We start from the raw sequence: 57,671 nt of genomic DNA, 5'->3' as shown, positions 1-57,671 counted from the left end.
CCGCCCGGCAACCTCAAACAGCGCTCCACCGCCTACCTCGACTCCTGGTCGGGAGAGCGCGGCATCGACGTGACCAAGCCGTCGACGATGAGCACGGCGCTGAACAGCCACATGAAGCTCCAGCTGCGCCAGCAGATCATGAAGCGCATGGTGCGCAACCTGCCGAACCTGATGCCCTTCATGGTGGGCGCGGCGGTGGGAGCGGTCATGAACCGCCGGGACACCAAGAAGCTGGCCGAGCGGATCCGGGCGGACCTGCGCAAGATCCAGGTGCCGTGGGAGGCGCTGGAGAACCTTCCGGCGCTGGAGACCCCCAAGGACCCGCTGAGGCTGGGGGATGTCACCAAGGAACTCGGCCGCAGGAAGCACAGAGACCCCAGAGGCTGAGGTCCGGGTCCCCTTTTCCGGGGACCCTTCGGCCAGCTGTGCTAGACCGCCGCCTTGGCCGCCTTCAGCGCCTCGGCCAGCCGCTCCGGCTCACGCGTGGACAGGTACAGGTACGGCGTCGGGTCCTCCGGGTCCGTGACCTCCACGCGCAGGGCCGTGGGGATGTAGGCCCGCAGCAGCAGGAAGGCGCGGGTGTCGGCCTTGTGGGTGCGCCAGGCCCGGGCCTCCTCGGCGTCCAGGACCTCCGCCTCGCCCAGCGCCGTGACCGGGATCTTCGCCTCGCCCGCGATCAGCGAGCCACCCACCACCCGGATGCGGATCGAGCCGTACGAGCTGGCCGTCACGGCCGCCGCGGCCGTCCCGCCGGCCAGCCCGCCGAGCATCGGCAGCGTGCCGAAGGGCAGCAGGATCAGGGCCAGCGCGACCCCCACCAGGGCCGAGATCAGCCACCAGGAGCGGGGGGCGGTGAGGCGTTCTTCGTACGGGGTGGCGGAGAGCTGCATGGAGCCAAGCTTGGCACGGTGTCCGGACAGCGCCGACGCGCGGGTAAGGTCTGCGGCTGTGAGTGGTACATCCGCAGCTCTGACGCCTCCCGCCGACGCCGTACGGCCCGTGCGGCACCCCGACGCGCCCGCGCCCGGCGAACTCCTCGGCGCCCACTACGGCCAGTGTTTCGGCTGCGGTGACGAGCAGCCGCACGGACTGCACCTTCAGGCGCGGGCCGGGGAAGGCGTCTCCCTCACCGCCGAGTTCACCGTGCAGGCCGCCCACCAGGGTGCCCCGGGTCTCGCGCACGGCGGGGTGCTGGCCAGTGCCCTGGACGAGACGCTCGGCTCGCTGAACTGGCTGCTGCGCACGATCGCGGTGACGGGACGGCTGGAGACCGACTTCGTACGGCCGGTTCCGGTGGACACGGTGCTGCACCTTCAGGCCGAGGTGACCGCGGTGGCCGGGCGGAAGATCTACTCCACCGCCACCGGCCGGATCGGCGGCCCCGACGGACCCGTGGCGGTCCGGGCCGACGCCCTCTTCATCGAGGTGAAGGTCGACCACTTCATCGACAACGGCCGCCCCGAGGAGATCCGCGCGGCCATGAGCGACCCGGACCAGGTGCGGCGTGCCCGTGCCTTCGAGGTGAACCCGTGAGCCGTGACCCGCTGAACGTGCTGATCCGGCGCGTCGACCCGGACGTACCGCTTCCGTCGTACGAGCATCCCGGTGACGCGGGAGCCGATCTGCGCACCACCGAGGGCTGTGAACTGAAGCCGGGGGAGCGGGCGGTGCTGCCCACGGGAGTGTCTGTCGCGCTGCCGGAGGGGTACGCGGCCTTCGTGCACCCGCGATCCGGTCTCGCCGCCCGCTGCGGTGTCGCCCTCGTGAATGCCCCGGGGACGGTTGATGCCGGGTACCGTGGGGAGATCAAGGTGATCGTGGTGAATCTCGACCCGCGCGAGTCCGTGCGGTTCGAGCGCTTCGACCGGATTGCCCAACTCGTCGTCCAGCAGGTCGAGAGGGTCCGCTTCCAGGAGGTCGCGGAGCTTCCCGACTCGGCGCGGGCCGAGGGGGGCTTCGGGTCCACCGGCGGCCATGCCGCCGTGGGTGACGGGGGCGGTACAAGCGGTCAGGCCGCCGACGGCGGCGCAACGGGTGGGACTAGATACGCTTCGGTCGTATCCGACCGGGAAGGACAGTGACGTGTTCGGACGTCGCAAGAAGAAGGGTGCCGCCGAGGACGCGGCCGGCGAGCCCGAGCAGGTCGTCGACGGCGTCGACACCGAGGCGGACGAGGACGGCGCGCGCGAGCGTGTGCGGTTGGAGCCCGAGCCCCGGCCCGACGGACCGTGGGACAGCACCGAGGTGCGCGACCCGGGCGAGGGCCGGGTGGACCTGGGCGGTCTGTTCGTGCCCGGAGTCGACGGCATGGAGCTGCGGGTCGAGGTGGCGGGCGACGCGATCGTCGCGGCGACCGTCGTGCTGCGCGACAGCGCCATCCAGCTCCAGGCCTTCGCCGCTCCCAAGCGGGAGGGCATCTGGGGCGAGGTACGCGAGGAGATCGGCTCCGGCATCACCCAGCAGGGCGGCATCATCGACGAGGTCGAGGGTCCGCTGGGCTGGGAGCTCAGGGCGCAGGTCCCGGTGCAGCTGCCGGACGGCACGGGCGGCTTCCAGGTCGTGCGGTTCGTCGGTGTGGACGGTCCGCGCTGGTTCCTGCGCGGTGTGATCTCGGGCCAGGGCGCGGTGCAGCCGCAGGCGGCCGGGCTGCTGGAGCAGATCTTCCGGGACACGGTCGTGGTCCGCGGCGAGGGCCCGATGGCGCCCCGCGACCCGATCGTCCTGAAGCTGCCGAACGACGCCCAGATGGTCCCCGAGGGGGTCCAGCAGCAGGAGGAGGGCGGTTCGCGCTTCTCCGGCGGCATGGGCCAGCTGCAGCGCGGCCCGGAGATCACCGAGGTCCGGTAGACAGACGGCAGGAAACGGCCGCCTCCCGAACGGGGTGCGGCCGTTTCTCGTGCGCGCACCCTTGACGGCGTATTGGTCTGTACCTATGGTCTCCGGCCAACGCCTTGCGTTCATAAAGGCGCTCCTTGTTCACATACAAGAACGGAGTCGCTATGCGCCGTACCCCCCTCCTCGCGGCAGTGGCCGTCCTCGTCGCGAGTGTCCTCGCCTGGCCCGCCGCGCCGGGCGCCGACGCGGCACCCACCACCTTCACCCACCCCGGCGTCACCGTCTCCCGCGGCCAGCTGGACTTCGCGCGGGACAAGGTCCTCGCCGGCGCCCAGCCCTGGAAGGGCGCCTACGACCAGATGATGGCGAGCAAGTACGCCGACCCGAACCGCACCCCCAAGCCCCGCGCGGTCGTCGAGTGCGGCTCGTACTCCAACCCCAACTACGGCTGCACGGACGAGCGCGAGGACGCGATCGCCGCGTACACCAACGCCCTCGCCTGGTACATCACGCGCGACGCGCGCTACGCGCAGAAATCCATCCAGCTGATGGACGCCTGGTCGGCGGTCATCACCGACCACACCAACAGCAACGCGCCCCTCCAGACCGGCTGGGCCGGCTCCTCCTGGCCCAAGGCCGCCGAGATCATCAAGTACACGTACACCGGCGGCTGGCCGAACTCCGGCCGCTTCGCGACCATGCTCCGCACCGTCTACCTCCCCGAGATCATCAACGGCTCCAACTCCAACGGGAACTGGGAGCTGTCGATGATGGAGGCCGCCATCGGCATCTCCGTCTTCCTGGAGGACAAGGCGTCCTACGACAAGGCCATGGCGAAGTTCCGCACCCGCACCGCCGCCTACGTCTACCTCGCCTCCGACGGCGAGCTGCCGAAGACCGTGCCCAGCCAGAACCTCGACACCCGCGACAAGATCGTCAAGTACTGGCAGGGCCAGTCCACCTTCGTCACCGGCCTCTCCCAGGAGACCTGCCGCGACTTCACGCACACCGGCTACGGCATCTCCGCCATCTCCCACGTCGCCGAGACCAGCCGCATCCAGGGCCAGGACCTGTACGGCACCGATGTCGGCGAGCGGCTGCGGCACGCACTCGGGTTCCATGCCAAGTACGAGCTGGGCACGGCCCCGCCCAGCTGGCTGTGCGGCGGCTCCCTGCACCTGGGCCTCGGACCCGTCACCGAGGTCGGGTACAACGCCCTGCACAACCGGCTCGGTCACGCCATGACCAACACCCAGACGCTGACCGAGCGCAACCGCCCGGCCGGGAGCAACAACCTCTTCGTCGCCTGGGAGACCCTCACCCACGGGGACAACCCCGCCTGAGCGGGGAAGACAGGGGCCGGGTGCGGTCGCGTAAGGGTTGCGTCAAGGACGTACCGGCGGCTGCACCCGGTGCCATATGTCGGCTTTGTTGGTCGTATGGTCATCGTCATGGGACGTGGCAAGCTTCGGATCTACCTGGGGGCGGCACCGGGCGTGGGCAAGACCTACGCCATGCTCTCCGAGGCGCACCGGCGTGCCGAGCGGGGCACGGACTGCGTGGTCGCCTTCGTGGAGCACCACGACCGGCCGCGTACCGAGGTGATGCTGCACGGCCTTCGGCAGATCCCGCGCCGGGAACTGGAGTACCGCGGCAGCGTCTTCACCGAGATGGACGTGGACGCGGTCCTGGCCCGCCGCCCCGAGGTGGCCCTCGTCGACGAGCTCGCCCACACCAACATCCCCGGTTCCCGCAACGCCAAGCGCTGGCAGGACGTGGAGGAGCTGCTGGCGGCCGGGATCGACGTCATATCGACCGTCAACATCCAGCATCTGGAGTCGCTGGGCGATGTCGTCGAGTCGATCACCGGCGTCCGCCAGCAGGAGACCGTGCCGGACGAGGTGGTGCGCCGCGCCGACCAGATCGAGCTGGTCGACATGTCACCGCAGGCGCTGCGCCGCCGTATGGCGCACGGCAACATCTACCAGCCCGACAAGGTCGACGCCGCGCTGTCGAACTACTTCCGGCCCGGCAACCTCACCGCGCTGCGCGAGCTGGCGCTGCTGTGGGTGGCCGACCGGGTCGACGAGTACCTGCGCGAGTACCGCGGCGAGCACCGGGTGTCGAAGATCTGGGGTTCGCGGGAGCGGATCGTGGTCGGGCTCACCGGCGGACCCGAGGGCCGCACCCTGATCCGGCGTGCCGCGCGGCTCGCCGAGAAGGGTGCCGGCGGCGAGGTGCTCGCCGTCTACATCGCCCGCAGCGACGGGCTGACCTCCGCCTCGCCCAAGGAACTCGCCGTCCAGCGCACCCTCGTCGAGGACCTCGGCGGCACCTTCCACCACGTCGTCGGCGACGACATACCGGCCGCGCTGCTGGCCTTCGCGCGCGGGGTGAACGCCACTCAGATCGTCCTCGGCTCCTCGCGCCGCAAGAGCTGGCAGTACGTCTTCGGACCGGGCGTCGGCACCACGGTCGCCCGCGATTCGGGACCCGACCTCGACGTGCACATCGTCACCCACGACGAGGTCGCCAAGGGGCGCGGGCTGCCGGTCGCCCGGGGCGCGCGGCTCGGCCGGCCGCGGATCGTGTGGGGCTGGCTGGCGGGCATCGGGGGTCCGGCGCTGCTCACCCTGCTGCTGACCAACGTCGACGCCGACCTCGGCCTCGCCAACGACATGCTGCTGTTCCTGACGCTGACGGTGGCCGCCGCCCTGCTCGGCGGACTGCTGCCGGCGCTGGCCTCGGCCGCGTTCGGGTCCCTGCTGCTGAACTGGTACTTCACCCCGCCGGTGCACCGGATCACCATCGCCGACCCCAAGAACGCCCTCGCCCTGGCGGTCTTCGTGGCCGTGGCGGTGTCGGTCGCCTCCGTCGTCGACCTGGCCGCCCGGCGCACCCAGCAGGCCGCCCGGCTGCGCGCCGAGTCGGAGATCCTGTCCTTCCTCGCAGGCAACGTGCTGCGCGGCGAGACGGGCCTGGAGGAGCTGCTGGAACGGGTCCGGGAGACCTTCGGCATGGAGTCCGCCGCGCTGCTGGAGCGGGCGAGCGACGTCGACCCGTGGACCTGCGCGGGCCGCGTGGGCCAGGGACCGCCGGTGGAGCGGCCGGAGGACGCGGATGTCGACATGCCGGTCGGCGACCACATGGCACTGGCGCTCACCGGCCGGGTGCTGCCCGCCGAGGACCGCCGGGTGCTGGCCGCATTCGCCGCCCAGGCCGCCGTCGTCCTCGACCGCCGGCGGCTCCAGGAGGAGGCCGACCAGGCCCGCACGCTGGCCGAGGGCAACCGGATCCGTACGGCGCTGCTGGCCGCCGTCAGCCATGACCTGCGTACCCCGCTCGCCGGCATCAAGGCGTCGGTGTCCTCGCTGCGGTCCGACGACGTGGCGTGGTCCGAGGAGGACCAGGCCGAGCTGCTGGAGGGCATCGAGGAGGGCGCCGACCGCCTGGACCACCTGGTCGGCAACCTGCTCGACATGTCCCGCCTGCAGACCGGCACGGTCACCCCGCTGATCCGCGAGATCGACCTCGACGAGGTGGTGCCGATGGCACTCGGCGGGGTGCCCGAGGACAGCGTGGAGCTGGACATCCCCGAGACCCTGCCGATGGTCGCCGTCGACCCCGGGCTGCTGGAGCGGTCCGTGGCCAACCTGGTCGAGAACGCCGTCAAGTACAGCCAGGACGGCAGTCCCGTTCTCGTGTCCGCCAGCGCCATCGCGGACCGGGTCGAGGTGCGGGTCGTCGACCGCGGCCCCGGCGTCCCCGACGAGGCGAAGGAACGCATCTTCGCGCCCTTCCAGCGCTACGGCGACGCCCCGCGCGGCGCCGGGGTCGGCCTCGGTCTCGCCGTCGCCCGCGGCTTCGCCGAGGCCATGGACGGCACCCTGCACGCGGAGGACACCCCCGGCGGCGGCCTCACCATGGTCCTCACCCTGCGCGGGACGGGGGCCCGCCCGCCGCAGCTGCTTCCCCTTGACCAACCGGAAAGGCAGGTTTCATGAGCCGGGTGCTCGTGGTCGACGACGAGCCGCAGATCGTTCGCGCCCTCGTGATCAACCTCAAGGCGCGCAAGTACGAGGTCGACGCGGCCCACGACGGTGCCACCGCCCTCCAGCTCGCCGCCGCCCGCCACCCCGACGTGGTGGTCCTCGACCTGGGCCTGCCCGACATGGACGGTGTCGAGGTCATCCGCGGACTGCGCGGCTGGACCCGGGTGCCGATCCTGGTGCTGTCCGCCCGGCACACCTCCGACGAGAAGGTCGAGGCGCTGGACGCGGGCGCCGACGACTACGTCACCAAGCCCTTCGGCATGGACGAGCTGCTGGCCCGGCTGCGGGCCGCCGTACGCCGCGCGGAGCCCGCCGGGGGCGGTGAGGAGGACGTCGTGGTGAACACCGGGGCCTTCACCGTCGACCTGGCCGCGAAGAAGGTCCGGCGCGACGGCGCCGACGTACGGCTGACGCCGACGGAGTGGCATCTGCTGGAGGTGCTGGTGCGCAACTCCGGGCGGCTGGTGAGCCAGAAGCAGTTGCTTCAGGAGGTGTGGGGGCCGTCGTACGGGACGGAGACGAACTACCTCCGGGTGTACATGGCCCAGTTGCGGCGGAAGCTGGAGGCGGATCCGTCGCATCCGAAGCACTTCATCACCGAGCCGGGGATGGGCTACCGCTTCGAACGCTGAAGGATGTGCTCGGCGAAGCGCTCCCCGATACGGCGGTGCGTGGCCGCGTCCGGGTGCAGCTCGTCCGGGAGCGGCAGTTCGGCGTGGTCGGTCTCGCCGTAGAGGTCGCGGCCGTCGAGGTAGTGCAGGTTCGGGTCGGCGGCCGTCCGCTGCTCCACGATCCGCGCCAACTCCTCACGGATCACCTTGAGGGTCAGCTTCCCGGCCGCTGCCTCGGCGGGATCCCCCGTGGCCCGGAACCGCAGTTTTCCGGCGCTGAGGGCGCTGAAGTCGAAGGCGCCCGGGCCCGGGGTGTCCTCGTGGATGGGGCACAGGATGGGGGAGACGACCAGCAGCGGGGTGTCGGGGTGGCCGTCGCGGACGGTGTCGAGGAAGCCGTGGACGGCGGGGGCGAAGGCCCGTAGCCGCATCAGGTCCAGGTTGACCAGGTTGATGCCGATCTTGAGGCTGATCAGGTCGGCGGGGGTGTCCCGGATCGCGCGGGCGACGAAGGGGTCGAGCAGGGCGCTTCCGGCCAGGCCCAGGTTGATCAGGTCGACACCGCCGAGGGAGGCGGCGAGGGCGGGCCAGGTGGCGGTGGGGCTCGCCGCGTCCGAGCCGTGGCTGATCGAACTGCCGTGGTGCAGCCAGACCTTGCGGCCCCGGTCCGGGACGGGCTCGACGGGGGCGTCGGTGCGCAGGGCGACGAGTTCGGTCGTCTCGTTGTGCGGCAGCCAGATCTCGACGTCCTTGATCCGGTCGGGCAGTCCGGTGAAACGCAGGGTGCCGACGGGGCCCGGGCGGTGCTCGGCGGTTCCGGTGGCCAGGTCGACGGTCAGGGTGTGGCCGCCGGTCACGACGGCCTGCTCGGTCAGCCGGCCGTCGACGAGGAGGTCGTACACCCCGTCGGGGCGGGGCGGAGCGCCGAGGTAGACCCGCTTGGTGGCCAGGGTGTCCAGCTCGACGGCGGTGGCCCGGGTGCGGAAGGCCAGTCGTACGCCGGAGGGCTGGGCCTCCGCCAGGGCGAGCTGGGGGTCGGCGCACTGGGCGCGGGCCCGGGCGGGCAGCCGGTGCGGCAGTACGCCGTGGGCGGTGTGCTCCAGGTCCAGGGCGCCGTGGATGAGGTCGGTGGTGAGGGGTGTGGTGTGCATGAGGTGGGTGCTTTCAGGGTGCGGGCCAGTTGCGCAGGGTGGCGTCGAGGGCGTCGAGGATCCGGGTCCAGGACTCGTCGCTGCCGGGGGAGCTGTGGGCGAACCCGCCCGCCAGCTCCAGGCTGACGTAGCCGTGGAAGACGCTGCCCAGCAGGCGGACGGCGTGGGTCTGGTCCGGTTCGGCCAGGTCGTAGCCGCGCAGGATCGCCCGGGTCATCCGGGCGTGCCGGACGCCGGCGCTCGCTGCCGCCGTCTCGGCATCGAGGCGGAACCGGGCGGCGTCGTAGCGGCCGGGGTGCTCGCGGGCGTAGTCGCGGTAGACGTCGGCGAAGGCGGTCAGGGCGTCCTTGCCGGCCCGTCCGGCCAGGGCGTCGGCGGCCCGGTCGGCGAGCTCCTCCAGGGCGAGCAGGGCGATGCGTGTCTTCAGGTCGTGGGAGCTCTTCAGATGCGAGTACAGGCTCGCGACCTTGACGTCGAAGCGGCGGGCGAGCGCCGAGACGGTCACGTTGTCGAAGCCGACCTCGTCGGCCAGCTCGGCCCCGGCGCGGGTGAGCCGCTCCGGGGTCAGTCCTGCGCGTGCCATGGAGCCCACCTCTCCTCTTGCCGTAATCGATTATGCGTTTGCCTAAAAGCTTTAGGCAAACGGGATCGGGGCGTCAGGTGGCTTCAGGGGCTCGCACTGCGGGTACGTACGTGTCGGTGCACCCCGGTACGCTTCAGACATGAGTTCTGTTCCTCGTTCCGAGAAGCCGGCGGGCCGGTTCCGGCGCATGCTCGACCGGCTCTCCTCGTCGCAGGAGGACCTGGAGTCCGAGGAATTGCGGGAGGACGCCGACACCGCCGGCTGTACGCGCATCGGTGACTGCCGGGACCGACAGATAGTCACCGTTACTGGTACCTTGCGCACGGTCACCCTGCGGCCGCGTGCGGGAGTACCCGCCCTGGAGGCCGAGCTGTTCGACGGCTCCGCCGCCCTGGACGTGGTGTGGCTCGGCAGACGCTCCATCGTGGGGATAGAACCGGGGCGCAAGCTGATCGCATCGGGCCGGATCTCGATGAGCCGGGGCCGCCGGGTGCTGTTCAATCCGAAGTACGAACTGAGACCCCTCGGACGGGAGTAGCCGGTGACGTCGCTCGACAAGCCGACCCAGGACGCCCAGCAGGATTCGCGGGCGGTGACGGAGGCCGCGCTCTTCGAGGCCTTCGGCGGCGTGCGGGGCATGGTCGAGACGGTGGCGCCGGGCCTGCTCTTCGTCACCATCTACACCATCAACAAGGACCTGCACCTCTCGGCGATCGCCGCCCTCGTGGTGTCCCTGCTGCTCGTCGGGGTCCGCCTGGCGATGAAGGACACCGTCAAGCACGCCTTCAGCGGTGTCTTCGGGGTCGCCTTCGGTGTCGTGTTCGCGATGATGACGGGCAACGCCAAGGACTTCTATCTGCCCGGCATGCTCTACACGCTGGGGCTGGGCCTTGCGTACATCATCACCACGCTGTGCGGGGTTCCGCTGATCGGTCTGATCCTCGGCCCGGTGTTCAAGGAGAACCTCTCCTGGCGCACACGCAACCCGGGCCGCAAGAAGGCGTACGCCAAGGCCAGTTACGCCTGGGGGGCCATCCTGCTCGCCAAGTGCGCGATCCTCTTCCCGCTGTACTGGTGGGCCGACACCGAGCAGCTCGGCTGGGTGCTGGTCTCCCTGAAGATCCCGCCGTTCCTGCTTGCAGTCTGGCTGACGTGGGTCTTCCTGGCGAAGGCGCCCGCGCCCATCGACGTGTTCGCGGAGATGGAGGCGGCGGAGAAGGCCGAGAAGGAGCGCGAGGCGGCTGCGCGGTCGGCCGAGTAGGTTCGCGACGTCGGGGTGGGCGTCGGGTTGTTTTCTCGCCCCCGCCGCCCCTCAAACGCCGGACGGGCTGAGTCGGGAAGGGCGCCCCGGGGATTCCCGGGGCGCCCTCCGTCGTCGTAGACCGCGTGGGCGGCTCAGCCCGTCGCGTCCTCCCGGCGTACCGAGAGCAGGTCCTCCAGCTGTTCCTCGCGGGCCTGGGCGGCCACGAAGAGGAGTTCGTCGCCTGCCTCCAGGGAGTCGTCCCGGGTCGGGGTCAGGACGCGGGTGCCGCGGATGATCGTGACCAGGGAGGTGTCCTGCGGCCACTCCACGTCGCCGACCTGGGTGCCGGCCAGCGCCGACTCCTCGGGCAGGGTCAGCTCGACGAGGTTGGCGTCGCCGTGGCTGAAGCGCAGCAGGCGGACCAGGTCGCCGACCGAGACAGCCTCTTCGACCAGGGCCGACATCAGGCGGGGCGTCGAGACGGCGACGTCGACGCCCCAGGACTCGTTGAAGAGCCATTCGTTCTTGGGGTTGTTGACGCGGGCGACGACGCGCGGGACGCCGTACTCCGTCTTCGCCAGCAGGGAGACGACCAGGTTCACCTTGTCGTCGCCGGTCGCGGCGATCACGACGTTGCAGCGCTGGAGCGCCGCCTCGTCCAGGGACGTGATCTCGCAGGCGTCGGCGAGCAGCCACTCCGCCTGCGGGACGCGCTCGACCGAGATGGCGGTCGGCGCCTTGTCGATGAGCAGGACCTCGTGGCCGTTCTCCAGCAGCTCGCCCGCGATCGAGCGGCCCACCGCACCGGCACCGGCAATGGCGACCCTCATCAGTGACCGCCCTCCTCTTCGGGACCCTTGGCGAACGCCGCCTCGACCTTGTCGACCTCGTCGGTGCGCATCATCACGTGCACCAGGTCGCCCTCCTGCAGCACCGTCTGCGAGCTGGGCAGGATGGCCTCGCCGAGGCGGGTCAGGAACGCCACGCGGACGCCCGTCTCCTCCTGCAGCCTGCTGATCTTGTGGCCCACCCAGGCCGTGGCGGTGTGCACCTCGGCGAGCTGCACACCGCCGGTGGGGTCGCGCCACAGCGGCTCGGCGCCCGAGGGGAGCAGCCGGCGCAGCATCTGGTCGGCCGTCCAGCGGACGGTCGCCACGGTCGGGATGCCCAGGCGCTGATAGACCTCGGCACGGCGGGGGTCGTAGATACGGGCCGCGACGTTCTCCACACCGAACATCTCGCGGGCCACGCGCGCGGAGATGATGTTGGAGTTGTCACCGCTGGAGACGGCGGCGAAGGCGCCGGCCTCCTCGATGCCCGCCTCACGCAGGGTGTCCTGGTCGAAGCCGACACCGGTGACCCGGCGGCCGCCGAAACCTGGGCCGAGGCGGCGGAAGGCGGTGGGGTCCTGATCGATCACAGCGACCGTGTGCCCCTGTTGCTCCAGGGTCTGGGCAAGAGCGGAACCCACTCTTCCGCAGCCCATGATGACGATGTGCACGACCGTCCTTCCGGTGTCAAGAGTCGTTGACTTGGCCTTAACAGGGTCTCAGACCGCCGCCCAAGCTACACACGCGCGGTAGGACGCGGGCACCCCTGTGCACGGTTGCCGTGCGGTTCGGGACGATCAGCGGCGGCTGATGCTCCGGACGCTGGCGAGCGCCAGGACGCCGAGAACGACCAGGGCGGCGGCCGCGCCGATGAGCTCCGCGGTGGTGTGCATGGAACCTCCCTGGGCGGCAACGGCCGCGCGACGCAAGGGAAAACGGGGTCGGCTTGTCATATAGACACGTCGATCCGGTCGGCGGTGGAACCCACAGCCGCACCGCACCCGGATTTCACTCGGAGAGCACAAGCGGCGCAGGAGACGTGCGGATCTCGGGTGGCGGGTGGGCGGTGTTCCGGCCAAGCGCTTACGATTCTCTGTCGTGTCCAAACTGACCGACGTGCCCAAACGGATTCTGATCGGGCGGGCGCTGCGCAGCGACCGGCTGGGCGAAACGCTCCTGCCGAAGCGCATCGCCCTCCCCGTCTTCGCCTCCGACCCGCTGTCCTCCGTGGCCTACGCACCCGGAGAGGTACTGCTGGTCCTGTCCATCGCGGGCGTGTCGGCGTATCACTTCAGCCCCTGGATCGCCGTGGCGGTCGTGGTTCTGATGTTCACGGTCGTCGCCTCCTACCGGCAGAACGTGCACGCGTACCCCAGCGGCGGCGGCGACTACGAGGTCGCGAACACCAACCTCGGCCCGAAGGCCGGTCTGACCGTGGCCAGCGCGCTGCTCGTGGACTACGTCCTCACGGTGGCCGTGTCCATCTCCTCCGGCGTGGAGAACCTCGGCTCGGCCGTCCCGTTCGTCGTCGAGAACAAGGTGCTGTGTGCCGTCGGCATCATCGTTCTGCTGACGCTGATGAACCTGCGCGGAGTGAAGGAGTCCGGCAGCCTCTTCGCGATCCCGACGTACGTCTTCGTCGCCGGCGTCTTCATCATGATCGCCTGGGGTGCCTTCCGCGGTCTGGTCCTCGACGAGACCATGGAGGCACCGACCGCCGACTTCCACATCGAGGCCGAGCACGAGGGTCTGGCCGGCTTCGCCCTGGTCTTCCTGCTGCTGCGCGCGTTCTCCTCCGGCTGTGCCGCGCTCACCGGCGTCGAGGCGATCAGCAACGGCGTCCCCGCCTTCCGCAAGCCCAAGTCGAAGAACGCGGCGACCACGCTCGCCCTCATGGGCGCGCTCGCGGTCACCATGTTCTGCGGCATCATCGGCCTCGCCATGGCCACCGACGTGCACATGGCGGAGAACCCGGCCAAGGACCTTGTGGAGAACGGCGTCCCGGTGGGCGCCGACTACGTCCAGGACCCGGTGATCTCGCAGGTCGCGGCCGCCGTCTTCGGTGACGGCACGTTCTTCTTCATCCTGCTCGCCGCCGCCACGGCCCTGGTCCTCTTCCTCGCCGCGAACACCGCCTACAACGGCTTCCCGCTGCTCGGCTCGATCCTCGCCCAGGACCGCTACCTGCCCCGCCAGCTGCACACCCGCGGCGACCGCCTCGCGTTCTCCAACGGCATCGTGCTCCTGGCCGGCGCGGCCGCCCTGCTGGTGTGGATCTACGGCGCCGACTCCACGCGGCTGATCCAGCTGTACATCGTCGGCGTGTTCGTCTCCTTCACGCTCAGCCAGACCGGCATGGTCCGCCACTGGAACCGCCATCTGCGCACCGAGAAGGACCAGGCCAAGCGCCGCCACATGATCCGCTCCCGCGCGATCAACACCTTCGGCGCCTTCTTCACCGGCCTGGTGCTCGTCGTCGTCCTCGTCACCAAGTTCTCGCACGGCGCCTGGGTCGCCCTGCTCGGCATGGTGATCTTCTACGCGACCATGACCGCGATCCGGAAGCACTACGACCGCGTCGCCGACGAGATCGCCGCCCCCGAGGGCCCGAGCGACGACAGCGTCCGCCCCTCCCGGGTGCACTCCGTGGTCCTGGTCTCCAAGATCCACCGCCCCACGCTGCGCGCCATCGCCTACGCCAAGCTGATGCGCACCGACACCCTGGAGGCGCTCAGCGTCAACGTCGACGCGGCCGAGACCAAGGCGCTCAAGGCCGAGTGGGAACGACGCGGCATCGACGTCCCCCTGAAGGTCCTCGACTCGCCCTACCGCGAGATCACCCGGCCGATCATCGAGTACGTCAAGAACCTGCGCCGGGAGTCCCCGCGCGACGCGGTGTCGGTGATCATCCCCGAGTACGTCGTCGGCCACTGGTACGAGCACCTGCTGCACAACCAGAGCGCCCTGCGCCTGAAGGGCCGACTGCTGTTCACGCCGGGCGTCATGGTCACCTCGGTGCCCTACCAGCTCCAGTCCTCCGAGGTCGCCAAGCGACGGGCCCGCAAGCGCCAGGAGTGGAACGCGCCGGGTTCGGTGCGGCGCGGACCCGCCGAGGAGCGGGCGAAGGAGGCGTCGAAGCAGTCGTAGACTGGTGGGCTGTTGTCCGGCCCATTCCCCTTACGCACCTGGAGTCACCCCGCCATGCAGGCAGAACCGAAGAAATCGCTGGTGGGGGAGGCCTACGAGGTCGAGGTCGGCCCCGTCGCCCACGGCGGCCACTGCATCGCCCGCACCGAGGCCGGGCAGGTGCTGTTCGTGCGGCACGCGCTGCCCGGCGAGCGTGTCGTCGCCCGGGTCACCGAGGGTGAGGAGGGCGCCCGCTTCCTGCGCGCCGACGCGGTCGAGGTGCTGGAGGCGTCCAAGGACCGCATCGAGGCGCCCTGCCCGTACGCCGGTCCGGGCCGCTGCGGCGGCTGCGACTGGCAGCACGCCAAGCCGGGCGCGCAGCGCCGGATGAAGGGCGAGGTCGTCGCCGAGCAGCTCAAGCGGCTGGCCGGGCTCACGCCCGAGGAGGCCGGCTGGGACGGCACGGTGATGCCCGCCGAGGGCGACAAGCTGCCCGCCGGGCAGGTGCCCCAGTGGCGCACGCGCGTGCAGTACGCGGTGGACCCCACGACCGGCCGGGCCGGGCTGCGCCGCCACCGTTCGCACGAGGTCGAGCCGATCGAGCACTGCATGATCGCCGCGGAGGGCGTGAGCGAGCTCGGCATCGAGCGGCGCGAGTGGCCGGGCATGGCGTCGATCGAGGCGATCGCGGCGACCGGTTCGCAGGACCGCCAGGTCATCCTGACCCCGCGCCCAGGCGCCCGCCTCCCGATCGTCGAACTCGACAAGCCGGTCTCCGTGATGCGGGTCGAGGAGAAGGACGGCGGCGTCCACCGCGTCCACGGCCGCCCCTTCGTCCGCGAGCGCGCGGACGGCCGTACCCATCGCGTCGGCAGCGGCGGCTTCTGGCAGGTCCACCCGAAGGCCGCCGACACCCTGGTGACGGCCGTGATGCAGGGCCTGTTGCCCCGCAAGGGCGAGATGGCGCTGGACCTCTACTGCGGCGTGGGCCTCTTCGCCGGCGCCCTCGCCGACCGCCTCGGCGACCAGGGCGCGGTCCTCGGCATCGAGTCCGGCAAGCGCGCGGTGGAGGACGCCCGGCACAACCTCGCGGACTTCGACCGCGTCCGCATCGAGCAGGGCAAGGTCGAGTCGGTGCTGCCCCGCACGGGCATCACGGAGGTCGACCTCATCGTCCTGGATCCGCCCCGCGCGGGCGCGGGCCGCGGAACGGTCGCACACCTGGCGTCGCTGGGGGCGCGCCGGATCGCGTACGTGGCGTGCGATCCGGCGGCGCTGGCCCGGGACCTGGGGTACTTCCGGGAAGGGGGGTATCGGGTGCGGACGTTGCGGGTGTTCGATCTGTTTCCGATGACGCACCACGTCGAGTGCGTGGCGATTCTGGAGCCCGCCGAGAAGGGTCACTGACCTGCGGTTACCGCGAAGCGGGACAAGCTGACCGGCTCCGCAGCCGAATCCGGGGCAGCTGCGTGAGCGGTGCGCTGATCCTGGACAGCGAGGGCCTGGCGAAAGCGGTCCAGCGGGATCGGGACGTCCACGAGTGGCTCACGGCGGCCCGCGATGCCGATCTTCCGGTGATCACCTCGGCGGCTGCCCTGGTCGAGGTGGTCCACCCGAAGATCAATGACGCTGCCCTCAAGTGGACCCTGTCCCGCCTCCGAGTCGAGCCGGTCACGCAAGCGATCGCCCAGTCGGCTGCCACGCTGCTTCGGGCCGCGGGCCTCCATGGTCACAAGTACGCCATCGACGCCATGCTGTGTGCGACGGCCCTCTCTCACCCTGGACGGGTGACGATCCTGACGCCCGCTGTGGAGGACATCGGGATGCTCACGGTCGCACACCCTCGCGTGATCGCCGAGAAGGTCTGACCTTCGCACCTGGCCCGGCGCCTTGTGACGTGCTCCCGATGACTCGTCATGTGGAGTGCGTGGTCACCCAGTGGTGTCGTCGCGGACGAAGACGGGCTTGAGGTGCTTCTCGGGCAGGGCGTCGGGGAGTTGTTCCCAGTCGAGGACGTGGGAGACGACGCGTTCGGGGGTGACGGTGCCGGAGGCGGCGAGTTCGAGGGCGTCGGGGATGTGGGCGCGGACGTTGTCGCGGGCGATGCGCAGGGTGACGCCGGTGAGGTACATGTCGAGCAGGGGCAGTTCGCCGGGGCGGAAGTGGTTGCCCGCTGATTCGCAGATGCCCTCCGGGGCCAGGGACTTGACGGCGAGGGCGAGCTGGTCGACGCGGCCCGTGGCCTCGACGGCCAGGTCGAAGCCGTGGCGGATCGGCTCGATCGACTCCGCGGTGCGGGCGCCGAAGCTCTCGGCGAGTGCGCGGTGTTCGGGGTCGGGGTCGACGTAGAGGACGTCGGAGGCGCCGAGCGCGCGGGCGATGTCGCACACGTAGAGGCCGATGCTGCCCCGGGCGACGACCAGTACCCGGGCGCCGGGGCGGGCCCTGAGGTGGGGTGCGACCAGGCGCCAGGACAGGGACCAGTTGTCGCTCGCCGAGGCCATGGCCACCGGGTCGAGGCCGGCGGGCAGGGGTACGAGCATGGCGTCGGCGTACGGGACGCGGACCAGGTCGGAGAAGAGGCCGCCCCAACTGCCGCCGATCGGTGCGCCGTACATGGCCATGTGCGGTACGGCCGTGCAGTGGGCGGTCAGGCCGGTGCGGCAGTGGTCGCAGGTGCCGCAGCTGATGGACCAGGGGACGACGACCAGGTCGCCGGGGGTGACCGTGGTCACCGCGGCCCCGACGTCCGTCACGCGGGCGACGCACTCGTGGCCGAGGGTGAACGGCGGGTCGATGAAGCCGTGTCCTGCCAGGATCGCCGAGTCCACGTCGCACGGCGTTGCGGCGACCGGTGCGACGATCGCCTCCCCGTCGGACCGGAGCTTCGGGTCGGGGGCTTCGCGCCACTCGACCGTGCGGCGGCCCACGTACGTCAGCTCACGCATCGGCCTGCCCCTTGCCCTGCTGCGCCAGAGCGACGAGATCGGCGTAGCGGATGACGGAGCCGCCCGCACCCCAGGTGCCGTCCGGCTGCTCGTGGACCAGCACCCAGACCCGTAGCGCGTCGTCCGGAGCCAGGCCGGCGGCGGACAGGACCGTCTTCGTCGCGTCCTCCACCAGGCCTGCCTTGCGTCGCTCCGACAGCGCCCCCTGCGGCACCGTCACCTCCACCAGGAAGCGGGGCGCGTCGTCCTCGGCGGTGGTCTGGGCGCCCTCGGGCAGTTCGACGAGGTAGCTCCATGCCTGGGCGCGGAAGAAGGCGGTGTCGGGCGCGCCCTCCCAGCGGAGCAGTACGGAGGCGAGGTCACGCTGAACGGTGGTGCGGGCCTCCTCGGTGAGAGCGCCTGAGGGAACGGTCAACCGGATCATGGGCATGGTGGCTCCTATGACGAGTGTTATAGACCTCGGTCACGGTAGACTATGACGGTCGTTATAGCCAGAGGGGAGAACGCGGGTGGCCAAGAGCAGTACGCCGTCGCGCGAGCGGATCGTGGCCGGTGCCGCTGACATGATCAGCCGGCGCGGGCTGAGCGCCACGAGCATCCGGGAGATGGCCAAGCACGCCAGGGCGCCGCTCGGTTCGACGTACCACTACTTCCCCGAGGGCAAGCAGCAACTGGCCGCGGAAGCCATCCGGTTCACCGGTGAATGGGTCGTCGGCAGTCTGCGCAAGGAGCTTGAGGCGGGCCCGGCGGACGGGCTGCGGGCGTTCCTCGATCTGTGGCGCAAGGTCGTCGTCGACAGCGACTTCCATGCCGGCTGCCCCGTCCTCGCCGTGGCCATCGAGGAGCCCCAGGGCGGCGAGATCCCGCCCGCGCTGACGGCCGCGGCCGAGGTCTTCGAACGGTGGGAGACCCTGCTGGCCGACTCGCTGCGGGCGCACGGTGTCGAAGCCGAGCGGGCCGAGCAGCTCGCCACGCTCATCGTCGCCGCTGTCGAGGGCACGGTCGCCATGTGCCGCGCCAAACGCAGCACCGAGCCGCTCGACCGTACCGCCGAGCAGCTTCAGGCCCTCATCGCCGCCGCGACCGCGAACTGATCCTCGCCCGGGCGCACGGTAATGATCGTCACGCCCCGGCGGTGCCGGTGGCCGGGGCTCCTCGCCGGTGCGAGCATGGGAGCGCGAGAGGAGCACCACCGTGGCCGACCCGACGCAGGCCCCTCAGGACAGCGGCGCCGGCGGGGAACCACTCAAGCCGGTGGATGTGGCGTTCGCGCGCAGGATCCGCAGGGACTTCCAGCGCATCCAGATGGAGCACGAGTTCGCCGTCGACGAAGTGCTGACCAAGGTGTCGATCCTGCGCAAGGAGTTCCTGCACCTGCACCGGTACAACCCGATCGAGCACGTGGCCTCCCGGGTCAAGTCCCCCGAGAGCATCCTGCACAAGGTCGCGCGCCTCGGCATCGCCCCGACGCCGGAGGCGATCCGGGCGGGCATCCATGACATCGCCGGCGTGCGCATCACGTGCAGTTTCATCGCCGACACCTACCGGGTCCTCGACGCGCTCACCTCCCAGACCGACGTACGGGTGCTCCGGGTCAAGGACTACATCGCCCACCCCAAGCCCAACGGCTACAAGAGCCTGCACGCGCTGATCGAGATCCCGGTGTTCCTCAGCACCGGCCCGCTCCCCGTGACCGTCGAGGTGCAGGTCCGGACGATCGCCATGGACTTCTGGGCCAGCCTGGAACACAAGATCTACTACAAGTACGACGGCCATGTGCCCGCCGGTCTGGTGGCCAGTCTGACCGAGGCCGCGAGGGTTGCCGAGCAGCTCGACCGGCGGATGGAAGAGCTTCACGCCGAGGTGCGCGGCGGCGGGTGGGAGCGCGCCGAGGACACCGCGCAGGACGTGGAGGAGCAGATGCTGATGCGGCTGTGGCGCAGCGTTTGCGCGGAGGGTGAGGGCGGCGACGGTGGCGGCGACAGCGGCTCCCGGAGATCGACGGACTGAGCGCCGCGTTTCGTGACGGGCGAGGGCGCCGCCGTCACCGCAGCCGGTCGGTGGACCCACCTGGACGGACCGGCCCCGGGACGTGGGCGCAGGCCTCAGGCGTGCGGCGCCGGGTGGAACGTGCTGCCGTGGGCGGGCAGGGCGATCAGGTCGCCGTAGCGGGCGAGTTGGCCTGAACAACTGACCTGTCCGAAAGGTCGGTTGGGCCGTCCAGGTCGCTGAGCCGAGGCAGGAGAACCCGGAACGTGGCCCCCAGTCCCCGGGCGGAGTCGACCTCGATGTGTCCCGCGTGCGCGGTGACCAGGGCCTGCACGATCGCCAGGCCCAGTCCGGCTCCTCCGGTGGCTCGGTTGCGCGAGCCGTCCGCGCGGTAGAAGCGCTCGAAGATGCGGCCGCACTGCTCCGGAGCAAGCCCCGGTCCCCGGTCGGCGACCTCCAGGACGGCATGCTCGCCGATGGTGCCGACGCCGATACGAAGGGGCGTCCCCGAGGGGGTGTGGGTGACCGCGTTGCCGACCAGGTTGGTGACCACCTGGCGCAGTCTGGCCTCGTCCGCGAGCGTCGGGGCGGAGGCCGGATCTCCCTGCCCGGCCGGTCCGGTGAGCGTGACGGGGCGAGAGGGATCCAACGCCCGCACGTCATGCAGCGCATCGGCGGCGAGGGTCCGCAGGTCGGTCGGGGCGAGGTCGAGACTCGACGCGGCGTCCGCGGTGGATCCTTCCGCGCCCTTTGCCTCGCGCTCGTCGAGGCGGGCAAGCAGCAGCATGTCGTTGACCAGCCGTGTGAGGCGGTCGGACTCGCGGGCGATGCGCTCCATCGTGGCGTCGATGTCGGCACGTTCCGCGAGGGCGCCCATGCGGTGCAGATCGGCCAGTCCCTTGATGCCGGCCAGCGGAGTGCGCAGTTCGTGACTGGCGTCGGCGACGAACCGGCTCATCCGCGCCTCGGACTCGGCCCGTGCCGCGAAGGCGGCCTCCAGCTGGCCGAACATGCCGTTCAGCGCGGTGGAGAGCCGCCCCAACTCGGTGTTCGGACCGGCCAGTTCCGGCACTCTGCGAGACAGATCACCGCCGGAGATCTCAGCAGCGGTCTCCTCGATCCGGGACAGCGGCTTGAGCCCGGAGCGGACCGCGAACCAGCCCGCCACCGCCAGGACCGCGAGCAGACCGAGTCCCGTGCTCCGGTAGTTGCGGCTGACGGTGTCGTCCACCTGCGTCATGGGCGTCGACACGATCACGCTGCCGGAATCCGCCCCGGCCGCACCGACTCGACCGGCCCGCGAAACAGCCAGCACCCGCCACCGCGTATCGCCCTCCGTGCCGGCGACGGTGAACGGACGCCCTTCGAGGGCCGCCACCGCGGCCGAGTCCAGGCGAGGAAGGGACGGGCTGCGCGCATCGCTCGTCCGGCCCGCCGCGGCCAGCGAGTCGATACTGCTCTCCACCGTGCCGTCCTCGGCGACGTATGTAATGACCGGGCTGCCGAGGACATCCGTGCTGAAGCTCGCGAGGCCCGACGGCGGCCGCCGCTCGGCCCCGGTCTGGGCCACCGTGGCCGGAAGCAGCGAGAACACCTGGGCGGTGGCGCGCAGTTGAGCGTCCACCCGGTCTTCCATGTACCCCCGCAGGGAGTTCCCGGTGACCAGGCTGAAGGCCGTGAACCCGACGGTCAGCAGGGCCACGGACAGCAGCAGCACCCGGCTGCGCAGCGACGCCCGCGACCACAGGACCCCGATGCGGGTCCCGGTCACGACTTGGGTCCGCGCAGGACGTAACCCACACCGTGCACGGTGTGGATGAGCTTGGGGCCGCCGTTGTCGATCTTGCGGCGCAGATAGCTGATGTAGGTGTCGACGATGTTGGTGTCGCCGTTGAAGTCGTAGTCCCACACCCGCCCGAGGATCTGCGCCTTGGACACGGTGCGCCCGGCGTTGACCATCAGGTAGTGCAGCAGCCGGAACTCCGTGGGCGACAGACGCAGCGGCTGCCCCGCGCGGGTCGCCTGGATGGCGTCGGGGTCGAGTTCCAGGTCGGCCGCGCGGATCAGCGCGGTGGGATCGCCGCTGGTGCGGCGCATCACGGCACGAATGCGGGCGATCAGCTCTTCGAGGTCGAACGGCTTGGTGACGTAGTCGTCGCCGCCGAGCACCAGGCCCTCGATCTTGTCCTGGGTGGCGTCGCGGGCCGTGAGGAACACCACGGGTATGTGCCCGGCACGGGAGTCCGCGGCGGGCCGGTGCTGCTCACGCAGGAGGCGGATCACCTCGAAGCCGGTGAGGTCCGGCAGCATCACGTCCAGCAGAACGAGGTCGGGCGAGACCTCCGCCGCCCGGTGCAGAGCCTCCTGCCCGGTGGCGGCCGCGGCGACCGTGAAGCCGGCATGCCGCAGCGCCGCGCACAGCAGCTCCCGTACGGTCGGCTCGTCGTCCACGACCAGCAGGTTCACGCCTGAGGTGGTCTCGGCTCCGACGGCGTCCGCCGCATCGGCCGTACGGGAGACGGGGCGTTCGATCGATGACACAGGGGGCCTCCTGGCAACCGGGAATCGGCACCCGGACCAGCCGTACAGAGGGGAACGGTGGACGGCACGCCGCCCACGGAGGCCCGGGAAGCCGCTGGGCAGGATACGAAAGCAAGCTGTGAGTCCCGGGCCGTGATCGTCACCGTGATCCGCGCCCGCCGGGCAGCCGGGACAGCGCGCTGCCGGCGAATCCCGCGAGGCCTCCGACGAGCAGACCGCACCCGACCGTACGCAGCACACTGCCGCTGAGCTCGGCCTGCGTGCCGCCCATCGCGCTGCCGAACATGCTGATCCCGAAGTTCCCTGATGCCCCGGCCAGTTGGACAACGCCGCCCAGGACCACGGCGGCGGCCAGGGCACACCGCTCGGCCATCCCCAGGTGGTGGGCCAGTGGACCGGAGTAGGGGTGCAGCGGGCGCATCCGCCCCGCGTCGGTCGTGCGGGACACCCGGTAGGCACAGCCGAGCAGGATGATGCCGGTCACCGCGAGGGCCACGACCCACAAAGGCCATCCGCCGGCCGACAGGGACCCCAGGTGCTCGGTGCGGTCGGTCTGCCGGCCGCCACCCAGGCCGGACGTGCCCTCCCTGCCGCCCATCCGCCCCATCAGCCCGGCCAGCGGATTGCTGCCGTCGCCCTGCACCGGATGCATGTCGAACACCCAGCCGGACCCGGCACCGAGCGACAGGGCGACGGCCAGCGCATTCGGGGCGGCCAGCAACGCGCCACCGGCCAGCATCCCGGCCCGATCGCCCACCGCTGAGCCGACGATCACCAGGGGCACCAGCACCACACAGGCCAGGACGATCAGGGTGCGGACCACGGCCGACAGGATCGGCGCCCAAGTCGTGCGCAGCCGGTCCAGCGCACCGCCGAGCGGCAACCGGGCCCGGCGACTGATCAGACAGCCCACACCAAGGACGACGGCCACCCACACCACCGCGCCCAAACCCGCTGCCGCTACGCCCACTTGAAAGGTCATCGACGACATGGCGGCCATCCCGCCACCACCGCCGCCAAGGAGCTCACCGAGGCCACCGCCGCCGCCCATGAGCTCGCCCATGCCGCCGTCGGCCGCTCCGCCCTCCGGGACCCCCATCGCGTCCATCGCGGACTCCGGCACGGTGACCGAGCCCTTTCCCAGCGCCGCGACGACCATCAGCGCCACCAGCGCCGTGCCCCCCGCCCCGGCCGCGCGTACGCCCAGCTCACCCGCGGTGAACCTACGCTGCTGCTCCGACCGCAGCCGCCAGGAGAAGACGACCCACAACACGACCGCACCGACCAGCGTCACACCGAGCGGCGCCACATCGGCCGCACCGCTCATGGACGGCCCCATGCCGCCCTCACCGCCGAACAGCGAGGCCAGGCCTCCCATCGACCCCGTGTCGCCCGACGCATCCGACCCCGCGGTCACCGAACCACCGACCGCCATCGCGGTCACCGCCATGGTCAGCGACCACAGCGACCCGACCGACCCGGCGTCCAGCAGAACCAGCCCCAGCGCGGACACCGACGCCATGGCGACGACTGCGCACAGGGCGGCCCCCGCCCCTTCCAAAGCGTGCTGCCACGGATCGAGCAACAGCACCGGCGCGGGCCGGCGTTGAGGCTGCCTTCCGGCACCGGATCGTGGACCGGACCCTGGCCGGGGCTGAAGGCGGGGCGCAGTGGCAGCCATGGGGAGTTCTCTCCGCTTCGCTCGCGGTTGAGCACGCGGCGCCGTCCGGGGGAATTGACGACGCCGCGTGCTGGGGGGAACTCGCACAGACTCGCGGTCCCGGCTGCCATGTTCCGGAGAGGTTCTGGGAGAGTCCTGAGAGCCGTCGACCGCACGCCGCAGGTCGCGGGGGCGTGGACCGCCACAACCTGGGCCGGTCTCTCAGGAAACTCCCAGGACTGCTGCCGTGTTGCCGTGCGGGCCGCACCACGGGAGCCGGGCCCCTCGCTCAGCCCAGACCGATCGGATTCTCCGAAGCCACATGCGTCAGCTTCTCGGGGTTGCGCACGTAGTACAGGCCCGCGATGCGGGCGTCCTCGACGTGGAGGGCCAGGACGCCGTCGAGTTCGCCGTCCAGGTGGACGAGCAGGGCCGGGCTGCCGTTGACGACGGTGGGGGTGACGGTGATCGGGCGGTCGAGTTTGCCGAGGCCGCCGAGCATGAAGCGGGTCACCTTGTCGGCGCCGGCGATCGGGCGGGGGGAGGCCTGTTTGACGCCGCCGCCGTCGCTCACCAGGACGACCTCCGGGGCGAGTACGTCGAGGAGGCCCTGCGGGTCGCCCGTCTCGATCGCCTGCCGGAACGACTCCAGGGCCGCCCGTGTGGTGCTGAGGGAGACCGACTGGCGGGGGCGGCGGGCGTCGACGTGCTTGCGGGCGCGGTGGGCGATCTGGCGGACGGCCGCGGGGCTCTTGTCGACCGCGGCGGCGATGTCCTCGTAGTCGATGTCGAAGACCTCACGCAGGACGAAGACGGCGCGCTCGGTCGGTGACAGGGTTTCCAGGACCAGCATCAGCGCCATCGACATGCTCTCGGCGAGTTCGACGTCCTCGGCCACGTCGGGGGTGGTGAGCAGCGGCTCGGGGAGCCAGGGGCCCACGTACGACTCCTTGCGGCGCGCCATGGCGCGCAGGCGGTTGAGTGACTGGCGGGTGGTGATCCGGACCAGGTACGCGCGCTGGTCGCGCACCTGGGCCAGGTCGACCCCGACCCAGCGCAGCCAGGTCTCCTGCAGGACGTCCTCGGCGTCGGCGGCCGAGCCGAGCATCTCGTAGGCGACGGTGAAGAGCAGGTTGCGATGGGCGACGAAGGTCGCGGTCGCCGGGTCGGTGGTGCGGTCGCTCATGTCGGCGCCCCTCGTACGTCGTCTAGGCCGCTGATCCGGTCGTGGCCTGCGTGCCGCCGCGCCGCGCCGCCAGCAGCTCCTGGCGCCGGGGGCCTCCCGAGACGTTGTGCAGGCGGTACGAACCGGGCTTGCCCGCCTCGCCGGCCAGGTGCTTGACGATGCCCTGGCACACGAACTCCTTCACCTTCGCACCGGTACGGCCGCCGATGTGGAACCCCACCGCCACGTCGTACCGGTGGGCGAACTGGAAGATGCCGGCGCGGCGGCCCAGGCTGATGCACTGGCCGGCGAACACCTGGTTGAGGGCCGAGGGCCGCTCGCCCGCGATCCGGCTGAGGACCGTGTCGGCGGCCCGTGCGCCCATGGGCATCGCGGCCTGGCAGCTCATCCGCAGCGGCAGGTCCGACGGCGCCGCCGAGTCGCCGGCCGCGACGATGTGCTCGTCGTCGACGCTGGTCAGCGTCTCGTCCGTGAGCAGGCGGCCCAGGGCGTCGGTGCTCAGCCCGCTGCGCACGGCCAGGTCCGGCACGCTGAAGCCGACGGTCCAGACGGTCACCCCGCTCGGCAGCGTACGGCCGTCGGCGAGCCGCACGGCGTCGCGGGTCACCTCGGTCACCTTGGTGCCGGGGCCGTCCACGACGGTCACCCCGAGCTCGGCCATCCGCCGGGCGACCGAGCGCCGGCCCCGCGGGTGCAGATACGGGCCGAGCACCCCGCCGCAGACCAGGGTCACGGCGCGGCCCTCCTCGGCCAGCTCGGTGGCGGTCTCGATACCGGCCGGACCGGCGCCGACGACCGTCACCGCGGCCGAGGCGGGCGCGGCGTCGAGGGCCGTCCGCAGCCGCTGTGCCTCCTCGTAGGTGGAGATCGGGTGGGCGAACGCGTCCGCGCCGGGGACGTTCAGGTCGGTGCTGCCGCTGCCCACGGCGTAGATCAGGTAGTCGTAGTCCAGCGTGCCGCCGCTCTCCAGGGTCACGGAGCGTTCGGCCGCGTCGATCCGCGCCACCGTGCCGACCGTCAGCCGGACGCCGTCGTTCAGGACCTCCCGGTAGGCGACGACCGCGTCGTCGGACCCGCCCACCAGCTGGTGCAGCCGGATCCGCTCGACGAAGTCCGGGCGCGGGTTGATCAGGGTCACGGTCACATCGGCGCGCTGCGTGAGGCGGTTGGCGGCCATGACTCCGGCGTATCCGCCGCCGATCACGAGCACCGCGGTGTTCCGGTCCATGATGTCTCCTCCGTTGTCAGGGGTTCGACCTCAAGACACCGGCCCCTCGACCGCCGTGACAGCATGTGACCCGGATCACTTCGGCTACCAGTCCCGGGCGGCCTCCCGCAGTCGGTCGCGGACGCGCAGGACGTCGGGGTTGGTGTCGGCGCCGGGGCGCTGGACCAGGAACAGGGTGTTCAGCGGGGGCTCCTCCGGAGCGTGCAGGAGGGCAAGGCGGCCGGAGTCCAGGTACTCCTGGCACAGGGAGCGGGGCAGCACGCTGAAACCGGCGCCCGCGTTGACCGCCGACAGCACCGCGTACAGGTTGGGCACGGTCACCGCGGCGCGGGCGGTGAGCTGCTTGCCGAACACCGTGCGCCAGTAGCGGCGCAGGATCGGCAGGTCCTCCGCGTAGGTCACCATCGGGACCTCGCGCAGCGCCGCGCACAGGTCGTCGGCCCGCTCCACGCGCTCGGCCCAGACGGGGTTCGCCACCAGCAGGTACTCCTCGTCGGCGAGCGGCGCCGACGCCAGGGCGCGGCCGCGCGGCCGCCGGGTGGCGATCACCAAGTCGTGCCTGCCCGCCCGCATCTCCTCCAGCAGCGGCTCCGGCAGGCCCTGGGCGACGCGCAGCTGGACGCCGTCGGCGACGAGCGGGACCAGCGCGGGCAGGACCCGTACGCACAGCAGCTCCGAGGGGCCGGCCAGGTGCACGGGCGCGGCCGCGGTGCCGGTGTCCTCCAGGCCGGCCAGGACGTCCAGCGGCGCGGCGAGGTGCCCGGCAAGTTCATGGGCGTACGGGGTGGGCTCCACGCCGCGCGGCAGCCGGGTGAACAGCTCCCGCCCGGTCTGCTGCTCCAGGGTGCGGATCTGGGCGGTCACGGTCGGCTGGGACAGCCCCAGCCGCGGCGCCGCCGCCGTGAAGGAGCCCGAGCGGTACACGGCCAGGAACGTGCGCAGCAGGTTCAGGTCCGCGTGCGCGGGGAGCTGTGCGGCGAGAGTCGTCCGGTCCGTCATGGGCTCCAGCGTAGCGGCCGCTCATATCGGAGTTCCGATGGCGGAGATCGGCCTTCCTATTGGTTCTCAGATGACAGGCGGGCCTACCGTCGAAGCCGTCCCCAGAAAGAAATCACCCCCATGACCACGCAGAACGCGATCAACTGGCCCGAGAAGTACCTGCCCGGCACCGGCGACAACTTCGTCTCCAACGAGGTGATCGTCCAGGGTGTTGCCGCCGCCCGCGTCTGGCACTTCCTGACCGACACCTCCGCCTGGGAGTCGTACTACGACAACGTCGCCGACATCTCCTTCCCGCAGGGTGGCGGCCCCGAGCTGAAGGACGGCATCGCCTTCGCCTTCGGCACCTTCGGCTTCCCGCCGCTGGACGCGCACGTCGTCGAGTTCCAGGCGCCCGCGGACGGAGTCCCGGGCCGGCTCTCCTGGACCGCACGGCAGGACGGCACCCCGCAGGAGCGGCTCGACGTACTGCACGCCTGGCTGGTCGAGGACCTGCCCGGTGGCCGGGTGCGCATCCTGACCCAGGAGACGCAGATCGGCCGGCCGGCCGCCGCGCTGGCCGCCGAGCGCCCGAACCCCATGCTCAACGGCCACCAGGCATGGCTGGACGGCCTGGTCCGCGCCGCATCCGGATCCGGCAAGATCGGTTCCTGACCCCACCGAAACGCAGGCAAAGGGAAGTTGACGTCATGACCGAGAAGCTCACGGTGAGCGTCCTGGGCACCGGCATCATGGGCGCCGCGATGGCCCGCAATCTCGCCGGGGCCGGACACACCGTCCGCGCCTGGAACCGCTCGCGCGCCAAGGCCGAACCGCTGGCCGCCGAGGGCGTGTTCGTCGCCGACAGCCCCGCCGAGGCGGTCGAGGGCGCCGACGCCGTCCTGACCATGCTCTACGACGGCCCCGCCGCCCTGGAGGTCATGCGCCGGGCGGCACCCGCACTGCGCCCCGGCACCGCCTGGGTGCAGTCCACCACTGTCGGCATCGAGGCGATCGGCGACCTGGCCGCCTTCGCCCGCGAGCACGAACTCGCCTTCTACGACGCCCCGGTGCTCGGCACCCGGGCGCCCGCCGAGGCCGGACAGCTCCTCGTGCTGGCCGCCGGACCGGTCGAGGGCCGTCCGAAGGTGACGCCGGTCCTCGACGCGGTCGGCGCCCGCACCGTGTGGACCGGCGAGGACGGCGCCGAGGGCAGCGCCACCCGGCTGAAGCTGGTCGCCAACAGCTGGGTCATCGCGACCACCAACGCGATGGGCGAGGTGCTGGCCCTGGCGCAGGCGCTCGGCGTGGACCCGCAGAGCTTCTTCGACGCCATCGGCGGCGGCCCGCTGGACATGGGATACCTGCGGGTGAAGTCGGGCCTGGTGCTCGAAGACCGGCTGTCGCCCGCGCAGTTCGCGGTGTCGACCGCCGCGAAGGACGCCCGGCTGATCGTCGAGGCCGGCACCGCCCACGGCATCCGCCTGGACGTGGCCGCCGCGAGCGCCGAACGCCTGGAGCGCGCCGCCGCCCAGGGCCACGGCGACGAGGACATGGCGGCGGCCTACTTCGCCAGCTTCGACGAGGGGCGCTGACGGCGAGCGGCAGCCGAGCCAAGCAGAAGAGGAGAGGAGATGTCCAAGCCGCCCCTGCCCGACGAGGCCCAGTAACTGCTGCGCCGCCTCAAGCACTTGCGTCGCGACCCGCGAGTGACCCTCAGCGTGCTGTCCGGACCGGGTCCGGGCGCGGGTGAGTGCCTTGATCGAGGTCGAGCGCCGGCACGGCTGGGGCGCGATGAGGGACAGTGATCAAGCGTCCGCCTGAGCGTGGCGGGAAGGGGCGGTCGCCCGGAGCGGCCGCCCCGCCGTGTTTGTTTTGAGTTCAACTCCCGTAGGTTTTAAGCCCTTTGAACGGGCAAGCATGTTGATTCCGAACGCTTCCCCGGCCCGCGACGGCCGGCCGCCGAACCCCCCTCTGAAGGGTCGCTCGCTCGGTTCTCGGCCCCGTCCCGCCCCTCGGTGGAGATCGAAGAGGGGTTCGATCGCGGCCCTCTCGCGAAATTTAAACTTCCGTCAGGATCCGGACCGGCCGCCTCCGAGCGTTACTTGCCAAGTTCAGCGCGGTGCGCGGCGTCATCGCGGACAGGAGTCGACCGGATCGATTCTTCAACACGTCATGAATTACCCGTACCGCAGCGCCATCTTCCCTCGTTATGATGCGGACTCAGGCACCGGAACCCGTCCGGGGGTCAAGGAGAGGTCATGCGTTCCTTGAGTGTCGGCGGTTAGTTTCGCGCCATTGAGTCGAACGGGGGCGGTTCGCAATGGGTGGTTTTCTTGGCGCATTACGGCGCCGCATGGAGGCGTTGGACCCGGCCCGCGAGGCCTTCTGCTTCGTCGGCCCCCGCTCCAGAGACGGCGTCCCCGGGCCGTCCGTACAGTCCCTGAGCTACGGCGAACTCGACCGGCAGGCACGCTCGTTGGCTGCCTGGGTGCAGTCGCAGGGCGGCACCGGACAGCGGGTCCTGCTGCCGCACTGCGAAGGCCCGCTCCAGGTCGCGGCCCTGCTCGGCTGTCTCTACGCCGGAGCCACCGCCGTACCCTGTCCGTCCCCGCTGGACGGCGGGCGCAACGCGCGTCGCCTGACGGCGATTGCCAAGGACGCCGATGTCTCGCTGGCGCTCGCCGACTCCGCCGTGGCCGCCGAGCTCTCCCGCCTCTTCGCGGGCAGCGACCTGGTGTGCCTGGCGGCCGACCGGGCGGTCCTGCCGGATCCGGGGGACTGGCGGCCGACGTCGCCGAACGACGACGACCTCGCCCTCGTCCAGTACACGTCCGGTTCCGTGACCCAGGTCAAAGGCGTCCTGATCACCCAGCGGAACCTGCTGGCGGGGCAGCAGGCCATCACCCGCGCGCTGGGCACGTCCGAGCGCTCGGTGATCGGCGGCTGGCTGCCCTCGTACCACGACATGGGCCTGGTGGGGCAGTTGCTGCACCCCCTCCATCTCGGCGCCCGCGGGGTGCTCATGCCCGCATGGTCGTTCATCCGACGACCGCTGAGCTGGCTGGAGATGATCGCGGAGTACGGCATCACCCTGTCCGGCGGCCCGGACTTCGCGTACGACATGTGCGTGCGCGATGTGTCGGACGCGGAGGCCGAGAAGCTGGACCTGACCTCCTGGCAGGTCGCGGTCAACGGTGCCGAACCGGTCCGCGAGGCCACCTTGCGTTCCTTCGCCGGGAAGTTCGCGCCCGCCGGGTTCCGGCCCGAGGCGTTCTATCCCGCGTACGGACTCGCGGAGGCGACGCTCCTCGTCACCGGCGGAGCCCCGGGGCGCCCGCCCTTATCCCGCCGGGTGGACAGTGCGGCGCTGGCCGCGGGCCGGCTCGACGAGCCGATGGCCGGCTCCCGCAGCCGGACTCTGGTCGGGGTGGGGCGGCCCCGGGGAGCGGAGATGCGCATCGTCGACCCCGAGACCCGGCAGGTGCTCCAGCCGGGCCGGGTGGGCGAGATATGGATCCGGGGCGAGACCGTCGCGCCGGGCTACTGGCGCCGTCGTGCGGAGACCGAGGAGTTCTTCGGCGCGGTGACCTCCAGCCATGAAGGATCGTTTTTGCGTAGCGGCGACCTGGGGGCCGTGGACGAGAGCGGCGAACTGTTCGTCATCGGCAGGCTCAAGGAGGGTGTCGTCGTCAACGGTGTCGACGTCGCCCCGGAGGACATCGAGGTCTCTGTCCAGGCGCTGAACCCCTTGTTCGGGGTGACGGCAGCCGTCACCGCGGGGCCGGAGCGCAACCGGCTCATCGTGATCCAGGAAGTACGCGAGACGGGCCTCCTCGACGGTGAACTGCCGTCGCTCGCCGAGGCCGTACGGACCCATCTGGACGGGGAGTTCGGAATCCCCGACGCCGTCGTCCTGCTGGTGAGACCGGGCGTGGTACGGCGTACCACCAGTGGCAAGTTGCAGCGGTCGGCCATGCGCGGGCTCCTGCGGAACGGCGGGATCCGACCGCTGTATCCCGAAGTGCCCGTCTTTGAGGCCGACTTGAGTCCGAGCTGAGTTCGAGTCGAGCCGCTCACCGGACTATCACGTGACCATCACGTCATCAACGGATCACTGTGCGGAACCACCCGCTGCTCACGCAAGCAGCGAAATACAGGCAACAGAGAGGATGCCGATGGACATCGAAGTGCTCGGCGCGTGCAGGTTGATGCAGAGCGGCAAGTCTGTGGTGCCTTCCGCGGTCAAGCCACGTAAGGTTCTTGCGGTACTGGCCCTCAATCCCGACCGTCCCGTCTCCGTCGGGATGCTGGTGGAGGAGGTCTGGGGCGAGACCCCACCGCCCAGCGTCGCGACGACGCTACAGACGTACATACTTCAACTTCGGAACCTTATCACCTCCGCCATCGGAGGCCCATCGCCTGATATGCCTCTCGGGGCAAAAAGTGTGCTCGTCACCCAGCCCGGCGGCTATCTGCTCGACACTCAGGGCGGTTCCGTCGACGTACGGGAGTACGAGCGGCTCTCCGGCGGCGGTCATCGGGCACTGGAGAAAGGGGACTACGAGGCGGCGGCGGACCTGTTCCGCAAGGCGCTGTCGCTGTGGCGCGGGCCGGCGCTGGCCGACGTGGAGTGCGGGCGGGTGCTGGACGTCGAGGTGACCCGCCTGGAGGAGTCCCGAATGGGCATACTGTGCCGCCGTATTGAGGCGGACCTGCTCCTCGGGCGGCACCACGAGATCATCGGTGAGCTGTTCGGGCTCGCGGCCCGGCATCCGCTGCACGAGGGCATTCACCTGCAGTTGATGCTCGCGCTGTACCGGGCCGGGCGCCGGACCACGGCGCTGGAGGTCTACCAGCGGCTGCGGGACGTGCTGGCCGGGGAGCTCGGGCTCGATCCCAGCTACGAACTCCAGTCCTTGCAGGGGGCGTTGCTCGACTCCTCCTCCGAACTCAGGCTGGACCAGCCGCTCTCGCTCTTCAGAGTGCGGGCGCCCGGCCGGTACTGACGGATCCGTGACGCCGCCGGCGTTGCTCCTGCCGGGTGCGGGAGCGCAGTACCCCGCTATGGGTTACGGCCTGTACCGGCACGAGCCCGCTTTCACCTCGGCCATGGACGCTGTCCGGGAGCTGCTGGGTGACAACGGGGGACGGCTGTTCGGGCTCTGGGCCTCGGGTGCGAAGCTGCGCACCATGGCCGAGGTGCATCCGCTGCTGTTCGCGGTCTGCCACGCGCTCAGTGAGACGGTGCGGGATCGAGGACTGCGCCCCGGCGCGATCCTCGGTCAGAGTGTCGGCGAGCTCGTCGCCGCTGTCCAGACCGGGGTGCTCCCGCTCGCGGACGCGGTGCGGCTCGTCGTCGCGCAGGCCGAGGCGCTGGACCGCGCCCCGGCCGGCGGGGCGCTTGCGGTGGCCGCGGGGCCGGAGACGGTGGAACCGTGTCTGTGGCCCGGGGCGGTGGTCGCGGCCCGCAACGGGCCCGGTCAAACCGTGGTCTCCGCTTCGGAGTTCGGCCTTGTGGCCACCAAGCGGGAGCTGGAGAAGGCCGGGCTGACATGGATGCGGGTGGAGGTGCCTGCGGGGCTGCACGGGCCGCTGGTCGCCGAAGCCTGCCGGGAAACGCTGCCCGACTTCCGGGCGGCGGTCTTCGGGGCTCCGCAGACGCCGTTGCTGTCCGGATGCGCGGGTGGGCGGCTCTCGCCCGAGCAGGCCGTTGATCCGGAGTTCTGGGCGCTGCAGCCTTCGCGGCCGGTGCTGCTGGATGCGGTCGTGGAGCAACTGGGCAGTGTGGGCCCGGTGTTCTGCGCGGAGGCCGGGCCCGGGCACGGTCTTGCCGTGCAGGCGCGACGGCATGGGCATCAGGCGGTGTCGCTGCTCGACGGTCCCGTCGGGGCGCCGCGTGAGGAACGGGAGCGGTTCCGGCGGGAGTTGGACCGCCTGGAGCGGGGGGAGCCTCCTGAGCCGGGGGATTCCGGGGAGGGGGCGGGGGAGGGGACGGGAGCGAAGGTGGCGCGGTTACGGCCGCGGGGTGGAGGGGTCGGGTAGGGGTGTGCGCTGCCCGCAGGCTTCGCGGCTCACATGGCGACGCCGGTGCGGGCAGCACCTTGAAGGCTCCGGTCGGCCCACTGCTCCCTGTCCACCAGGAATCGAGTGGGACCGTCGAGGCTTGGTTCGTTCTCGTGCGGGTGCTGTTGATGGCAGGTCGTACGAGAGGGGACCGGATCGACGGACCGCGAGGAGTGACACCCGGTGGAGCGAGCAGCAGTGCGTGCGACCACGGCCGAGGCGCGGATCCGGAGCCGTACGGACGGGCTGGAGCGGGCGCTGGCCCCGTTCGGGTCCGGTGCGATCCGGGGCGAGGAACTCGTGCGGGCCGAACGGGCCCTGGACGACTGCGAGTTCGGTGCCGAGTTCGTGCCGGCCGAGTACGGCGGACGGCTGGAGCGGATCGACGGGCTCGGGCGCATCGTACGGCCTGCCTGCCGGCGGGATCTGTCCCTCGGGTTCGGCTACGGGCTCAACTGCTACTTCGCCGCCACCCCCGTGTGGACCGCCGGGGACACCGCGCAGCGTGAGTGGACCGCCGCGCTGCTGCTGGGCGGCGGGCGGATCGCCGTCGCACGGCCCGCCGTCGCGCATGCCAACGTCTTCGTGAGCGACGAGTTCGCGCTGCGCCGCAACGACGGCCGGCAGCGGCTCGACGGTTCCAAGACCGCCGTGTGCAACTACGCGCGGGCGCGCGGTCTGACGGTCGTCGCCGGCACCGAGGACGGCACGCACGAGGTCCTGCTGATCGACCGCGAGATCCTGCCCGAGGGAGCGCTGCGCACCCTGCACCGGTACCGGACGGTGGGCCTGGACGGCACCGAGTTCGGCGGTCTGGAGTTCACCGACTGCCCCGTGCCGGACGAGGCCGTGGTGGGCGAGCCGGGCCGGGGCATGTCCCTGGTCGTGCGCTGCTCGGTGGTTACTCGTGCCCTGCTGCCCTCGGTGCTCATCGCCGCCGCCGACACCATGCTGCGCACGGCCGTGCGGTTCGCCGTGGAGCACAAGGACGAGGACCCCTACGGCCCGCTGCGGTCGCCGTACGGGCGTGAGGTGCTGACCGGGGCCCTGCTGGACCTGCTGATCAGCGACAGCATCGCCCTCGCGGCCGCGCGCGGCATCCATCTGCTGCCCGACCGGGTCAGCGCCTGCGCGGCGGCCGCCGCCTACACCGTGCCCAAGCTGCTCCAGGACTCCGCGCACGATCTGTCGACCGTGCTGGGCGAGGCGTACTTCGACGGCAAGGGCCGCTACGGCGCGTTCGGCCGCATGGTGCGCGACATGCCGCTGCTCGGCCAGGGGCACGCGGGCACCGCCGCCCGCCAGGCCATGCTGGTCGCCCAGCTCCCGCACCTGGCGCGGAACTCCTGGCTGGTGGACGACCAGCCGCCGGCCGCGCTGCTGCGGCCCTGGGAGGACCTGCCCCCGGCCGACCTCGGGGCGCTGACCGCCGCGGGCACCTCCGACCCGGTCGTCCCGGTCCTCCAGGCCTGTGCCGGAGTCGACGGGGACCTGGGCGAGCTCGTCGCCGCCTTCCTCGGCGAACTGCGCCAGCTGCGCGAGCGGTTCGCCAAGATCGAGCCCGGCGCCGGTCTGTCCACCCCGGACACCCTGGCCCTCACCGACCGCTACGCCCTGGTCTGCGCCGCCGCGGCCGGCCTCGGCGTCTGGCGCGAGCACCGGGACGCCCGGCCCGGCACCTTCCTCGCCGACCCGGCGTGGATCACCGGGGCACTGCACCGGCTGGGCGTCCTGCTGGGCCTCGACGTACCGAAGGCCCCGCACGAGTCCGTCGAGCAGCGGCTCTTCGACGCGGTCCTCGAACGCTACGAGCAGCGGCGCTCCTACGACCTGTACGAGACGAACCTCGAAGCGTCCTGACCGGAAGGAAACGGCCCATGAGCCACGGTGCCCACGCCGCCGACACACACGCCGCCGACTCGGCCGGCGATCTGATCTCCGCGGTGGTCCAGGCAGTGCGGCGGGTCATCGACGATCCGGTGGCCGAGGTCGGCACGGACTCGCTGCTGCGGGAGGACCTGGGCTTCGACTCGGTCCTGATCATGCAGCTGAAGTACCGCGTCGAGCAGGCCGTTCCAGAGCTCGGTGTGCTCTCCCTGCCCGACATGGTCGACAGCATGGAGTCCGTCGGCACCCTCGTCGCCTATCTGCGCGACCGGCTGATGAAGGCAGGCGTCTGATGGCCGTTCCCGGCGCCGGGGCCCCCGTGCTCGTGTCCGGTCCCGAGGGCTCCTGGGACGAGGTCCTGCGGCCGCTGGCGGCGCGCGGCACCGTCGTGACCTACGGCAGAGTCGCCGACTGGCTGCCCGAGGAGACTGAAGAAAGGGTTCTGCGCCCGCTGCTCGGCCCCCGTGACTGGGGCCGCTACCAGCGTCTGACCCACCGCAAGGTGCGCGAGGGCTTCCTGGCCTCCCGGCTGCTGCTGAAGCACACCGCGGCCCGGGTGCTCGCGAGCGTCCCCGAGGCCGTGGAGCTGGCGTACAAGCCGGGCGGACGGCCGTATCTGCGCGGCTGCGACCAGATCGACATCAGTCTCAGCCACACCGAGGAGGTCATGGTCGTCGGTGTCACCCGGCGCGGCCTGCTCGGGGTGGACGTGGAACGCGCCGAGCGCCCGATGGTGGGCACCGGTGTGGAGTTCCAGGCCTGTACGCCGCACGAGCGCGACCTGCTGGACTCCCTGCCCGAACAGACGCGCAACAGCGCCCTGGTGCGGCTGTGGACGCTGAAGGAGGCGTACAGCAAGGCCATCGGCCAGGGGCTGCGCTTCCGGTTCACCGAGTTCGGCTTCACGCTCGACGACGCGCGGATCCGGCTCCAGCGGCCCGACGGCTCACCGGGCACCGGTCCGGAGTGGAGCTTCGGCACGTACGCCCTGGAGTCCGACTACGTGGTGAGCGCCGCCCTGCGCGACGAGGGCTTTGGCGCCGCGGCGGACACCGCCGCCGACACCACCATCGACCGGGGCCTGCTGACGGTGTTACTCGGCCGCCTCTGAGCCCGCACGACCCTGCGACGTCCCTCGTTCCCGCACGACCTCATCCCTCGGTTACTCACTCTTCAGGGAGGCACACCCATGGACATGTCGGACACCTCTGCCGGCTTCACCCTCGCGGATCTGCTCCGGCTGCTCCAAGAGAGCGCCGGAGTCAAGGACGGCATAGACCTCGACGCCGACGATGTCGTCGACACCCCGTTCCTCGAACTCGGCTACGACTCACTGGCGTTGCTTCAGGTCACCGGCCGTATCAAACGGGAGTTCGGCGTCATGCTGCCGGACACGGTGGTCGCCGACGCTCCCACCCCGCGGGCCCTGCTCACGGTCGTGGCGCACGCGCGCGCCGCGTGACGGCTCGTTTCCCCGCGCGCCGAAAACAGTGCCGGCCGCGTCCCTTCCCGAAGTTCCGGGGAAGGGGCGCGGCCGGCTGGTGCGCTCCAGGACTCTGACTCTCCCAGCTGGGGGAGGGCCGGGGTCGGTCAGAAGCTGGGCGCGGCTGTGGGGGACCTCAGGCTGCCGAGGTACGGCCGCCACAGGTGGGTGGGGTCGCTCTCCACGGCCTCGATGATCTCCCACATCGCGGAGAGGGCCTTGGGCTCCTCGTCGTCGTAGACGTCGCCCTGGAGCATCTTGAGGATGTCCAGCCGGTAGCGGTCGTCCTGGACGAACGCGGTGAACAGGATGTTGAGGCGGTAGTAGGCCTCGATGAAGCGGTGCCAGTAGCCCACCGCCTTGCGGAGCTTGTTCTCGTAGGCGGCGAAGCGCTCGTGCTTGAAGTCGCCGGCCTCGTGGGCGGCGATGATGTCCTTCGCAGCGAGCCGGGCGCTGTTGAGCGCGACGGAGACGCCGGAAGAGAAGATCGGGTCCACGAAGCGGGCCGCGTCGCCGATCAGGACGTAGTTGTCACCGGCGATCTGCTTCATGCCGTAGCTGTAGTCGCCCTCGGTCTTCATGGGCTTGACCTGGTCGCAGTTCTTGAGCACGTCCAGCAGCTCGGGGCGGGAGGCCACGGTGTCCCAGAAGTACTTCTCGCGGTCGCCGCCGTACTCCTGGAAGCGCTTCTTCTGGCTGACGACACCGATCGAGGTGATGGTGTCGGTGATCGGGATCTGCCACACCCAGGTGTCGATGACCGGGAGGAAGTGGATGAAGATGTAGTCGGCCTGGTCCTTGTTGACCGCGAGCGCCTTGCGGTCGAGGCCCTCGAACCACGTGTGCACCGCGTACTGGTTGAAGACCGGGTCCGGGACCTTGGTCTTGAGCTGGTTGCCCAGCCGGGTCTGCCGGCCACTGGCGTCGACGACCATCTTCACCGGGATGTGCGTCGACGAGGAGCCGACCTTCACCTCCACGACCGGCAGTTCGCCGTCGAAGTCGACCTTGCCGACCCGGACGCCCTGGAACACCTTGGCGCCCAGCTCCTCGGCGTGCTTGAGGAGGATGTGGTCGAACTTGCTGCGGTCGACGTGGAAGGTGTGGTCGCGGTCCACGCCCTCCTGGTCACGCTCGCTGAACAGGACCTCGGCGGCGCGGAAGTCGTGGTTCAGGCCGCGGAATCCGTTGTGGTTGATGTCGCGGTCCTCGGCGGAGGTCCAGGCGGCACCGAACTTCTTGGGGAAGCCGGCGGCCTCGACCTTTTCCATGGCCCCTATCTCCAGGAGCACCGGGGTGGTGGCCGGGACCAGGGACTCGCCGACGTGATCGCGAGGAAAGTTCTCCGCCTCGAACACGGCGACGGACAGCCCGGCCTTGGCCAGGTACGAGGCCACGGTCGATCCCGCGGGGCCGCCGCCGATGACTGCGACGTCGAATTGTGCGTCCACGATGCTCTCTCTTCCTTCGGTCGGTTCAGGCAGCGGGCTGCGGGGCCAGGGAATGGACCATGTCCGTGATGGCCGCCAGGTTCGCGAAGTTCCGGCCGGTGATGTGGGTCGGGGGCACGACGACCCCCAGCTCGGTGCGGATGAACGAGAGCAGCAGGGAGGTGTTCATGGAGGTGAGGACGCTCCACTCCAGCAGCGGGGTGTCGTCCGTCAGCTCGGACACCTCGCTCTCACCGAGGAACTGCTGCTCGATGTACTCGCTGATCCTGCGACGGATCTCTTCATGGGACAGCGCCGCCACTGGGGCCTCCTGTTGGTCTCGGACTTAGGTGTGGGGGGAGAAGAGCCGTACAGCCGGTGATGCTGGGCGGTGTCGGTTGAGACTCACTCGGCAACGGCTCGGGTGGCCGCGCCACGGGCCGCGGGAGAACGCCGGGACTGCTCCGCGAACCGGGTCAGCCGGGCGGACAGCGCGGCCCTGAACTCCGGTTCCTGGAGGAAGAAGTGGCCGGCGCCGACCAGCGTGAAGTCGAAGACGCCGGAGGTGACCCTGGACCAGGCGGCCACGGACGCCGGGTCGGTCAGCACGTCCTTGCGCCCGGCGAAGGAGGCGATCGGCACCGTGAGCCGCGGACCGGGCGCGTGCGTGTACGTCTCCACCACCTTCAGGTCGGCCCGGATGGCCGGCAGGTAGAACCTCAGGAGCTCCGGCTCGGCGAGCAGCGCCTCGGGCAGACCGCCGATCCGCTGCAGCCCGTGCACGAAGCCGTCGTCGGGCAGCTGGTGGAACGGGCGGTGGGAGAGCGGCTCGGTGGGGCCGTTGCGGCCGGAGACCAGCAGCAGCTCGGGCGGGGTGCCCAGCTTCGTCAGGGCGCGGGCGGCCTCGTAGCCGAGGAGCGCGCCGAAGCTGTGGCCGTAGAGCGCGTACGGTCCGTCCCGCTGCTCCTCGACGAGCCGCACCGTCTCGTCGATCAGCGGGGCCAGGCCGTGCAGCAGGGGTTCGCGCACCCGGGTTCCGTGGCCGGGGAGTTCGAGCGGTATCAGCTTGATGTGGTCGGGCAGGTCGGCCGCCAGACGGATGTAGGGATGCGCGCTGCCGCCGGCGTGGGCCAGGCAGAAGAGCGTAAGGCTTGGTTCGCTGGTCACGGAGTGCTTCCTTCCGTGGTCGGACGGATGTCGGCTCTGACTGGTTCGACCGGGATCGCAACAGGATCCGCTCAAGCCGCCGTCGACAGGGGTTCGAGAGCGGACGCCCGAAGTCCGTTCCGCGCTGGCTGGAATTCATCGTCCGGTGGATTGACGGACGGGCAGGCCAGAGACCCGGGCGCGGCGGGACCGAGGCGCTCGCCCCTTCGAGCTGGAGCCCGGTTTCCTCCGGTAACGCCCTTCCTGTGGTGGTCGGAGCGGCGTCGTATGCAGTTCTCTCTAGGGCGTCTTGAGTCCGTCTCCCTACCGTCGCTTTCGGCCGCACTTGAGGATGAGAGGTGCCACGGTGAGCGGACCTGCGAGGGAGATCACCCCCGAAGCGGTGGAGAACTGGCTGGTGGAGCAGATTGCCCAACGGACCCTGCTGCCCCCGGCGATGGTGTCGGTCCACCTGTGCTTCGACGAGTTCGACATCGACTCCGCGGACAGCCTGGTGATCGCCACGGCCCTGGCGGAGTGGCTCGGCGACGAGGTGGACCCGCGTGCCCTCGTCCGGCATCCGACGATCCGGTCACTGGCCGGATATCTGGCCGGCCGGCGGCATCAGCTCACAACGGGAGGAACTGCGGTCCATGGCTGAGAACCGACCCTACGAGCCCCGCCCCGACGACATCGCCGTCGTCGGGGCCGGTTGCCGCTTCCCCGGAGGCGTGCGCGACCTCGACGGGCTGTGGCGGGTGCTGATGGACGGCGTGGACGTGGTGACGCCGGTGCCCGGCGACCGCTGGAGCGACGAGTTCCACCACCCCGACCGGCGCACGCCCGGCACCACCTACTGCCGCGAGGGTGGCTTCCTCGACGACATCGACCGGTTCGACGCCGACTACTTCGGCGTCTCCCCGCGCGAGGCCCGCGGCATGGACCCGCAGCAGCGGCTGCTGCTGGAGGTGTGCTCGGAGGCCATGGAGGACGCCGGTGTGCCGCGCGGGCGCTGGGAGGGCAGCCGGACCAGTGTCCACATGGGCATCCTCGGCTCCGACTACCTGCTGCTGCACGCCCGGACCTCCGGTATCAAGGCCATCGACCCGTACTTCGCCTCCGGCAAGGAGTTCAGCTTCGCCGCCGGACGCATCGCGTACACCTTCGGGCTGCACGGCCCCGCGATGACCGTCAACACCGCCTGCTCCTCCTCGCTCGTCGCCGTCCACCTCGCCTGCCAGGCGCTGCGCAGCGGCGAGGCCGACACCGCGCTGGCGGGCGGCGTGAACGTGATCGTCGCCCCCGAACTCTCCGTCTTCATGGGCAAGGTGCAGGCGCTGTCCCCGACCGGACGGTGCCGCCCCTTCGACGCCCGCGCCGACGGCATCGTCCGCGGCGAGGGCTGCGGGGTCGTCGTCCTCAAGCGCTACGCCGACGCCGTGCGCGACCACGACCGCATCCACGGGCTCATCCGCGGCTCCGCCGTCAACCAGGACGGACGCAGCGCCGGACTCACCGCCCCCAACGCCCTGGCCCAGCAGGACCTGTTGCGTGCGGCGCTGAAGTCGGCCTCCGTCGCGCCCGAGGAGCCGGTCTTCGTCGAGGCGCACGGCACCGGCACCCCCCTCGGGGACCCGCTGGAGATCTCCGCGCTCACCGAGGTGATCGGCCGCACCCGGCCCGCCGAAAAGCCGCTGCTCGTCGGCTCCCACAAGGCGCACTTCGGCCACATGGACTCCGCCGCCGGAATCGCGGGACTGCTCAAGACGATGCTGGTGCTGCGGCACCGCACGGTTCCGGGGCAGATCCACCACGTCTACCCGGCGCCGATGATCGACTGGGAGTCGTCCGGGACGCTCGTCCCGGTGAACCACGTCACCCTGCCGGACACGGACGAGACGCTGACCGCCGGTGTCAGCGCCTTCGGGCTGTCCGGGACCAACGCCCACGTGGTGCTCGGCAGCGTGCCGCGGCCGGAGGCCGTCGAGACCGGCGGCCCGCACACCCTGCTCGTCTCCGCCACCACGGCCGACGGGCTGCGGCAGCTGGCCGCCGACTACCGCGGCGCGCTCGCCGACCCGGTCGGACCGGTCGCCGCCGCCTCCGCGGTACGCCGCTCCCACCTCAAGCACCGGATCGCCGTCGTCGGCAAGGACGCCGCCGAACTGACCGCGGCGCTCGCCGAGGCCGAGGGCAGCCGGGCCGCGGACGTCGCACCCAAGGTCGTCTATGTCTTCTCCGGCCAGGGCTCGCAGTGGCCGCGCATGGGACTGGACCTGGCCGAGACCGAACCCGTGGTCCGCGAGACCCTCGACGCCTGCGACGAACTGCTGCGCGCCGAGGCCGGCTGGTCCCTGTACGACGTCCTGCGCGACCCGAACCCCGCCCGGGTACGGGCCACCGACGTGGCCCAGCCCGCGGTGTTCGCCGTTCAGGTCGCCCTCGCCCGGCTGTGGCAGTCCTGGGGCGTCAGCCCCGACGCGGTGATCGGCCACAGCATGGGCGAGGTCGCCGCCGCGCACATCGCCGGGGCGCTCGAACTCGCCGACGCGGTACGGCTCGTCGCCCACCGCGGGCGGCTGATGCACCGCGCCGCCGGCACCGGCCGCATGGCCAACGTCGAGCTAGGCGCCGACCAGGTCCGCGAGCGGCTCGCCGCACGCCACCCCGAGGTGTGCGTCGCCACCGAGAACGGGCCCGCCTCCGTCGTCATCGCCGGCCCCAAGCCGGCCGTGGAAGCCGCGGTGCGCGAACTGGCCGAGGCCGGCGCGAACGTGGTCGAGCTCCCGGTCGACTACGCCTTCCACTCCCCGCTGATGCAGCCCTACGCCGACGAACTCGCCGACCTGCTGCGGGATCTGACGCCAAGTGAGCCCACGATCCCGTTCCTGTCGACCGCGGTGCCCGGTGACCCGGTGCCGCTCGACGCCGCCTACTGGAGCGCCAACATCCGGGAGCCGGTGCGGCTGTGGCCCGTCGTCGACGCGCTGCTGGCCGACGGCGAGACGGCGTTCGTCGAGATCGGCGCACACCCCGTGCTGGCCCGTCCGCTCCAGTCGGCGCTGGCCCACCGCGAGCGGCGGGGCCCGGTCGTCTCCTCGCTGTACCGCGCTCAGGACGGACCGACGATGCTGGCCCGCTCCCGGGCCACGCTGCACGAGTCGGGCATCGCCGTCGACTGGGCCGCCGTGCACGGTGCTCCGGTGGCGCCGGTGACACTGCCGCCGCACCGCTGGGCGGACGAGCGGTACTGGCTGGAGGGCGTCGAGCGCGGTGAGCAGGGCGCGGGGCCCGCGGCGGACCTGGACGGCCTGCGGGCCGAGGTGCGGCTGGTGGACTCCGCGGGGCGGGTGGTTGCGGAGCTGGGGGCGAGTGCGGAGGCGCCTGCTGCGGCGCCTGCCGCGGCTCCGGCTGCGGCTCCGGCTCCTGTGGCGGTCGCTGTGGCCCCCGAGCCGGCTCCGGTCGCTGCGAAGGCGCCCGCCGAGGCGCCCGCGACGGTCGTCTTCGACCGTGAGCATGTCGCCGTCACCGTCCACAACATGCTGGCCAAGGTGCTCGGTCACGGTCCGCGCAAGCGGCTGCCGCGCACCCGGGGCTTCTTCGAGCTGGGGATCGACTCGATCTCCGTCGCGGAGTTCGCCCGGCGGGTGGCGCAGGAGCTGCGGGTCGTGGTGGACGGTGCGGATGCGCTGGCGCACGGCACGATTGATGGATTTACGGACTACATCATGACGTTGACTCCGGAGGAGCCGGTGGCTCCGCCGGCTGCCGAGGAGAGTGCCTCGACCGGTGATTCGTCCAGTGCGGCGCCGTCTGGGCCGGTCGCGCAGTTCCCCGCGCCCCTTCGGGGCGCTACTGAACCCGGGGCTTCTAAGGAACCGCCCCTGCCCGACTACGAGTTGGAGCCCATCGCCGTCATCGGTATCGGGTGCCGGCTGCCCGGCGGGGTCGCCGGGCCCGAGGACTTCTGGCGGCTGCTCGACGCGGGTGTCGACGCCAGCGGGGATGTTCCCGTGCAGCGCTGGGACGCCGCCGCCCTGGACGGCGTACCCGCGCGGGGGTCCTTCCTCGGCGAGGTCGACGGGTTCGACAACTCCTTCTTCCGGATCTCGCCCCGCGAGGCCCGCACCATGGACCCGCAGCAGCGGCTGTTCCTTGAGGTGGCCTGGGAGGCGCTGGAGGACGCCGGAGTCCCGGCTGACCGGATGAGCGGCACCCGCACCGGTGTGTTCGTCGGTCTCAACACCACCGACTACCAGCAGCTGGTGACCCGCCGCGAGTCCGACGTCGACCTGTACTACGGCACCGGCAACTCCTTCAGCGCGACCGCCGGGCGCATCTCGTACTTCCTGGGACTGCGCGGTCCGAGCATCGCCGTGGACACCGCCTGCTCCTCCTCCCTCACCGCCGTGCACCTGGCCTGCCAGAGCCTGCGCGCGGGGGAGAGCAAGCTGGCGCTGGCGGGCGGTGTGAACGTCATGGCCACCCCGACGGTCTTCCTCTCCATGGGGGCGGCCGGGGCGCTCGCCCCGGACGGGCGGTGCAAGACGTTCGACGACTCGGCCGACGGCTACGGCCGAGGCGAGGGCGCCGGTGTGGTGATACTCAAGAAACTCTCGACCGCCGTGCGGGATGGTGACCGCGTGTACGCGATCATCCGCGGCAGCGCGGTCAACCAGGACGGGGCCAGCGGCGGGTTCACCGTGCCCAGCGGCACCGCCCAGGAAGAGGTCATCCGTACCGCGCTGGAGAACGCGGGCATCGCCCCGCACGAGGTGTCGTACGTCGAGGCGCACGGCACCGGCACGCGGCTCGGCGACGCCGTCGAACTGCGTGCGCTCGCCGGGGCGTTGGGGACCGGACGCCCATCCGACCAGCCGCTCGTCGTGGGGTCGGTCAAGACCAACGTCGGCCATCTGGAGGCCGCGGCCGGGGTCACCGGCCTGATCAAGACGGTGCTGGCGCTCGGCCGGCAGAGCATCCCCGCCCAGCTGCACCTGACCACGCCGACCCGCCAACTCGACTGGGACCGGCTGCCGTTGGACGTGGCCGGGGAACCCGTGCCGTGGCCGCGCGGTGAACGGCCCCGGATCGCGGGCATCAGCGCGTTCGGCTTCACCGGCACCAACGCCCATGTCCTGGTCCAGGAGGCCCCGGAGCAGCCGGCACCGCCGGCCGGCCGGCCCGCACGGCCCTGTGTGCTCACCGTGTCGGCGGCGACGCCGGACGCGCTGACCGCCGCCGTGCAGCGGATGCGCGGGCGGATCCTCGCGGCCGACGAGAGTGAACTCGCCGACCTGTGCTGGACCTCCGGCGCCCGCCGCGCCCACCTCGCGCACCGCGTCACCGCCGTCGGCCGCACCCGCGACGAACTCGTCCGCGCGCTGGACCGGGCCCGCCCGGTGAAGGCCCGCGACGAGGCGACGGTGATGTTCGTCTACGGCCGCACCCCCGCCGACCTGACCCCGGCCGAGGAAGTCCTGGCCGGCGACCCGGCGGGCGCGGAGGCCTACCGGGCCGTGCTGGCCGAGGCGCGCGCCGCCCTGCGCGAGGAGCTCGGGGAACCCGAGGGCCCGGTGCACGCGGGCAGTGTGGAGCACGCGGGCGAGGTGTTCGCCGGCCAGCTGGCCACCACCGCCCTGTGGCGGGCGCTCGGCGTACAGCCGGACGCGGTCGTCGGCTGGGACATCGGCGAGTACGCGGCCGCCGTGGTCGCGGGCGACCTCACGCTCGTCAACGCGGTCCGGCTGCTCGCGGCCGGCGTGCCCGTCCCGGCGTCGACCGACGAGGCCGAACTGCCCCGTCACTCGGCCGCCGACGGCTGGGCCTCGCTGGCCGGCGAGGTCGCCGCGGCAGGCCTGGACGTGCTGCTCGACATCGGCACCGGAAGCCGCGCGATCCGCATGCTCGGCGCCGCCCTGGACGCGGCGGCGGAGCCCGGGGAGCTTGCCCCGGCGCAGCTGACCGCGCCGCGCAAGCGCCAGCCCAGTGGCGTCGAGAAGGCCTACATCGGCCCGGTCGAACTGCTGGAGCTGGCCGGCGGACTGCACGCCAACGGCGTCGCCGTCGACTGGGACCGGCTGGTGCCCGGCCCGCGCCGCCCGGTGCCGCTGCCCGCCTACCCGTGGCAGCGCAAGGCCTACTGGGTGGACACCCCGTACTCCGTGGAGCCCCGGCAGGAGCCGGAGCAGCCCGCCGTCGCCGAGGCCGTGGCGGCGGAGCCCACCGGTGCGCTCGCGGCCGAACTGCTCCAGTTGCCGCCGGACCGCCGTGAGGAACGGCTGGTCGACCTGCTGCTCACCCTCGTCGCCCAGGTGCTGGGCGAGGACGCCGATGTCGCGCCCGACCAGGGCTTCTTCGACCTCGGCATGGACTCGGTCCTCTCGCAGGACCTCAAGCAGCGGGCCGAGCGGGAGCTGGGCGTCGAACTGCCGGGCACGGTTGTGTTCGAGTGCCCCAACGTCGCTTCCTTCGCGCGCTTCGTCGTCGACGAGGTGCTGAACGAACCGCAGGAACTGGCCGAACCGGCCGAGGCCGTCGAGCCGGAAGAGCCGGCCGAGGACCTCGAAGACCTCGACGACGACGCCCTGCTGAGCCGTCTCGACGGCGCCCTGGCGTCGTCCGAAGCCCTGTTGACCGAGGGAGACTGACCATGACGACCCCGGACTACCGGGCCAAACTCGTCGACGCCGTCCGCACCATCGAAAAGCTCCAGAGCCAGCTGACGAAGACCCGCAGCCGGACCCTGGACGAGCCGATCGCCGTCATCGGCGTCGGCTGCCGGCTGCCGGGCGGCGCCGACGGACCCGAGTCGCTGTGGCGGATGCTGGTCGACGGCACCGACACCATCCGGGAGTTCCCGGCGGAGCGCGGCGACGCGAAGGCGGTCTTCGACGACGACCCCGACCAGCCCGGCAAGGCGTATGTCACGCAGGGCGGCTTCCTCGACGAGCGCGTGGACCTGTTCGAGCCCGGCGTGTTCGGCATCTCGCCGCGGGAAGCCGTCGGCATGGACCCGCAGCAGCGGCTCGTGCTGGAGGTGGCCTGGGAGGCGCTGGAGCGGGCCGGCTACGCGCCGGACCGGCTCACCGGCAGCCCCACCGGCGTCTACTTCGGTGTCTCCACCACCGACTACGCCCGGCTCAGGCAGAGCGAGGGCGACATCCGGGACGTCGACGCCTATCAGCTCGTCGGCGAGCCCAGCTTCGTCGCCGGCCGGATCTCCTACACCCTCGGCCTGATGGGACCGAGCAAGGTCGTCGACACGACCTGCTCCTCCTCCCTGGTCGCGCTGCACGAGGCCTGCCAGGACCTGCGCACCGGCGAGTGCGACATGGCGCTCGCGGGCGGCGTGAACCTGATGCTCGCGCCGTACGGCTTCGTGATGATGAGCAAGTTCGGCGGGCTCTCCCCGGACGGCCGCTGCAAGACCTTCGACGCGAGCGCCAACGGCTATGTGCGCGGCGAGGGCGCCGGTGTCGTCGTCCTCAAGCGCTGGTCCGACGCACAGCGCGACGGCGACCCGGTGCTGGCGCTGGTGCGCGGCTCCGCCGTCAACCACGACGGCCGCAGCAGTGGTCTGACCGTGCCCAACCCGGCCGCCCAGCAGGGCGTCATCCGGGGCGCCCTGGAGCAGGCGGGCATCGCCCCCGGCGACGTGGACTACGTGGAGGCGCACGGCACCGGCACCGCGCTCGGCGACCCGATCGAGCTGCGCGCCCTGGAGGCCGTGATCGGCAGGAACCGGCCCGCGGGCAACCCGCTGAAGGTCGGCTCGATCAAGACCAACATCGGTCACCTGGAGTCGGCGGCCGGCATCGCGGGCGTCCTGAAGCTGGTCCTCGCCCTCCAGCACGGCGAGTTCCCGCCGCACCTGCACTTCAACGACCCCAACCCGAACGTCGACTGGGGCAAGCTGCACATCGAGGTCACCAAGGACGGCGGCCCCTGGGGCGGCACCGGCGAGCGGCCCCGCATCGGCGGCATCAGCAGCTTCGGCGCGAGCGGCACCAACGCCCACGCCGTCATCAGCGCCGTACCGCGGCCGACGGCGTCCGAGGCGGACGCCGGGCGGCCCGGGGTGCTGACGCTGTCCGCGAACTCCCTGGAGGGGCTCGCCGAGCTGGCCGGGCGGTACGGCGGTCATCTGCGCGACTCCACCGACGCGCTCGCCGACGTGTGCTGGACCAGCCAGGTCGGCCGGTCCCGGCAGCGGCACGGACTCGCCGTCACCGGTGCCACCGCCGGTGAACTCGCCGACACGCTGGAGGCGTTCGCGCGCGGCGAGCGGGCCTCGGGCGCGGTCACCGCCGAACTGCCCGTGCACAAGCACCGCAAGACGGCGTGGCTGTTCACCGGCCAGGGCTCCCAGTACGCCGGGATGGCGCACGGGCTGGCCGACGAGCCCGCCTTCCGCGCGCCGTTCGACGAGGCCGCGGCGCTCTTCGACGAGCACCTCGATCGCCCGCTGGCCTCCGTGGTGTGGCCGGAGGCCGGCGGGGACTCACCCGTCGACGACACCCGCTACACGCAGCCGGCCCTGTTCGCCGTCGAGTACGGGCTCGCGCGCATGTGGCAGTCGTGGGGCCTGAAGCCCAGCGGGCTGCTCGGCCACAGCATCGGCGGCATCGTCGCCGCCTGCGTCGCGGGCGTCTTCGACCTGCCGGACGCGGTACGGCTGGTCGCGGCCCGCGCCGCCCTGATGGCCGCGCTGCCGGCCGGCGGTGCGATGGCCGCCCTGGACTGCGACGAGGCCACGGCCCGTGCGGCGATCGCCGGCTACCGCGACACCGTCTCGCTGGCCGGGGTCAACGGCCCCTCCAGCGTGGTGATCTCGGGCGTCGCCGCCGACGTGGACGCGGTGCGCACGGCCCTGGAGCGGCGCGGCATGCGCACCACCCGGCTGACCGTGAGCCACGCCTTCCACTCCCCGCTGCTGGTGCCGATGCTGGCGGACTTCCGCGAGGTCGCCGAGTCGCTGACCTACCGCATGCCGACCCTGCCGCTGATCTCCGACCACACCGGCCGCCCCTGGACCGCCGAGGACAGCGGACCGGAGTACTGGGTGCGGCACGCGGCCGGCACCGTGCGCTTCCACGACGGCCTCACCGCCCTGCACGCCGAGGGCGCCCGAACCTTCCTGGAGATCGGCCCCGCCCCGGTGCTCAGCGGCATCGGGGAACGCACCGGCCTGGACGGGGACTGCCGCTACGTGCCGTCCCTGTACAAGCCGAGGGCAGGGGCACCCGAGGACCGCACCGCCGTCCAGCGGGCGCTGGGTCTGCTGCACCTGCGCGGCGAGACCGTGGACTGGACGGCGGTGCACTCGGCTTCCGGCCGCACACCCCGGCGCGTGGCCCTGCCGGTCACCCCGTGGCACGGCGACCGGTACTGGTACGCGCCGCGGCAGGAGGCCGCGCGCCCGTCCGTCGGCACCGCGGTGCCGCAGGCCGGGACGCGGCTGCGCAGTGCCGTGCCCACCTACGAGCTGCAGCTGGACTCGCCCGACTGGGACACCTACGCCCGCACCGGCTCCGACGGCTTCCGCTTCCTGCCGGTCGGCTCGCTGAGCCGGGCGGCCCGCGCCGCGGCCTCGGACGCGCTGGGCGGACGGTGGACCTACGTCGAGGACCTCGACGTGGAGCGGCGCATCCCGATGAACCGGGAGGGCCGCATCCTGCACATCACCGTCACCAGTGACGACGACGGCTGCGCGATCGTCGAACTGCACACCCAGTCCCCGGCCGAGGAGGCCGCGGGCGCCCCGTGGACCTGGCACGCCCGTGGAGTGCTGCGGCGCAGGCCCGGCACCCGGTCGCGGCACCCGCGCAGCGCCCCGACTCTCGCCGGGCACGAGTACAACGACGAACTCCACTACGAGACCGCCTCGTTGTCCTCCTCGCTGATCGGCGCGGTCGTCTCCGCGCACCGCGGCGACGAGGGCGTCCTGGTGGCGCTCAGCCCGGACGACAGCGGCACCGCCGACCACGCCGTGCATGTGCTCGACGCGGCCGTCGCGGCCCTCACCTGGGACGCCGGCATAGGAGAGGCGGGCTACGCGCGCCGGATGGCCGAGGCCACCGTCGAGTCGCTGGAACGGGCGCGGTACGTCCGCGCGATCGCCCAGCACAGCGAGCCCGGCAAGGTCACCGGCGGCGTCGACCTGTTCGCCGAGGACGGCTCCTACCTCGGCGGCATACGCGAACTGACGGTTTCCACCGAGCAGTCGACGCCGGCCACGGAACCGGCGCCCTGGCGCCACCCGGACGAGCTGCTGACCCGGCTCGAATGGCAGGAGGCCGACCCGGCCGCCACCGCCCCGGACCTGTCCGGGCAGGGCTGGCTGCTCATCCCCGACCGCACCGGCACCGCGCGCCGACTGGCGGCCGCGCTGCGCGCCCGCGGTGCGCACTGCCGGATCGAGGAGTCCGGCGGCGTCGACCTGGACGACTGGCTGGCGGACCTGCCCGACGGCGTCGCGCCGCACCGGGTGGTGCTGCTGACCGGCCTGGACGCGCCGCGGCCGGACGCCGCCGACGCGGAGTCGCTCACCGTCTTCCGGGACCGCGCCGAACTGGCCGCCGTGGCCGTCGTGCAGGGCCTGACCGCCCGCTCGGCCTGCACCCGGACCGGGCTCAGCCTGGTGACCCGGGGCGCGGTGCCCGCGCTGGCCGAGCAGGGCGTCACCGCTCCGTTCGCCGGCACGCTGTGGGGTCTTGGCCGGGTCGTCGCGCTGGAGCACCCCGAGCACTGGGCCGGTGCCGTCGACCTCGACCCGGAGGCCGACGACGTGGACGAGGGCGGGTCGCTGGCCGCGGCGCTCGCCGACACCGCCGCCGAGGACCAGCAGGCGCTGCGCGGCGGCACCCGCCGGGTCGCCCGCCTGGTGAAGTTCTCGCACACCGCCGAGGAGCTGCGCCGCCGGCCCCCGGTCGACAAGTCGGGCACCTACCTGATCACCGGCGCGTTCGGCGGCATCGGGCAGAGCCTGGCCCGGCGCCTGGCCGAGCACGGCGCGGGCAAGCTGGTGCTGCTCGGCCGGACGCCGCTGCCGCACCGCAGCAAGTGGGCCGACCCCAGCCTGAGCCCGTCCGTCCGGGAGCGCGTCGACTTCGTCGCGGCGCTGGAGGCGACCGGCGTCTCGGTCGACGTGGTCGCGGCCGACGTCTGCGACGTCGAGGACATGCTGCCGGTGATCCAGGGCCTGGCGAGCGGCCTGCTGCCGCTGCGCGGAGTGGTGCACGCGGCCGGCACCTCCGTACCGCAGTTCCTGCGGGACATCCCGGTGTCGGACCCGGCGGACTACGACGCGGTGTGGCGGCCCAAGGTCGTCGGCGGCTGGCTGCTGCACCAGCTGACCGAGGGCCTGGAGCTCGACTTCTTCCTGGGCTTCTCCTCGATCGCCGCCACCTGGGGCTCGCAGCACCTGACCAGCTACGCGGCCGGCAACTCCTTCCTCGACGCGCTCGCCGAGTACCGGCACGCCCAGGGGCTGACGGCGCTGACCGTCAGCTGGGGCCCGTGGGAGCTGGCGTCCAACCTGTTCGGCGCGGACGTGCTGGAGTTCCTGACCTCCACCGGTCTGCGCACGCTGTCCGCGCCGCAGTGCCTGCGGCTGCTGGACGCCCTGCTGGCGGGCGACGCCCCGCAGGCCGTGGTGTGCGCCGCCGACTGGTCGGTCTACAAGCCGGTGATGGAGGCCCGCGCCGACCGGCCGGTGCTGCGCACCGTGGAGATCGACGAGGGCACCGGCGGCGGCACGTCGACGGCGGTGCTCCAGGCCCTGGAGGGGGCCGACGCGGCCGGGCGTACGACGGTGCTGACCGGCTATCTCCAGCAGGTGCTGGGCGAGGTGCTGGCGGTGCCGCCGGAGTCGGTGCTGCCGGAGGCCGACGTGATGTCGCACGGCCTGGACTCGCTGATGGTCATGGAGGTCGTCAAGCGCTGCAAGGGCGATCTGGGCCTGAGCGTGCGGCCGGGCCAGTTCTTCGAGCGGACCGCGCTGGAGGACTGGGTACGGCTGCTCGACACGGAGCTGGGCGGCGAGGGCGAGGCCGCGGCGCAGCCGGCCGCGGACTGGACGGAGCCGGCGCTGATCGCCGCCGACGTCGCCCTCGACCCGGCGATCGTGCCGGCCGGCCCCGTCGGCGAGGGCTACACCGACCCGCGGAACGTCCTGCTCACCGGCGCCACCGGCTTCCTCGGCGCCTACCTCCTGGACGAGCTGCTGGCCACCACCGAGGCCACCGTGCACTGCCTGGTCCGCTGTGACGCACCGGAGTCGGGCCTGGCCCGGATCCGGCAGAACCTGGAGCAGTACCTGCCCTGGCGCGAAGGAGCCGAGGAGCGGATCACGGTCGTCCCCGGTGACCTGGGCAAGCCGCTACTGGGCCTGGAGGAACGGGAGTTCGGCCGGCTCGCCGACAGCCTGGACGCGATCTACCACAACGGCGCCTGGGTGAACTTCTCCTACACCTACGAGCAGCTGCGCCCCGCCAACCTGACCGGCACCGAGGAGATCCTCAGGCTCGCCTGCCAGGGCCGGCGGCAGACGCCGGTGTCGTACGTGTCGACGTACGGCATCTGGGGCATCCCGGCCGACGGGCGGACCGTGATCGCCGAGGACGACGACATCCTCGGCTCGGGCAAGCTGGTGACCGGCTACGTCCAGACGAAGTGGGCGGCCGAGCTGCTGGTCCGCCAGGCGCAGGAGCGCGGGATTCCGGTCGATGTGCACCGGCCCGGCCGGGTGCTCGGCGACTCGCGCACCGGAGCCTGTCTGACCACCCACTTCACCACCCGGGTGATCAAGGGCTGTGTGCAGCTGGGAATGGCGCCCGACCTCGATCTGGAGATCGAGATGACCCCGGTCGACTACGTCACCTCGGCCCTGGTGCGCATCTCCCGCCGGCCGCACGAATTCGGACTGACGTACCACCTGGTCAACCGGCGCAAGGCGGCCTTCAAGGAGCTGCTGTCGGCGATGGAGCGGCACGGGTGGGACTTCCGCACGGTGCCGGTGGAGCAGTGGTGGCGGGGGCTGCAGGACTCGTTCGCCGTCAACGACAACGAGTTGCACCCGGTCATGGGGGTGGTCGAGGAGTTCGTGGTCGGCGGCGAGGAGGCCATCGACTACGACGCCACGCACACGCTCGACGCACTGACCGGCTCGGGCATCGCTTGTCCTCCGCTGGACGGAGCGCTCCTTTCGCTGTACTTCGACTGGATGGTGCGAACTGGCTACTTGCCCGCACCGTCACGCGGGGAGAATAATTCATGGCAGGATGAATCCATCACCGGGTGAATTCATGCCGTGGTGACGCTCCGCCCCTTGCGGCGCCGAGCCGACGGCCCAGCCATAGGTCCGATCCGCAAGGCTGCGGAACACAACGGAGAAAGGCATCTCCCCCCATGACCACATCCGAAGACCGGGTCCCCGGCGGTACCGCCGTCGGAGCGGCCCCGTTAGCGAACCCCAAGCGGTGGACGGCCCTCGTCTTCATCTGCCTGGCGCAGCTGATGGTGGTTCTCGACATCACGATCGTGAACATCGCACTGCCGGAGATGCAGGCCGACCTGGCGTTCTCGAACGACAACCGGCAGTGGGTCGTCACCTCGTACACCCTCGCCTTCGGCAGCCTCCTGCTGCTGGGCGGTCGTATCGCCGACTACACCGGCCGCAAGCGGGCCTTCCTGATCGCCCTGGCCGGTTTCGCGGCCGCCTCCTGCCTCGGCGGTGCGGCCGGCAACATCGAACTGCTGCTCACCGCGCGCGCCCTGCAGGGTGTCTTCGGCGCCCTGCTGGCCCCCACCGCGCTCTCCCTGATCTCGGTGAACTTCACCGACCAGAAGGAACGGGCGAAGGCGTTCAGCATCTTCGGCTCCATCGTGGCCAGCGGCGCCGTCATCGGTCTGCTGCTCGGTGGCATCCTCACCGAGTACCTCGACTGGCGCTGGTGCATGTACGTCAACGCGCCCATCGCGGTGCTCGCCGCGTTCGGCGTCCTCTACCTCGGTCCCGAGCAGCGCGCCGCGGTGCGCGCCCGCTTCGACATCCCCGGTGTCCTGCTGGTCACCAGCGGGCTCGTTGCGATCGTGTACGCGTGCAGCGAGGCGGAGTCCGAGGGCTGGGGCTCCGGCCTGGTGGTCGGCCTCTTCATCACCGGAATCGTGCTGCTGTCGGCGTTCCTCGCGGTGGAGGCACGCTCCGCCCACCCGCTGGTGCCGCTGCGGGTGATCGCCGACCGCACCCGGGGCAGCGCCTACCTCGCCATGGCCGTCGGCATGGTCGCCATGCTCGGCGCGCTGTTCTTCCTCACCTTCTACCTCCAGCTGGTCAAGGGGTACACGCCGGTGGAGACCGGTCTGGCCTTCCTGCCGATGCCGGTCGGCGTCGGCATGATGGCCGGCGGTCTGTCGCCCAAGATCCTCCCCAAGGCCCCGCCGCGCGCCATCATGGTGCCCGGCATGCTCATCGCGGCCTCCGCGCTGTTCTGGATGGCCATGCTGGAAGCCGACTCCTCCTACTGGGGCATGGTGATGCCCGCCCTGTTCGTCCTGGGCCTGGGCATGGGCCTGCTGATCGCACCGGCCGTCAACTACGGCACCTACAAGGTCGCCGACGAGGACGCCGGCGTCGCCTCCGGCAGCGTCAACACCGCCCAGCAGATCGGCGGTTCGATCGGTACGGCGCTGCTCAGCACGCTGGCCGCGGACGCGGCGGCGGAGTACATCACCGAGCACGCGGCGGGCGCGGAGAACCCGGGCCTGCTGGAGAAGGCGGCGATGGTCGAGGGCTTCACCACCGCCTTCACCTGGGCGGGGGCGATCATGGCCTGTGGCGCGGTGGTCCTGGCCGCGCTGATGAACACGCCCAAGCCGGAGCCCGGTGAGGCCGGGCACGGCTCCGGGATGGCCCACCTGGGCTGACCCCCCGGCCCCTCCACGCGACCGCCCCCGAACTCCGGTTCGGGGGCGGTCGTCGTGTGCCCGCACGCGACCGGTGGGCGAGTGTGGCTCCACCGCCTGGCCCTAACTTGGCCGGAATTCTCTGCAGGCGCTTTCTGCGGACGAATTCCACGAAACGGCAAAAGAGGAAGGTGGGACAAGGATGCCCACAGGAGAACGCAAGGGGAAACAGGTAGAACAAGAGACTTCAGAGCACGAACAGTTGGCCGAAAAGCATGCGTTCGATGTTGTCGTGGTCGGGGCCGGCCTGGAGGGGGGCATCATCGCGGCCTGCCTGGCCCGCAACGGGGTCCGGGTCATGCTCCTGGAGGAGGGCGGGCATCCCAGGACCCGCCTCGGCGAGACCACCACCTTCACGACGCAGATGACGCTGCGCCTCATCGGCGAGCGCTACCGGGTGCCGGAAATCAAGTACCTCGCCTCCTTCGAGGGGACGCACTCCAAGGTGTGCACCAGCGGCGGGGTCAAGCGGAACATCAGCTTCGTCCACCACCGGCCGGACGCCCCGCAGAACCCCCGCGAGGTGCACATGGTCGTACCTCCCCCCATCGGCTTCACGCAGAACCACTACTTCCGGCAGGACGTGGACAACTGGCTGCTGACACTCGCCGCCCGGTACGGGGCGGAGGTACGCCAGCAGCAGCGGATCACCTCAGTGGCGACCGACCCGGACGGGATCACCGTGCTCCGGGAGGGCGAGGCCCCCCTGCGGGCGAAATACCTGGTGGTCACGGAGGACGAGCGGCAGGACTGGGCCCGGCGGCTGGGGGTCGAGGAGTCCCCGGCCAGGTTCCGCACCCACTCGCGCACCCTGGACACCCACATGGTCGGCGTGACCCCCTTCGACGACGCCGTACCGAAGGCCGCCTACCAGAACCCGGGACGCTTCCACGAGGGCACCCTCACCCACGTCTTCGACGGCGGCTGGCTCTCGGTGATCCCCTTCGACAACCACCTCAGGGCCACCAACCAGGTCTGCGGCGTCGCACTCCACCTGGACCCGCGCAAGCACCCGGCCGCCGAGTGCTCGCCCGAGGAGGAGTTCCACCGGGTGGTCTCGCGCTACCCCGACCTCGCCCGGCAGTTCGCCGCGGCGAGCCCGGTCAGGGACTGGCACCGCACCGAGCGCCGGCAGCGCTCGGTCAGCCGCTCCTCGGGCGAGCGCTGGTCCCTGGTGGGCCAGGCGGCCGGCGTGGTGGACCTGCTGTTCTCCGGGGGCCTCTCCACGGGCCTGGAGAGCACCCAGGTGCTCCTCGGCCGCCTGATCGAAGCGGTACGCGAGGACGACTTCTCCCCGAAGCGGTTCAGTGACGTGGCGGAACTCGAACAGGGCCTGCTCGACTTCACCGACGACGTCTGCGCCAATTCCTACCTCGCCTTCGGCGACTTCGACCTCTGGGACGTCGCCTACCGCATGTGGTGCGTCTGGCAGATCCTCTCGCACTACGAGATCAACAGCGCCTACACGAAATACCGCACGCACCGCGACCCGGCGCACCTCGCCCCCGTGGACAATCCCTGGTGGCAGGGGAGGAAGCTGCCGCAGGACGGCCCGTACCGGTCGGCGCTGCGCTTCCTCCAGCACGCCAACGAGCGCTTCCAGGCCGTCGAGGCCGGTGACGCCGGCCCCGCCGAGGTGGTCGCCGAACTGAGGGAACTGCTCGCCAAGGCGGACTTCGTCCCCCCGGTGTTCGGACTCGGTGACCCGGAGATGCGGTACATCGACCCGCCGCCCCACAAGGTCCCGCTCACCCTGCGCTGGACCAGGAGCACCGCGCCCGAGGACATCGGGCAGCTCACCCGCGACGGACTCCTCCCCTTCGTGCGGACGCGGTTCGCCAAGGGAGAGTTCGAGTTCGCCGAGGAACTGCGGAACCTCGCTGCCGGTCTGCCCCTGGTGGGCAGGCGCTTCCGAGTCCCCGCGCCGGAGTAGGAACAGAGGGACGTCATGGACACAGCAGTGGCAGACGCACGGACCACGTACGACGTGGTCATCATCGGTTCCGGCCTGTCCGGTTCGATGCTGGGGGCCATCCTGGCCCGCAACGGGGTGAAGGTGCTGCTCCTGGACCACAAGGAGCACCCGAAGTTCGCCATCGGCGAGTCGACCATCCCCAACACCCTGGTATCCCTGCGCACGATGGCGGCCCGGTACGGAGTGCCCGAACTCCAGACCCTGTCCTCCTTCGAAGGATGCCAGCGCATCGTCGGACCGTGGCACGGGGTCAAGAACCACTTCGGCTTCCTCCAGCACCAGGAGGGCAAGCCGCAGGACCCGGCCCAGCTCACCATGTACAACTTCACCAAACTCATCTACCCCACCGCCCACTTCTACCGGCAGGACGTCGACTCCTACCTGTTCCGTACGGCCGTCTCCTACGGCTGCCGGGCCCGGCAGAACGTCTCGGTCGCCGAGGTGAACTTCGACGACGCCGGGGTGACCGTGGTAGCCGAGGGCGGGGAGGAGTTCCGGGCCCGCTACGTGGTCGACGCCAGCGGATACCGCTCGCCGATCGCCGAGAAGTTCGGCCTGCGTGAGACGCCGTGCCGGTTCCAGCACCACTCCCGGTCCATCTGGAACCACGTCGTCGACATGCCCCGCACCGACGACGTGTTCGACCGGCCGGCCGCGGACCGCCCGCCGGTCCCCTGGTACGAGGGCACCGTCCACCACCTCTTCGAGCGCGGCTGGTGGTGGGTCATCCCCTTCGACAACGACCCCTCCTCCCGCAACCCGATGTGCAGCGTCGGGCTCACCCTCGACCCCCGCCGCTACCCCGTGGACGAGAGCCTGACGCCGGAGGAGGAGTTCTGGTACCACGTCCGGCGCTTCCCCGACGTCGCCCGGCAGTTCGAGGGGATGCGCCCGACGCGGGAATGGGTGCGCACCGGCCGGCTCCAGTACTCCTCCACGCAGACCGTCGGCGACCGCTGGGTGCTGCTCGGACACGCCGCCGGATTCATCGACCCGCTCTACTCCCGCGGCATGTCCAACACCTGCGAGACGGTGAACCAGCTCGCCTGGCGTCTGCTGCGGGCGGTCGCCGACGACGACTTCTCCGCGGCCCGCTTCAAGGCCGTCGACCGCTGCCAGCAGGCCCTGCTAGACGGCAACGACAGCCTCGTCAACGCCTCCTTCATCTCCTTCGAGGACTACGACCTGTGGTCGGCGGTCTTCCGGATCTGGGCCTGGGGCTCCAACGCGGGCACCTTCCGCGCTCACGAGGCCTTCCGCCGCTGGCGGGACGAAGGCGACGAGCGGCACCTCCTGGAGCTGGAGGACGTGGAGAATCCGGGGCTGCACTGGTCCGACCACCCCGGCTACGGCGAGCTCTTCGACGAGATGGTCGAGCAGTGCGCGGCCTTCGAGGCCGGGCGCGTCACCGGTACGCAGGCCGCGGACGTGCTCTACGACCACATGGCCGCGGCCCCGTGGGTCCCCCGCTACTACGGCTGGGACGCGCGCGGACAGCGCTTCATCAATCCCACCTCCAAGGTCCTGGCCAAGACCATGTGGTGGGCGCTGCGCGAGGGAACTCCGGAGGTGCGACGGCTGCTGTTCGGCTTCGGCGTCGAGGCCGTGAAGGAGTTCGCCAAGGGCAGGCGGATCTTCTGACCCCGAGCCCCTACGGCAGCCGGCGGGCCCCCCCCGCTGGAGGGGCGGGTCGATGACCGGGGACCGCGGCGGCGCGGGGGCACGGGGGCGGCGCAGCGACCAGGCGGCACCGCGT

Annotated in this window: 45 protein-coding genes and 1 pseudogene (1 of these 46 running past the window's edge); 30 read left to right on the top strand and 16 right to left on the bottom strand. The window is 71.5% G+C overall.

The genetic code is table 11. The annotated features are described in order from the left end of the window. A protein-coding gene (locus tag AB0Q90_RS40035) for a hypothetical protein (protein WP_363164989.1) crosses the window boundary here: on the top strand, window positions 1-387 show its end. 546 nt of this gene lie to the left of the window's left edge; the window shows 387 of its 933 coding nt (coding positions 547-933); the start codon falls outside the window, past its left edge; the stop codon is at window positions 385-387. 41 nt (window positions 388-428) lie between these two features. Here AB0Q90_RS40035 and AB0Q90_RS40030 read toward each other — a convergent pair whose 3' ends face one another. Beyond that, window positions 429-890 carry a DUF3093 domain-containing protein gene (locus tag AB0Q90_RS40030; protein ID WP_363164988.1) on the bottom strand — a complete coding sequence of 154 codons (462 nt, stop codon included), beginning with the start codon at window positions 888-890 and terminating at the stop codon, window positions 429-431. A gap of 58 nt (window positions 891-948) precedes the next feature. On the opposite strand from AB0Q90_RS40030, the gene AB0Q90_RS40025 reads away from it, so the two are divergent. The 6 genes from AB0Q90_RS40025 to AB0Q90_RS40000 all read left to right on the top strand — a co-directional run bounded on the left by AB0Q90_RS40025 (window position 949) and on the right by AB0Q90_RS40000 (window position 7,519). After that, window positions 949-1,533 carry a PaaI family thioesterase gene (locus AB0Q90_RS40025; RefSeq protein ID WP_363164987.1) on the top strand — a complete coding sequence of 195 codons (585 nt, stop codon included), beginning with the start codon at window positions 949-951 and terminating at the stop codon, window positions 1,531-1,533. Beyond that, a complete protein-coding gene (gene dut, locus AB0Q90_RS40020) occupies window positions 1,530-2,081 on the top strand; it encodes a dUTP diphosphatase (RefSeq protein ID WP_363164986.1) in 552 nt (183 codons plus the stop codon). Before AB0Q90_RS40025 ends, dut begins: the two co-directional genes overlap by 4 nt. Window position 2,082: 1 nt before the next feature. Continuing rightward, a complete protein-coding gene (locus AB0Q90_RS40015; protein ID WP_363164985.1) occupies window positions 2,083-2,847 on the top strand; it encodes a DUF3710 domain-containing protein in 765 nt (254 codons plus the stop codon). Between the two features lie 152 nt (window positions 2,848-2,999). Further along, a complete protein-coding gene (locus tag AB0Q90_RS40010; protein ID WP_363164984.1) occupies window positions 3,000-4,178 on the top strand; it encodes an alginate lyase family protein in 1,179 nt (392 codons plus the stop codon). A gap of 108 nt (window positions 4,179-4,286) precedes the next feature. Beyond that, entirely contained in the window at window positions 4,287-6,839 is a 2,553-nt protein-coding gene (locus AB0Q90_RS40005; RefSeq protein WP_363164983.1) for a sensor histidine kinase KdpD, read from the top strand. After that, window positions 6,836-7,519: a response regulator gene (locus AB0Q90_RS40000; RefSeq protein WP_363164982.1), complete on the top strand. Its 684-nt coding sequence runs from the start codon at window positions 6,836-6,838 to the stop codon at window positions 7,517-7,519. The genes AB0Q90_RS40005 and AB0Q90_RS40000 overlap by 4 nt, the downstream gene beginning before the upstream one ends. On the opposite strand, the gene AB0Q90_RS39995 is transcribed toward AB0Q90_RS40000, so the two are convergent. Then, window positions 7,501-8,649: a GDSL-type esterase/lipase family protein gene (locus AB0Q90_RS39995; protein ID WP_363164981.1), complete on the bottom strand. Its 1,149-nt coding sequence runs from the start codon at window positions 8,647-8,649 to the stop codon at window positions 7,501-7,503. The genes AB0Q90_RS40000 and AB0Q90_RS39995 overlap by 19 nt on opposite strands. A gap of 13 nt (window positions 8,650-8,662) precedes the next feature. Beyond that, window positions 8,663-9,232, bottom strand: a complete 570-nt coding sequence (locus tag AB0Q90_RS39990; RefSeq protein ID WP_363164980.1) for a WHG domain-containing protein — start codon at window positions 9,230-9,232, stop codon at window positions 8,663-8,665. 139 nt (window positions 9,233-9,371) lie between these two features. Between AB0Q90_RS39990 and AB0Q90_RS39985 the strand changes: the two genes are divergently transcribed. Then, entirely contained in the window at window positions 9,372-9,770 is a 399-nt protein-coding gene (locus tag AB0Q90_RS39985) for an OB-fold nucleic acid binding domain-containing protein (RefSeq protein ID WP_363164979.1), read from the top strand. A gap of 3 nt (window positions 9,771-9,773) precedes the next feature. Continuing rightward, window positions 9,774-10,493 carry a DUF3159 domain-containing protein gene (locus AB0Q90_RS39980; protein WP_363164978.1) on the top strand — a complete coding sequence of 240 codons (720 nt, stop codon included), beginning with the start codon at window positions 9,774-9,776 and terminating at the stop codon, window positions 10,491-10,493. Between the two features lie 134 nt (window positions 10,494-10,627). On the opposite strand, the gene AB0Q90_RS39975 is transcribed toward AB0Q90_RS39980, so the two are convergent. Both AB0Q90_RS39975 and AB0Q90_RS39970 read right to left on the bottom strand, forming a co-directional pair. Then, on the bottom strand, window positions 10,628-11,305 hold the full coding sequence (locus AB0Q90_RS39975; RefSeq protein ID WP_363164977.1) for a TrkA family potassium uptake protein: 678 nt from the start codon (window positions 11,303-11,305) through the stop codon (window positions 10,628-10,630). Further along, on the bottom strand, window positions 11,305-11,976 hold the full coding sequence (locus AB0Q90_RS39970; RefSeq protein WP_363164976.1) for a TrkA family potassium uptake protein: 672 nt from the start codon (window positions 11,974-11,976) through the stop codon (window positions 11,305-11,307). Before AB0Q90_RS39970 ends, AB0Q90_RS39975 begins: the two co-directional genes overlap by 1 nt. 427 nt (window positions 11,977-12,403) lie before the next feature. Here AB0Q90_RS39970 and AB0Q90_RS39965 point away from each other — a divergent pair, with 427 nt between their 5' ends. From AB0Q90_RS39965 to AB0Q90_RS39955, 3 genes are all read left to right on the top strand, one after another. Then, on the top strand, window positions 12,404-14,452 hold the full coding sequence (locus AB0Q90_RS39965; protein WP_363164975.1) for an APC family permease: 2,049 nt from the start codon (window positions 12,404-12,406) through the stop codon (window positions 14,450-14,452). 54 nt (window positions 14,453-14,506) lie between these two features. Beyond that, on the top strand, window positions 14,507-15,838 hold the full coding sequence (locus AB0Q90_RS39960; RefSeq protein ID WP_363164974.1) for a TRAM domain-containing protein: 1,332 nt from the start codon (window positions 14,507-14,509) through the stop codon (window positions 15,836-15,838). Between the two features lie 62 nt (window positions 15,839-15,900). Further along, entirely contained in the window at window positions 15,901-16,299 is a 399-nt protein-coding gene (locus tag AB0Q90_RS39955; protein WP_363164973.1) for a PIN domain-containing protein, read from the top strand. A 63-nt stretch (window positions 16,300-16,362) separates the two neighbouring features. Here the strand turns inward: AB0Q90_RS39955 and AB0Q90_RS39950 are convergent, their stop codons facing one another. Continuing rightward, window positions 16,363-17,379 (bottom strand): alcohol dehydrogenase catalytic domain-containing protein, encoded by a 1,017-nt coding sequence (locus AB0Q90_RS39950; RefSeq protein ID WP_363164972.1) that lies wholly within the window; start codon window positions 17,377-17,379, stop codon window positions 16,363-16,365. Continuing rightward, window positions 17,372-17,809, bottom strand: a complete 438-nt coding sequence (locus tag AB0Q90_RS39945; protein WP_363164971.1) for a tautomerase family protein — start codon at window positions 17,807-17,809, stop codon at window positions 17,372-17,374. Before AB0Q90_RS39945 ends, AB0Q90_RS39950 begins: the two co-directional genes overlap by 8 nt. Before the next feature lie 79 nt (window positions 17,810-17,888). On the opposite strand from AB0Q90_RS39945, the gene AB0Q90_RS39940 reads away from it, so the two are divergent. Both AB0Q90_RS39940 and AB0Q90_RS39935 read left to right on the top strand, forming a co-directional pair. Then, window positions 17,889-18,473, top strand: coding sequence for a TetR/AcrR family transcriptional regulator (locus AB0Q90_RS39940; protein WP_363164970.1), 585 nt, complete (start codon window positions 17,889-17,891; stop codon window positions 18,471-18,473). 100 nt (window positions 18,474-18,573) lie between these two features. Next, the gene (locus AB0Q90_RS39935; RefSeq protein WP_363164969.1) at window positions 18,574-19,389 is read left to right on the top strand and encodes a GTP pyrophosphokinase family protein; all 816 of its coding nucleotides are present in this window, start codon (window positions 18,574-18,576) and stop codon (window positions 19,387-19,389) included. A 145-nt stretch (window positions 19,390-19,534) separates the two neighbouring features. Here the strand turns inward: AB0Q90_RS39935 and AB0Q90_RS39930 are convergent, their stop codons facing one another. The 6 genes from AB0Q90_RS39930 to AB0Q90_RS39905 form a co-directional block, all read right to left on the bottom strand. After that, window positions 19,535-21,139, bottom strand: a complete 1,605-nt coding sequence (locus AB0Q90_RS39930) for a HAMP domain-containing sensor histidine kinase (protein ID WP_363164968.1) — start codon at window positions 21,137-21,139, stop codon at window positions 19,535-19,537. Beyond that, window positions 21,136-21,834 (bottom strand): response regulator transcription factor, encoded by a 699-nt coding sequence (locus tag AB0Q90_RS39925; RefSeq protein WP_363165029.1) that lies wholly within the window; start codon window positions 21,832-21,834, stop codon window positions 21,136-21,138. Before AB0Q90_RS39925 ends, AB0Q90_RS39930 begins: the two co-directional genes overlap by 4 nt. A gap of 214 nt (window positions 21,835-22,048) precedes the next feature. After that, window positions 22,049-23,500 (bottom strand): streptophobe family protein, encoded by a 1,452-nt coding sequence (locus tag AB0Q90_RS39920; RefSeq protein WP_363164967.1) that lies wholly within the window; start codon window positions 23,498-23,500, stop codon window positions 22,049-22,051. Between the two features lie 358 nt (window positions 23,501-23,858). Next, window positions 23,859-24,755, bottom strand: a complete 897-nt coding sequence (locus tag AB0Q90_RS39915; protein WP_363164966.1) for an RNA polymerase sigma-70 factor — start codon at window positions 24,753-24,755, stop codon at window positions 23,859-23,861. A gap of 22 nt (window positions 24,756-24,777) precedes the next feature. After that, on the bottom strand, window positions 24,778-25,983 hold the full coding sequence (locus AB0Q90_RS39910; protein ID WP_363164965.1) for an FAD-dependent oxidoreductase: 1,206 nt from the start codon (window positions 25,981-25,983) through the stop codon (window positions 24,778-24,780). An 84-nt stretch (window positions 25,984-26,067) separates the two neighbouring features. Continuing rightward, the gene (locus AB0Q90_RS39905) at window positions 26,068-26,982 is read right to left on the bottom strand and encodes a LysR family transcriptional regulator (RefSeq protein ID WP_363164964.1); all 915 of its coding nucleotides are present in this window, start codon (window positions 26,980-26,982) and stop codon (window positions 26,068-26,070) included. 120 nt (window positions 26,983-27,102) lie between these two features. Here AB0Q90_RS39905 and AB0Q90_RS39900 point away from each other — a divergent pair, with 120 nt between their 5' ends. The 10 genes and pseudogenes from AB0Q90_RS39900 (at window position 27,103) to AB0Q90_RS39855 (ending at window position 36,376) form a co-directional block, all read left to right on the top strand. Beyond that, window positions 27,103-27,636: an SRPBCC domain-containing protein gene (locus AB0Q90_RS39900; RefSeq protein ID WP_363164963.1), complete on the top strand. Its 534-nt coding sequence runs from the start codon at window positions 27,103-27,105 to the stop codon at window positions 27,634-27,636. Window positions 27,637-27,671: 35 nt separating this feature from the next. Continuing rightward, the gene (locus AB0Q90_RS39895) at window positions 27,672-28,556 is read left to right on the top strand and encodes an NAD(P)-dependent oxidoreductase (RefSeq protein ID WP_363164962.1); all 885 of its coding nucleotides are present in this window, start codon (window positions 27,672-27,674) and stop codon (window positions 28,554-28,556) included. 761 nt (window positions 28,557-29,317) lie between these two features. After that, window positions 29,318-31,021 carry a fatty acyl-AMP ligase gene (locus tag AB0Q90_RS39890; protein WP_363164961.1) on the top strand — a complete coding sequence of 568 codons (1,704 nt, stop codon included), beginning with the start codon at window positions 29,318-29,320 and terminating at the stop codon, window positions 31,019-31,021. 112 nt (window positions 31,022-31,133) lie between these two features. Beyond that, window positions 31,134-31,352 (top strand): annotated as a pseudogene (locus AB0Q90_RS39885) (helix-turn-helix domain-containing protein); the annotation flags it as partial. Between the two features lie 57 nt (window positions 31,353-31,409). Beyond that, window positions 31,410-31,970, top strand: a complete 561-nt coding sequence (locus tag AB0Q90_RS39880; protein WP_363165028.1) for an AfsR/SARP family transcriptional regulator — start codon at window positions 31,410-31,412, stop codon at window positions 31,968-31,970. A gap of 7 nt (window positions 31,971-31,977) precedes the next feature. Further along, window positions 31,978-33,006 (top strand): acyltransferase domain-containing protein, encoded by a 1,029-nt coding sequence (locus AB0Q90_RS39875; RefSeq protein ID WP_363164960.1) that lies wholly within the window; start codon window positions 31,978-31,980, stop codon window positions 33,004-33,006. A 204-nt stretch (window positions 33,007-33,210) separates the two neighbouring features. Then, window positions 33,211-34,887 (top strand): acyl-CoA dehydrogenase, encoded by a 1,677-nt coding sequence (locus tag AB0Q90_RS39870; RefSeq protein WP_363164959.1) that lies wholly within the window; start codon window positions 33,211-33,213, stop codon window positions 34,885-34,887. A gap of 17 nt (window positions 34,888-34,904) precedes the next feature. Next, window positions 34,905-35,207, top strand: a complete 303-nt coding sequence (locus tag AB0Q90_RS39865; protein ID WP_363164958.1) for an acyl carrier protein — start codon at window positions 34,905-34,907, stop codon at window positions 35,205-35,207. Further along, window positions 35,207-36,025, top strand: a complete 819-nt coding sequence (locus AB0Q90_RS39860; protein ID WP_363164957.1) for a 4'-phosphopantetheinyl transferase superfamily protein — start codon at window positions 35,207-35,209, stop codon at window positions 36,023-36,025. The genes AB0Q90_RS39865 and AB0Q90_RS39860 overlap by 1 nt, the downstream gene beginning before the upstream one ends. A gap of 78 nt (window positions 36,026-36,103) precedes the next feature. Continuing rightward, window positions 36,104-36,376 (top strand): acyl carrier protein, encoded by a 273-nt coding sequence (locus tag AB0Q90_RS39855; RefSeq protein WP_363164956.1) that lies wholly within the window; start codon window positions 36,104-36,106, stop codon window positions 36,374-36,376. A gap of 128 nt (window positions 36,377-36,504) precedes the next feature. Here AB0Q90_RS39855 and AB0Q90_RS39850 read toward each other — a convergent pair whose 3' ends face one another. The 3 genes from AB0Q90_RS39850 to AB0Q90_RS39840 all read right to left on the bottom strand — a co-directional run bounded on the left by AB0Q90_RS39850 (window position 36,505) and on the right by AB0Q90_RS39840 (window position 38,994). Continuing rightward, on the bottom strand, window positions 36,505-37,848 hold the full coding sequence (locus AB0Q90_RS39850; protein WP_363164955.1) for an NAD(P)/FAD-dependent oxidoreductase: 1,344 nt from the start codon (window positions 37,846-37,848) through the stop codon (window positions 36,505-36,507). A gap of 25 nt (window positions 37,849-37,873) precedes the next feature. Further along, on the bottom strand, window positions 37,874-38,149 hold the full coding sequence (locus AB0Q90_RS39845) for a hypothetical protein (protein ID WP_093719755.1): 276 nt from the start codon (window positions 38,147-38,149) through the stop codon (window positions 37,874-37,876). A gap of 83 nt (window positions 38,150-38,232) precedes the next feature. Then, a complete protein-coding gene (locus AB0Q90_RS39840) occupies window positions 38,233-38,994 on the bottom strand; it encodes an alpha/beta fold hydrolase (protein ID WP_363164954.1) in 762 nt (253 codons plus the stop codon). Between the two features lie 346 nt (window positions 38,995-39,340). Here AB0Q90_RS39840 and AB0Q90_RS39835 point away from each other — a divergent pair, with 346 nt between their 5' ends. From AB0Q90_RS39835 to AB0Q90_RS39810, 6 genes are all read left to right on the top strand, one after another. Continuing rightward, entirely contained in the window at window positions 39,341-39,634 is a 294-nt protein-coding gene (locus AB0Q90_RS39835; protein ID WP_363164953.1) for an acyl carrier protein, read from the top strand. After that, window positions 39,627-45,623: a beta-ketoacyl synthase N-terminal-like domain-containing protein gene (locus tag AB0Q90_RS39830; protein WP_363164952.1), complete on the top strand. Its 5,997-nt coding sequence runs from the start codon at window positions 39,627-39,629 to the stop codon at window positions 45,621-45,623. Before AB0Q90_RS39835 ends, AB0Q90_RS39830 begins: the two co-directional genes overlap by 8 nt. A 2-nt stretch (window positions 45,624-45,625) precedes the next feature. Next, window positions 45,626-52,276: a thioester reductase domain-containing protein gene (locus AB0Q90_RS39825; protein ID WP_363164951.1), complete on the top strand. Its 6,651-nt coding sequence runs from the start codon at window positions 45,626-45,628 to the stop codon at window positions 52,274-52,276. Window positions 52,277-52,383: 107 nt separating this feature from the next. Continuing rightward, complete coding sequence (locus AB0Q90_RS39820; RefSeq protein WP_363164950.1) at window positions 52,384-53,901, top strand: MFS transporter; 1,518 nt, start codon at window positions 52,384-52,386, stop codon at window positions 53,899-53,901. A gap of 271 nt (window positions 53,902-54,172) precedes the next feature. After that, on the top strand, window positions 54,173-55,873 hold the full coding sequence (locus AB0Q90_RS39815) for an FAD-dependent monooxygenase (protein WP_363164949.1): 1,701 nt from the start codon (window positions 54,173-54,175) through the stop codon (window positions 55,871-55,873). Window positions 55,874-55,900: 27 nt separating this feature from the next. Beyond that, the gene (locus AB0Q90_RS39810; protein ID WP_363164948.1) at window positions 55,901-57,556 is read left to right on the top strand and encodes an NAD(P)/FAD-dependent oxidoreductase; all 1,656 of its coding nucleotides are present in this window, start codon (window positions 55,901-55,903) and stop codon (window positions 57,554-57,556) included. Window positions 57,557-57,671: the final 115 nt, after the last annotated feature.

It is taken from the genome of Streptomyces sp. NPDC079141 (genome assembly GCF_040686775.1).
Lineage (GTDB): Bacteria > Actinomycetota > Actinomycetes > Streptomycetales > Streptomycetaceae > Streptomyces.
The sequence above is the reverse complement of the archived record's forward strand: the minus strand, read 5'-3'. Positions and strand labels throughout refer to the sequence as shown.

Excerpts from the sequence above, each read along its gene's own strand:
- AB0Q90_RS39950 (WP_363164972.1), bottom strand. The coding sequence starts at position 17,379 with ATGCGTGAGCTGACGTACGTGGGCCGCCGCACGGTCGAGTGGCGCGAA.
- AB0Q90_RS39860 (WP_363164957.1), top strand. The coding sequence starts at position 35,207 with ATGGCCGTTCCCGGCGCCGGGGCCCCCGTGCTCGTGTCCGGTCCCGAG.
- AB0Q90_RS40010 (WP_363164984.1), top strand. The coding sequence starts at position 3,000 with ATGCGCCGTACCCCCCTCCTCGCGGCAGTGGCCGTCCTCGTCGCGAGT.
- AB0Q90_RS40000 (WP_363164982.1), top strand. The coding sequence starts at position 6,836 with ATGAGCCGGGTGCTCGTGGTCGACGACGAGCCGCAGATCGTTCGCGCC.
- AB0Q90_RS40005 (WP_363164983.1), top strand. The coding sequence starts at position 4,287 with ATGGGACGTGGCAAGCTTCGGATCTACCTGGGGGCGGCACCGGGCGTG.
- AB0Q90_RS39890 (WP_363164961.1), top strand. The coding sequence starts at position 29,318 with ATGGAGGCGTTGGACCCGGCCCGCGAGGCCTTCTGCTTCGTCGGCCCC.
- AB0Q90_RS39820 (WP_363164950.1), top strand. The coding sequence starts at position 52,384 with ATGACCACATCCGAAGACCGGGTCCCCGGCGGTACCGCCGTCGGAGCG.
- AB0Q90_RS39995 (WP_363164981.1), bottom strand. The coding sequence starts at position 8,649 with ATGCACACCACACCCCTCACCACCGACCTCATCCACGGCGCCCTGGAC.
- AB0Q90_RS39905 (WP_363164964.1), bottom strand. The coding sequence starts at position 26,982 with ATGACGGACCGGACGACTCTCGCCGCACAGCTCCCCGCGCACGCGGAC.
- AB0Q90_RS39985 (WP_363164979.1), top strand. The coding sequence starts at position 9,372 with ATGAGTTCTGTTCCTCGTTCCGAGAAGCCGGCGGGCCGGTTCCGGCGC.
- AB0Q90_RS39855 (WP_363164956.1), top strand. The coding sequence starts at position 36,104 with ATGGACATGTCGGACACCTCTGCCGGCTTCACCCTCGCGGATCTGCTC.
- AB0Q90_RS39865 (WP_363164958.1), top strand. The coding sequence starts at position 34,905 with ATGAGCCACGGTGCCCACGCCGCCGACACACACGCCGCCGACTCGGCC.
- AB0Q90_RS39990 (WP_363164980.1), bottom strand. The coding sequence starts at position 9,232 with ATGGCACGCGCAGGACTGACCCCGGAGCGGCTCACCCGCGCCGGGGCC.
- AB0Q90_RS39960 (WP_363164974.1), top strand. The coding sequence starts at position 14,507 with ATGCAGGCAGAACCGAAGAAATCGCTGGTGGGGGAGGCCTACGAGGTC.
- AB0Q90_RS39900 (WP_363164963.1), top strand. The coding sequence starts at position 27,103 with ATGACCACGCAGAACGCGATCAACTGGCCCGAGAAGTACCTGCCCGGC.
- AB0Q90_RS39945 (WP_363164971.1), bottom strand. The coding sequence starts at position 17,809 with ATGCCCATGATCCGGTTGACCGTTCCCTCAGGCGCTCTCACCGAGGAG.
- AB0Q90_RS39825 (WP_363164951.1), top strand. The coding sequence starts at position 45,626 with ATGACGACCCCGGACTACCGGGCCAAACTCGTCGACGCCGTCCGCACC.
- AB0Q90_RS39910 (WP_363164965.1), bottom strand. The coding sequence starts at position 25,983 with ATGGACCGGAACACCGCGGTGCTCGTGATCGGCGGCGGATACGCCGGA.
- AB0Q90_RS39915 (WP_363164966.1), bottom strand. The coding sequence starts at position 24,755 with ATGAGCGACCGCACCACCGACCCGGCGACCGCGACCTTCGTCGCCCAT.
- AB0Q90_RS39975 (WP_363164977.1), bottom strand. The coding sequence starts at position 11,305 with ATGAGGGTCGCCATTGCCGGTGCCGGTGCGGTGGGCCGCTCGATCGCG.
- AB0Q90_RS39895 (WP_363164962.1), top strand. The coding sequence starts at position 27,672 with ATGACCGAGAAGCTCACGGTGAGCGTCCTGGGCACCGGCATCATGGGC.
- AB0Q90_RS40030 (WP_363164988.1), bottom strand. The coding sequence starts at position 890 with ATGCAGCTCTCCGCCACCCCGTACGAAGAACGCCTCACCGCCCCCCGC.
- AB0Q90_RS39830 (WP_363164952.1), top strand. The coding sequence starts at position 39,627 with ATGGCTGAGAACCGACCCTACGAGCCCCGCCCCGACGACATCGCCGTC.